Annotated in this window: 29 protein-coding genes (2 of these 29 running past the window's edge); 14 read left to right on the top strand and 15 right to left on the bottom strand. The window is 75.1% G+C overall.

All coding sequences use genetic code 11. From position 1 onward, the window contains the following. The 9 genes from ACIBPB_RS05645 to ACIBPB_RS05605 all read right to left on the bottom strand — a co-directional run. A protein-coding gene (locus ACIBPB_RS05645; protein WP_396838378.1) for an NAD(P)/FAD-dependent oxidoreductase crosses the window boundary here: on the bottom strand, nucleotides 1-934 show its 5' portion. It extends 407 nt beyond the left edge of the window; the window shows 934 of its 1,341 coding nt (coding positions 1-934); the start codon lies at nucleotides 932-934; its stop codon lies beyond the left edge, outside the window. An 11-nt stretch (nucleotides 935-945) separates the two neighbouring features. Further along, nucleotides 946-1,206, bottom strand: coding sequence for an acyl carrier protein (locus ACIBPB_RS05640; RefSeq protein ID WP_396838377.1), 261 nt, complete (start codon nucleotides 1,204-1,206; stop codon nucleotides 946-948). Between the two features lie 64 nt (nucleotides 1,207-1,270). After that, nucleotides 1,271-6,583, bottom strand: a complete 5,313-nt coding sequence (locus ACIBPB_RS05635; protein ID WP_396838376.1) for a type I polyketide synthase — start codon at nucleotides 6,581-6,583, stop codon at nucleotides 1,271-1,273. 41 nt (nucleotides 6,584-6,624) lie between these two features. Continuing rightward, nucleotides 6,625-7,665, bottom strand: coding sequence for a ketoacyl-ACP synthase III family protein (locus ACIBPB_RS05630; RefSeq protein WP_396838375.1), 1,041 nt, complete (start codon nucleotides 7,663-7,665; stop codon nucleotides 6,625-6,627). Between the two features lie 70 nt (nucleotides 7,666-7,735). Next, nucleotides 7,736-8,824: an alpha/beta fold hydrolase gene (locus ACIBPB_RS05625; protein ID WP_396838374.1), complete on the bottom strand. Its 1,089-nt coding sequence runs from the start codon at nucleotides 8,822-8,824 to the stop codon at nucleotides 7,736-7,738. After that, nucleotides 8,821-9,645 (bottom strand): 2-oxo acid dehydrogenase subunit E2, encoded by an 825-nt coding sequence (locus ACIBPB_RS05620; protein ID WP_357329638.1) that lies wholly within the window; start codon nucleotides 9,643-9,645, stop codon nucleotides 8,821-8,823. The genes ACIBPB_RS05625 and ACIBPB_RS05620 overlap by 4 nt, the downstream gene beginning before the upstream one ends. Continuing rightward, nucleotides 9,642-9,869 (bottom strand): phosphopantetheine-binding protein, encoded by a 228-nt coding sequence (locus tag ACIBPB_RS05615; protein WP_046562921.1) that lies wholly within the window; start codon nucleotides 9,867-9,869, stop codon nucleotides 9,642-9,644. The genes ACIBPB_RS05620 and ACIBPB_RS05615 overlap by 4 nt, the downstream gene beginning before the upstream one ends. Next, complete coding sequence (locus tag ACIBPB_RS05610; RefSeq protein ID WP_396838373.1) at nucleotides 9,866-11,749, bottom strand: HAD-IIIC family phosphatase; 1,884 nt, start codon at nucleotides 11,747-11,749, stop codon at nucleotides 9,866-9,868. The genes ACIBPB_RS05615 and ACIBPB_RS05610 overlap by 4 nt, the downstream gene beginning before the upstream one ends. Then, nucleotides 11,750-12,778, bottom strand: a complete 1,029-nt coding sequence (locus ACIBPB_RS05605; RefSeq protein ID WP_396838372.1) for a 3-oxoacyl-ACP synthase III family protein — start codon at nucleotides 12,776-12,778, stop codon at nucleotides 11,750-11,752. A gap of 377 nt (nucleotides 12,779-13,155) precedes the next feature. On the opposite strand from ACIBPB_RS05605, the gene ACIBPB_RS05600 reads away from it, so the two are divergent. Together ACIBPB_RS05600 and ACIBPB_RS05595 are read left to right on the top strand one after the other, a co-directional pair. Continuing rightward, nucleotides 13,156-13,986, top strand: coding sequence for an AfsR/SARP family transcriptional regulator (locus ACIBPB_RS05600; RefSeq protein WP_357329631.1), 831 nt, complete (start codon nucleotides 13,156-13,158; stop codon nucleotides 13,984-13,986). Between the two features lie 37 nt (nucleotides 13,987-14,023). Next, entirely contained in the window at nucleotides 14,024-15,214 is a 1,191-nt protein-coding gene (locus ACIBPB_RS05595) for a cytochrome P450 (RefSeq protein WP_396838371.1), read from the top strand. Between the two features lie 20 nt (nucleotides 15,215-15,234). Here the strand turns inward: ACIBPB_RS05595 and ACIBPB_RS05590 are convergent, their stop codons facing one another. After that, nucleotides 15,235-16,032, bottom strand: a complete 798-nt coding sequence (locus ACIBPB_RS05590; protein ID WP_396838370.1) for a thioesterase II family protein — start codon at nucleotides 16,030-16,032, stop codon at nucleotides 15,235-15,237. After that, nucleotides 16,029-16,586, bottom strand: a complete 558-nt coding sequence (locus ACIBPB_RS05585; RefSeq protein ID WP_396838369.1) for a hypothetical protein — start codon at nucleotides 16,584-16,586, stop codon at nucleotides 16,029-16,031. The genes ACIBPB_RS05590 and ACIBPB_RS05585 overlap by 4 nt, the downstream gene beginning before the upstream one ends. Nucleotides 16,587-16,819: 233 nt before the next feature. On the opposite strand from ACIBPB_RS05585, the gene ACIBPB_RS05580 reads away from it, so the two are divergent. From ACIBPB_RS05580 to ACIBPB_RS05525, 12 genes are all read left to right on the top strand, one after another. Beyond that, a complete protein-coding gene (locus tag ACIBPB_RS05580; RefSeq protein ID WP_396838368.1) occupies nucleotides 16,820-18,028 on the top strand; it encodes a nucleotide disphospho-sugar-binding domain-containing protein in 1,209 nt (402 codons plus the stop codon). Between the two features lie 90 nt (nucleotides 18,029-18,118). Beyond that, a complete protein-coding gene (locus ACIBPB_RS05575) occupies nucleotides 18,119-18,355 on the top strand; it encodes a helix-turn-helix domain-containing protein (protein WP_046562917.1) in 237 nt (78 codons plus the stop codon). A 198-nt stretch (nucleotides 18,356-18,553) separates the two neighbouring features. Continuing rightward, on the top strand, nucleotides 18,554-19,642 hold the full coding sequence (locus ACIBPB_RS05570) for an ATP-binding protein (protein WP_396838367.1): 1,089 nt from the start codon (nucleotides 18,554-18,556) through the stop codon (nucleotides 19,640-19,642). Beyond that, a complete protein-coding gene (locus tag ACIBPB_RS05565) occupies nucleotides 19,639-20,946 on the top strand; it encodes a VWA-like domain-containing protein (RefSeq protein ID WP_396838366.1) in 1,308 nt (435 codons plus the stop codon). The genes ACIBPB_RS05570 and ACIBPB_RS05565 overlap by 4 nt, the downstream gene beginning before the upstream one ends. Next, a complete protein-coding gene (locus ACIBPB_RS05560) occupies nucleotides 20,943-21,698 on the top strand; it encodes a hypothetical protein (protein WP_357329616.1) in 756 nt (251 codons plus the stop codon). Before ACIBPB_RS05565 ends, ACIBPB_RS05560 begins: the two co-directional genes overlap by 4 nt. A 41-nt stretch (nucleotides 21,699-21,739) precedes the next feature. Next, nucleotides 21,740-23,227 carry a DHA2 family efflux MFS transporter permease subunit gene (locus ACIBPB_RS05555; protein ID WP_357329614.1) on the top strand — a complete coding sequence of 496 codons (1,488 nt, stop codon included), beginning with the start codon at nucleotides 21,740-21,742 and terminating at the stop codon, nucleotides 23,225-23,227. A gap of 137 nt (nucleotides 23,228-23,364) precedes the next feature. Then, nucleotides 23,365-24,402, top strand: coding sequence for a ketoacyl-ACP synthase III family protein (locus tag ACIBPB_RS05550; protein ID WP_396838365.1), 1,038 nt, complete (start codon nucleotides 23,365-23,367; stop codon nucleotides 24,400-24,402). Further along, a complete protein-coding gene (locus ACIBPB_RS05545; protein WP_396838364.1) occupies nucleotides 24,399-25,754 on the top strand; it encodes a cation:proton antiporter in 1,356 nt (451 codons plus the stop codon). Before ACIBPB_RS05550 ends, ACIBPB_RS05545 begins: the two co-directional genes overlap by 4 nt. A 70-nt stretch (nucleotides 25,755-25,824) precedes the next feature. Next, the gene (locus ACIBPB_RS05540; protein WP_357329647.1) at nucleotides 25,825-26,745 is read left to right on the top strand and encodes an ATP-binding cassette domain-containing protein; all 921 of its coding nucleotides are present in this window, start codon (nucleotides 25,825-25,827) and stop codon (nucleotides 26,743-26,745) included. Then, nucleotides 26,745-27,572 carry an ABC transporter permease gene (locus ACIBPB_RS05535; RefSeq protein ID WP_396838363.1) on the top strand — a complete coding sequence of 276 codons (828 nt, stop codon included), beginning with the start codon at nucleotides 26,745-26,747 and terminating at the stop codon, nucleotides 27,570-27,572. Before ACIBPB_RS05540 ends, ACIBPB_RS05535 begins: the two co-directional genes overlap by 1 nt. Nucleotides 27,573-27,630: 58 nt before the next feature. Continuing rightward, complete coding sequence (locus tag ACIBPB_RS05530) at nucleotides 27,631-28,353, top strand: response regulator transcription factor (RefSeq protein ID WP_396838362.1); 723 nt, start codon at nucleotides 27,631-27,633, stop codon at nucleotides 28,351-28,353. After that, nucleotides 28,350-29,819 (top strand): ATP-binding protein, encoded by a 1,470-nt coding sequence (locus ACIBPB_RS05525; RefSeq protein ID WP_396838361.1) that lies wholly within the window; start codon nucleotides 28,350-28,352, stop codon nucleotides 29,817-29,819. Before ACIBPB_RS05530 ends, ACIBPB_RS05525 begins: the two co-directional genes overlap by 4 nt. 244 nt (nucleotides 29,820-30,063) lie before the next feature. Here the strand turns inward: ACIBPB_RS05525 and ACIBPB_RS05520 are convergent, their stop codons facing one another. The 4 genes in view from ACIBPB_RS05520 to ACIBPB_RS05505 are tightly spaced (at most 29 nt apart) and all read right to left on the bottom strand, a layout consistent with a single transcriptional unit that may run on beyond the window. Then, nucleotides 30,064-31,572 (bottom strand): FAD-dependent monooxygenase, encoded by a 1,509-nt coding sequence (locus ACIBPB_RS05520; protein WP_396838360.1) that lies wholly within the window; start codon nucleotides 31,570-31,572, stop codon nucleotides 30,064-30,066. Beyond that, nucleotides 31,569-34,922, bottom strand: coding sequence for a type I polyketide synthase (locus ACIBPB_RS05515; protein ID WP_396838359.1), 3,354 nt, complete (start codon nucleotides 34,920-34,922; stop codon nucleotides 31,569-31,571). The genes ACIBPB_RS05520 and ACIBPB_RS05515 overlap by 4 nt, the downstream gene beginning before the upstream one ends. A 29-nt stretch (nucleotides 34,923-34,951) precedes the next feature. Continuing rightward, the gene (locus tag ACIBPB_RS05510) at nucleotides 34,952-46,660 is read right to left on the bottom strand and encodes an SDR family NAD(P)-dependent oxidoreductase (RefSeq protein ID WP_396838358.1); all 11,709 of its coding nucleotides are present in this window, start codon (nucleotides 46,658-46,660) and stop codon (nucleotides 34,952-34,954) included. Continuing rightward, nucleotides 46,657-57,671, bottom strand: the 3' portion of a protein-coding gene (locus ACIBPB_RS05505; RefSeq protein WP_396838357.1) for an SDR family NAD(P)-dependent oxidoreductase. The gene runs 10,528 nt beyond the window's last position; only the last 11,015 of its 21,543 coding nucleotides appear in the window; the start codon falls outside the window, past its right edge; the stop codon is at nucleotides 46,657-46,659. The genes ACIBPB_RS05510 and ACIBPB_RS05505 overlap by 4 nt, the downstream gene beginning before the upstream one ends.

The raw sequence follows: 57,671 nt of genomic DNA, 5'->3' as shown, positions 1-57,671 counted from the left end.
GCACGAACCGGTCGCCGCAGATCTCCTTCATGGAGTAGCTGTAGTCGCCCTCGGCCTTGAACGGGCGGACCCGCTGCGCGTCCTGCAACGCCTTGTGCAGGTCCGGGCGGCTGGACAGGAAGTCCCAGAAGAACGCCTCCCGGTCGGTGTTGGCCTCGGCGAAGAGCTTCTTCTGGGTGACCACGCCGACGCTGGTGATGGTGTCGGTGATCGGGATCTGCCACACCCAGGTGTCCTTGATCGGCAGGAAGTGGACGAAGATGTAGTCCTCCTTCTCCGCCGACGGCGCGACCGCCGCCCGGTCCAGGCCCTCGAACCAGGTGTGCACGGCGTACTGGTTGAAGACCGGGTCGGAGACCTTGTACTTGAGCTGCCGGCCCAGCAGCGTGCTCCGGCCCGAGGCGTCCACCACCATGCCGGCCCGGAACGGCACCTCGCGGGGGCCGAACCGGACCGTCAGCGCCACCGCCTCCGGGTCGTCGAAGTCCACGTTGAGCACCCGCGCGCCGGAGAAGACCTTCGCGCCGCGGCTCTCCGCGTGCTTGAGCAGGATCAGGTCGAACTTGCCCCGGTCGACGTGGAAGGTGTAGTCCCGGTCGACGCCCGGCTGGTCCCGCTCGACGAACATCACCTCGGCGGCGCGGAAGTCGTGGTCCAGGCCGGTGAAGCCGTTGTGCGGCACGTTGCGGGACTCGGCCGACGTCCAGGCCGCGCCGTACTTGCGGGGGAAGCCGGCCGCCTCGATGTCGTCCAGCACGCCGATCTCGGAGAGCACCGGGGTGGTCGCCGGCACCAGCGACTCGCCGACGTGTTCCCGGGGGAACAGCTCGCTCTCGAACACCACCACCGACAGGCCGGCCCCGGCCAGGTAGGAGGCGACGGTCGAGCCGGCGGGCCCGCCGCCGATCACCGCCACGTCGTAGTCCACGCTCATCTCCGGCCTCCTCAGTTCGGTGTGCTCGTCAGGCTGCCGACCAGCGCGGCGATGGTCCGGATGCTCCGGAAGTTGGCCGCGTCGATCAGCTGGGGCGGCACCGGGGTGCCGAGCCCGTCGCGGATGTAGTTGAGCAGCATCGCCGTCTTCAGCGAGTCGAGGATGCCCAGCTCCAGCAGCGGGGTGTCCTCGTCGATGTCGTACGGCGCGTCCTGCGCGAGGTTCTCCTTGATGAAGGTCGTCAACGCGGCGCTGACGTCGTCCTCGGACACGGTTCTCTCCTCTCCTGGCGGTGCCGGTCGCGCCCCGGCGGGGCGGGTCGGGGGTCGGGGGCGGTTACGGCTCGGCGCCGGCGGGAGCGGCGGTGAGCGCGTCGACCAGGTGCTCGGCGATCGCCGAGACGGTGGGCTGGTTCCACAGCAGGGTGGCCGGCACCGGGCGGCCGAACCGCTTCTCCAGCCGCCGCCGGATCACCAGCGTCATCACCGAGTCGAGTCCCTGCTCCAGCAGCGACCGCCGGAGGTCCAGCTCGGACAGGGGCAGCCGCATCTCGGCGGCGATCTGGGTGCCCACCTCGGTCTGCACGGTGGCCCGCAGCTCCTCCGGCGGCAGGTCGGCGAGACGGACCGCGGCCGGCTGCTCGGCGGACCCGTCGCCGGCGTCCGCCCCGCTGGGCAGCTGGGCCAGCAGCGGCGGGCGGTCGGTGGCCGGTCCGGCCGGCAGCACCCGCAGCACCGGCAGGTGCCCGCCGCCGTGCCGGTGGGCGTGCTGCCAGGCGGCGAACGCCTGCTCGGGCTCGATCGCGGCCACCGCGCGGGCCTTGAGCTCGTTGTCCACCACGGCGTTGACCGCCATGCCCTGTCCCTGCCAGGACGTCCACCCGAAGCTGGTGGTGTCGTCGGCGCCGAGCGTGCGGCGGTGGGTGGCCAGCGCGTCGAGGAACGCGTTGGCCGCGCCGTAGCTGGCCTGCCCGGGCAGCCCGAGCAGCTGGCCGCAGGAGGAGAAGAGGGTCAGGAAGTCGACGCTGCCGGGCGGGAAGAGCCGGTGCAGCGCCCAGGCCCCGTCGACCTTCGGGCGCAGCACCCGGCGCAGCGAGTCCTCGTCCAGGTTGGCGGCGAAGCGGTTGTCCAGCACGCCGGCGAGGTGCACCACGCCGCGCACCGGGGGCAGGCCCAGCGCGTCCGGGTCGAGCAGCGGGCGCAGCGCGTCGGCGTCGGCGACGTCGACCGCGAGCACGCGTACCGTGACGCCGCGGGCCTCCAGCGCGCGGACCCGGGCGATCCGGTCGCGGGTCGCCGGGTCCGGGCCGCCGTCGTCGGCCGGCCGGTCCCAGCGGGCCCGCGGCGGCAGCCCGGCCCGCCCGGCCAGCACCAGGCGGCGGGCGCCCTGGTCGGCCAGCCAGTCGGCGACCGCCAGGCCGAGGGTGCCCAGCCCGCCGGTGACCAGGTACGTCCCGTCCGGCCGGCAGCGCAGCGGCGGCCGCACCGCGGGCCGGTCCAGCGGTGCCAGGCGGGCCACCGAGGTGCCGGTGCCGCGCGGGGCGAGCACGTCGTCTCCGGTGGTGGCGCCGAGCAGGCCGGGCAGCGCGTCCAGCCCGCCCTGGTCGGCCGGGTCCAGGTCGATCAGGCCGCCCCAGAGCTCGGGATGTTCGGTGGCGAGCACCCGGCCCAGCCCCCACAGTGGCGCGTCGGCCAGCGCCGCCGGGTCGGCGGACTCCCGGACGCCCCGGGTCACCGCCCACAACCGGGGGAAGGCGCTCCCGTCGCCGCCGGCGAGGACCTGCGTGACCTCGGTGAGCAGCCAGGCCTGCCGGGCGGCCGCGGCCGGCACGTCGGCGTCGCCGCCGGGCAGCACCAGCACCACGCCGGACGGGTCCGGCGCCGGCGTGAGCCGGGCCAGCCCGGCGGCGTCGGCCACGGCGCGCAGCGGGACGCCCGCGCCGGTGATCCGGGCGGTGATCTCCTCGGCCAGCGGTCCGGCGCCGCCGACCAGCACCACCTCCCGGGGCGTCCGCTGCTCGGCCGGGGCCGGGTACGGCGTCCAGGCGATCTCGTAGACGAGGTGCTCGGGCCGTACCGGCGCGGTGACCGGCCCGTCGAGGACCCCGAAGCGCACCCCGCGCAGCCGGGCCAGCACGGTGCCGGCGGGGTCGGCGACGGTGACGTCGGCCCGGTCGGGGGCGTCGCCGTCGACCCGCACGTCGACCCTCGCCTCCGCCGGCGGTGCGCCGCTGATGGTCACGGTGTCGACGCCGGCGACCACGCGCAGCACGGGCGGGCCGCCGAACGCGGCGGGCGCGGCGGAGAGCGCGGCGTCGAGCACCGGCGCCCAGGTCGCCGCCGGGGCGGGCTGGTCGACCCGGACCAGGGCGCGCAGCGCGCCGTCGCCCTGGGCCAGCTCGCGCACCTGCCAGGAGAAGGCCATCGACGGTACGCCCACCGCGGCGAGATGACCCGTGACCAGGCTCGGCTCGCCGGGCGTCAGCTCGCCCGGCCACCCGGCGGCGTCGCCCGGACCGGCGGTGTCGGCGGGACCGGCGGCGTCGCCCGGACCGGTGGCGTCGGCGGGACCGGTGGCGTCGGCGGGCGCGGGCGGGTGGGCCGGGGCGGACGCGGGTGCCGGGCGGAGCGCCGCCGAGGCGTGCACCTGCCAGGCGGCGTCGTCCCCGGCGGCGGTCCGCGAGGCGAGCCGCACCGCGTCGTCCTCGGCGACGACCTGGATCTCCCGGGGGTCGGCGGTGGGCAGCGCGACGCGCAACGCCACGTCGGTGAGCACGGGCGGCCGGCCCTGGTCGGCGCCGGCCCGCAGGAACGTGTTCAGCAGCACGGCGGCCGGCACCACCTCGGTGCCGTGGATGGTGTGGTGGCCCGGGTAGGGGCGGCTCTCGTCGTCCAGCCGGGTCCGCCACAGCCCCAGCGCGGCGCCGGCCACGCTCACCGGCGTACCGACCAGGGTGTGGCTGTCCGGGTCGTGGCCCATGCCGCCGCCCGGCCCGCCGGACGGCGCGTCCCGCCAGTGCCGGCGGTGCTGCCAGGGGGTCAGCGGCAGGTCGACCAGCGTGCCGGCCGGCTGCAACCGGGCCCAGTCCACCGGGATGCCGTGGCAGTGCGCCGCGCCCAGGTTGGTCAGGAAGGTGGCCCGCTCGGGATAGTTGCGCCGCAGCGTCGACCCGACGAAGGTCCGGTCGAGGTCGGCGAGGGTCTCGCCGATCGAGTGCGCCACCACCGGGTGCGCCGAGATCTCCACGAACGCCCGGTGGCCGTCCTCGGCGGCGGCCGCCACGGCGTCGCCGAGGCGTACCGGGTTGCGCAGGTTGCCCGCCCAGTAGGCGCCGTCCAGCGGCGCGGCGCCGCGCGGGTCGGCCAGCGAGGTGCGGTACATCGGCACCACCGGCACGGCCGGGGCGAGGTCGCCGAGCGCGGCGGCCAGGTCGAGGCAGAGCGGGTCCATTTGCGGGCTGTGGAACGCCACGTCCGAGTTGACCCGCCGGACCAGCACGCCCTCGTCCTGCCACCGGTCCCGCACCTCGGCCACCGCGTCCGGGTCGCCGGCGATCACCGTGGAGGCCGGCGAGGCGGCGATCGCGGCCACCACGTCGGTCCGGCCGGCCAGCCGCCGTTCCGCCTCGGCGAACGGGATCGCGGCCATCGCCATGGCGCCCGCGCCGGCGACCCGGCGCAGCAGGATCGACCGCCGGCAGCTCAGCCGCGCGCCGTCGGCGAGGCTGAGCCCGCCGCAGGCCACCGCCGCGGCGATCTCGCCGACCGAGTGGCCGATCACCGCGGCCGGGCTCACCCCGTACGCCCGCCAGACGGCGGCCAGGCCGACCTGCGTCGCGAAGATCATTGTCTGGATCCGGTCCACCGCGCCGAGATCCCCGGAGCTGAGCACCTCGCGCGGGGTGAAACCGATCTCCGCCTGGAAGACCGGGGCCAGCTCGTCCATGACGGCGGCGAAGGCCGGCTCCTCGGCGAGCAGCCCCTGCCCCATCCCGGACCACTGTGAACCGTGGCCGGAGAAGACCCAGACCGGCCGGGGGCCCTGTTCGCCGGCGCCGGGCAGCGCCCGCCCGGTGGCGACGTGCTGCGCCTGCTCGCCCCGGGCCACGTGGCGCAGCCGGGCGACCAGCTCGGACCGGTCGGCGGCCACCACGGCGGCCCGGTGCTCCAGCTGCGCGCGGCGGCGGGACAGGGTGTGTCCGAGGTCGGCCGGCGACAGCTCGGCCGCGGCCAGCAGCTCGACCAGGTCGCCGGCGTGCCGGCGCAGCGTCTCCGGCGAGCCCGCGGAGAGCGGGAAGAGCAGCCCGGCCGGCCCGTCCGGCGCCGGTCGCGGGTCGGGCGCCTGCTCGAGCAGGACGTGCGCGATGGTGCCGCCGTATCCGAATCCTGAGACGCCGGCCCGGCGCGGGCCGGACCGGTGCGGCCACGGCTGGTGCTCGGTGACCACCCGCAGGCCGGCGTTGGTCCAGTCGATGGCCGGGTTGGGCGTCTCCAGGTTGAGGCTGCGCGGGATCTCGGCGTGCCGCAGCGCGAGGATCGCCTTGATCAGGCTGGCCACCCCGGCGGCCGCCTCCAGGTGGCCGATGCTGGCCTTCACCGACCCGATCAGGCACGGCTCGCCGGGCTGGCGGCCGGCGCCGTAGACCGCGCCGAGCGCGCCGGCCTCCAGCGGGTCGCCCAACCGGGTGCCGGTGCCGTGCGCCTCGACGTAGTCCACCGAGGTCGGCGCGACGCCGGCCTGCCTGCAGGCGCGGACCAGCAGCTGCTCCTGCGCCTCCCGGCTGGGCGCCATGATGCCGTTGGTCCGCCCGTCCTGCTGCACGGCGCTGCCGCGGATCACCGCCAGCACCCGGTCGCCGTCGCGTTCGGCGTCGGCCAGCCGTTTGAGCACCAGCACGCCGCAGCCCTCGCCGCGGCCGTAGCCGTCGGCGGCGGCGTCGAACGACTTGCACCGCCCGTCCGGCGAGGTCGCCCCGGCGGCGTCCAGGGTGAGGGTGAGGCCGGGGGCGAGGATCAGGTTGACCCCGGCGGCGATCGCCAGCGAGCTCTCCCCGGTACGCAGGCTCTGGCAGGCCAGGTGCACCGCAACCAGCGAGGCGGAGCAGGCGGTGTCCACGGCGAGGCTGGGCCCGCGCAGGTCCAGCGCGTAGGAGATGCGGTTGGCCACCGCGCACATGGCCGCACCGATGCCGGTCCACGCCTCGATCCGGGGCAGGTCCTCCAGCAGCCGCCGCCCGTAGTCGTCGGAGCCGACGCCGACGAAGACGCCGGTGTCACCCCCGGCGAGGCGGCGGGCCGGGATGCCGGCGTGCTCCAGGGCGTTCCAGGTGACCTCCAGCAGGATCCGCTGCTGCGGATCCATCAGCTCCGCCTCGCGCGGCGTGACGCCGAAGAACTCGGCGTCGAAGCCCTCGACGTCGCGCAGGAACGCGCCGTGCCGGGTGGCCCGGCGCAGCGCCGCGGCGAACTCCGGCCCCAGCTCGCGGTAGTGGTCCCAGCGTTGCTCGGGCAGCTCCCCGATGCCGTCCCGGCCGTCGCGCAGCAACGACCAGAAGCTGTCCGGGGAGTCGACGTCGCCGGCCAACCGGCAGCCCATCCCGACCACGGCGACGGCCGCCGCGGGCGGCGTGCCGCTGTTCGCATCGAACACCGGATTCCTCTCCTTCGGGGTGGACCGGTCGGCGGCGTCGGTCACTGCCAGGCCGGTGCGTGGATGATCTGGACGACGGCGCAGGAGACCGTGACGCCCGGCCCGACGCCGAGCATCAGCAGGTGGTCCCCGGGGCCGAGCTGCCCGGTGCCGATCAGGTGGTCCAGCGCGGCGACCTGGTCGCTGGCGCCGAGGTGCCCGAGCCGGCGCCCCCAGTCCCAGGTGGACGCCGACAGCGGCAGGCCGAGCGCGGCCGTGCAGCGCTGCTCGACGATCTCGCGGGAGTAGTTCATGTAGGCGACCCGGGTGACGTCGCTGATGTCGATGCCGGCCTCGGCGAGGGTGCGGTCGACGACCTGGAGGGTCTGCCGCTGGATGTCCATCAGCACGGCGGTGCCGGCGCCGCCGCGCAGGGCGGCCCGGCGGAACTCGGCGCTGCGGGCGGTGAAGTCCAGCGGCCGGGCGGCGGTGGGCCCGGGCGGGAAGAGCGGTTCGCCGGCCCGGTGCAGCTCCTCGGCGTCGGCGACGGTGACCGAACCGACGGCGAGCAGCCGGGCGAAGCCGGGCCGGGTGGTCAGCACCAGGGCGCTGCCGGCGTCGCCCATCAGGTAGCCGGGGCCGCCCAGCCAGCGGTCGATCATCGGGGTGCCGAAGTTGTCGGCGGCGACGAGGAGGGCGGTGTGGCGGTCGGGGTGGGCGTGCAGGTAGCTGGCGGCGAGTTCGAGGGCGGTGAACATGCCGTTGCAGCCGTGGTGGAGTTCGACGGCGAGGCAGGTGCCGCCGGTGAGGTGGTGTTGCAGGTAGTACTGGGGTTGCCAGCCGTCGGGGCCTTGGTGCCAGGAGTCGGCGTAGAGGAGCAGGTCGAGGTTGGTGGGTGGGTGGTGGGCGCGGGTGAGGGCCTGGGTGGCGGCGTGTAGGGCCATTTCGGGGGCGGGGGTGTCGCCGGCGACGGCGGCGCCGGTGAGGCCGTGCAGGTCGACCTGTTCGGCGGGGTAGTGGCCGTCGGCGACGGCCTGTTCGACGCTGACGATGTCGGGCAGCCAGACCCCGATTCCGCTGATGAACGTCTCCGGCGTACGCACCGTCCGGTCCCCTCCTGCGCCGTTCGTCGGTGGTGTCGGCGCCCGGTGCCCTCGGCCCGGGGCCGCGTGCTCAGTCGCGTCCCGGCCGCAACCGGTCGGCCAGCCGGGCGACCCGGGCCAGCCCGCCGACCAGCACCCGGCGCGGCCCGCGTTCCCCGCGCAGCCGCAGCAGTGAGGCCAGCGTCCAGAGTTGGGAGCCGACCACGTGCCGGGGTGAGCCGTGGGTGTCGTCGTTCTCCACCAGGTGCAGCCGCCGCAGCCGCTCGGGCAGCCGGGCCGCCTCGGCCGGCGGGATGATCTCGTCACGCCGGCTGGCCAGGTACGCCACCGGGATACCGACCGCCGCCAGTTGGGCGTCGGTGAGCGCCCAGGCGTCGAGCCCGGCGACCAGCTCCGCCCGCTTCGTGCCGGTCAGGTGGGCGAGGGTGTCCATGGTGATGTCCGGCACCCGGGCCTGCCAGGCCTGGTCGGTGAAGAACTCCCGCACCGGCGCCCCGGCGGTCACGATGCCGGCCAGCCGCGGATCCTCGGCGGCGGTCCGCAGCGCCAGGTGCCCGGCGAAGCTGAACGCGATGGCGTACGTGCGGGACACGTCGGCCCGGTCGGCGAGCCGGTCGAGCAGGTCGGGCAGCATCCGCCAGCTCTCCGGGCCGTAGCGCAGGGTGTTCTCCCCGGCCCCGGGCAGCTCGGTGCCGACCGCGGCGAACCCCAGCTTGGCGAAGAGCGGCAGGGTGGGCGCCCACTGCTCCTTGACGCTGACGATCCCACCCAGCACCAGCAGCAGCGGGCGCGGTGCGGCGGCGTCCAGCCCGGCGGCCCAGCAGCCGACCCGGCCACCGGGCAGGTCCAGGTCGAGCCGCTCGATGCCCTGGCCGTCGGCGCGCCACCGGTCGAAGGCCGCCACGCAGCGGCGCAGCGCCTCCGCGCGGGGCGGGCCGTCGACGTACGGGAAGCGGGCCATGGCGAAGTGCCGGGCGGCGTCGAGCAGCTTGCCGTCGCGCTCCAGCCGGTCGCCCCGGTCGCTCCACTCCCGGACCCAGGAGCCGGGCTCGTCGCCGACGTCGGTGCGGATCCGGTCCAGCAGCGCGGGCAGGTCGGGGATCCGCTGGCCGCGGGCGTGCACGGTGATGTAGCGCTTCAGTTCGTCCAGGTCGTTCATGCCCGCTCCAGGTCCGGCTCGCGCGTCGGGTCGGCCCGGTGCGCCGGCGCGCCGTCCGGGTCGACGGCCGGTGCGAAGCTCTCCAGGCCGCTCTTGATCTCGGTGAGGACGTCGGCCGCCTCGGCGCCGTCGATCACCCGGTGGTCGAAGGCGAGGCTGAGCCGCATGAGCGGGGCGATCGCCAGCCGGCCGTCGCGGACCACCGGCCGGTCGGCGACCTGCCCGACGCCGAGGGTGATGGTGGTGCCGCCCACCGAGTGGAAGCTGTCCACCGGGCGGTGACCCAGCGAGGTGACCGCGAAGGTGCCGAACGCGTCGCCGCGGCGGCGCAGCGGCCGGGTGCCGAGCCGGAACACCGCCCGGCCGAGCAGCGCCGGCGCCTGGTGCAGCTTGCGCAGCATGGCGAACTCCGGCATCTCGTCGGGGTCGCCGTCGCGGTAGTGGTCCACCTGGCGCTGGATGTCGTCCAGGCTCGCGGTGTGCAGGTCGGGCAGGACCGCCGCGAGCACCACCCGCTGCCCGTCGACGGTCTTGTCCAGGGTGAGCTTGCCGTTCACCCGGTCGTACCGGGCCACCCGGGCGCGGAGCCGGCCGCTGATCGCGGCGTTCGCGTCGGGGTGGGCGGCGAGCACCCGCCCGGTCACCCGCAGCAGGTAGCTGACCACCGAGTACCGGTGGCCGTCCGCGCGGGCCGCCGCCCGGTGCCGGCGTACCGCGGTCATGTCCACCTCGGTGTCGAGGAAGACCGGCGAGAAGTCCCGGATCTGGTCGAGGAAGAAGAACGTGTGCCGGCGCTGCCGGGCGACCGGGGTGATCCTCATGCCGTCACGGCCAGGTCGTAGATGTCGGCGAGGCTGCGGGCCGCCAGCACGTCGGGCAGCGCGAGGGTGCGCCCGGTGCGCTGCTCCAGCACCGTGAGCAGGGTGAGCAGGTGCACCGAGTCCCAGCCGGCCACCTGGTCGAGGTCACCGCGGGCGTCCTCGGCGTTGACCGGGATGCCCACCTCGTCGGTGACGAGGTGCAGGAAGTCGTCGAGGCTGTTCATGCGGCGTCCACTCCAATGCGGTCGGTGAGGCGGATGTGCTCGGGCACCGCCGGGATGTCGTGCAGGTCGTGCCGGAAGCGGATGGCGTCGCCGTCCTCGCCGGCCGGCGTGAAGCCGTGCCGGGTCCACAGGTCCGCGACGACCCGGTTCTTGGCGGTCGGCCGGTAGCTGGCCAGCACGGCCGACGCGCCGCCGGCCCGGGCGTGCCGCAGCACCGCGGCCAGGCATGCCTGCTCGATGCCGCGGGAGAAGACCCGGCAGCTGAGCAGGAAGTTCTCGATCTGCACGAGGTCGCCGTCGCGGCGCAGGAACAGGACGCCGACCAGGCCGTTCTCACCGAACCGGTCCCGGCTGCGCACGGTGAGCACCCGGGCGTACGGGTCGTCCAGCAGGTCGCTGACGTCCTGCGGCTGCAACCGCCGGGTGGTCGGGTTGAACTGGTTGGTGCGCAGCGACAGCTGGGACACCCGGGGCACCTGCTCGGGGCCGGCCTCGCCCAGCTCCACCTCGACCGCCAGCTCGGCCAGGTAGTCGGCGAGCGAGGAGAACGACTGGCGGAAGTCCTGCCGGGCCAGTTCGTCGCGGTAGCCGGCGGCCCGGTCCCGGTCTTCGGCGGTGAGCTGGCGGGTGGTGAACCAGCCGTCCCGCAGCAGCTTCACCAGGTGCAGCGCCGGCTCCGCGTCGACCTGCACGACGGCGGTGCCGGGCAGGGCGTGCCGGATCAGTCCGCACTCGAAGGGGCTGTCGTCGACGAAGACGAAGCTGTCCGGGTGCAGGTTCAGCGACCGCGCCAGCTCGGTGAGGTTGTCGTGCTTGGGCGCCCAGTTGGCCACCACCCGGACGAAGTCGTCCTCGCGCAGCGTCATGTCGGGGTGCTCGCGCAACACCTGCCCGACGGCGGCCGCCTCGTTCTTGCTCACCACGGTGAGCAGCACGCCCTGCGCGCCGAGCTGCTTGGCGACCCGCTGGAAGGCGCGGTGCGCCTCGCCGCGGTAGCTCTCCGCCACCTCGATGCCGTCGATGCCGTCGTCGCCGAGGATGCCGCCCCACACCGTGCCGTCCAGGTCCAGCGCCAGGCACTTCTTGGTCTGCCCGGCCAGGTTCCGGGCCAGGTGGCCGACCTCACGGGCGTACCCGGCGAGCAGCGGTTCGGCCAGGTGCGCCTTGGCGTAGACGGTGAGCCGGGGGTCGCAGGCGGGGGACCCCTCCGCGAGTAGGGGGTCGAGGTCGACGACCACCAGGGAGGGGTTGGCGGCGGACAGGCGCAGCAGCCGGGCGTTGGCCTCCCGCCAGAGCGCGCCCAGCTCGGCCCGGGAGGTCAGGTCGACGAGCTGGGCGGTGTGCCGCCGCAGCAGGGGCAGCGTGTTCAGCACGAGGGTGCCGCGCGCGGTGGACCGGAAGGTGGCGGCCAGGCGCTCGACCAGGTCGACCTTCTCGGCGAGCACCCGGGCCACGTCGGCGGGCCGCCACGGCACCGGCACCTCGTCGAAGACCACCATCGGGTCGAGCACGCAGAGCACCAGGTCCGGTTCGGCCTGGTACAGCTCGCTGTCCGGGTCGGCCAGGTCGAAGACGTACGAGTCGAAGGGGGAGAGCCGGGCGTGCAGCAGCAGGCCGTGCCGGGCCAGTTCGGCGGTGAGCGCGGGCAGCAGCGGGGCGAGGGTGCCGTGCCCGGTCACCGTGACGGCGACCGTGGGGACGCCCGGGTGCGCGGCGCGTACCTCGTCGACGTCGAGGCGGGCGAGCAGCCGGCCGGCCCGGACGAGCTCGGCGTCGTCGAGCCCGCCGAGCAGGGCGCGGACCTCCGGGTAGCGCGCCGCGAGCCGGCCCGACCGGTGCAGGTCGAGCAGCGTCTCGGCGGTGGGGGTCGCGGCGTCCACTCAGACCGCCTCCAACGCGAACCCGGCCTCGATCCACTTGCTGGACTCGATGGCCACGCCGACCGCCCGGTCGCCGGCCGCCATCTTCGGCATCACCTGTTCGAGCTGGAAGAACGGCAGCGCGTTGCCGGTGTTGCCGATGTCGGCCACGCAGCTCACCTCGTACGCCCCGGGCAGGCCGAGGGCGGCGGTGATCCGGGTGGTCATCCGGCCGGACAGCTGCGGCGGGAGCAGGTAGTCGACCTCGTCGTCCTGCCAGTCCAGCTCGTCCAGCACCCGGCGCAGGGTGCGCTGCGCCATCGGCGGCACCGACTCCTCGATCGCCTTGTAGTCCTCCACCACCGGCGCGCTCGGCGGGCCGTCGCCGGCGCCGAACCACTCGACGACCTGTCCCGGCGCCCGGCCCCGGCCGACCAGGCGCAGCTCCACGTGGCGGACCTCGAGCGCGCCGGGCACCGGTTCGGTGCGCAGCACGGCGGCGCCCGCCCCGTCGCCGAAGAGCACGCCGTTGACCTGCTCCGCCGGGTCCGCGCCGCTGGTGTCCGCGTGCACGTCCAGGTGCTTGGCGCAGCTGTCCGCACCGAGCACCAGCGCCGTGCGGCCCCGGCCGACCAGGAGCAGCTTGTGCGCCACGTCGAGGGCCTGCACCGCGCCGGTGCAGCCGGACTGCATCTGGTACGTGGGGACGCCGTCGATGCCCAGCCGGTCGGCGACCATGTTGACGGTGGCCGGCATCAGCCGGTCGGGCGAGGAGGTGCCGAGCACCACCAGGTCGACGTCGTCCGGACCGACCCCGGCGGCGGCCAGCGCCCGGGCGCCGGCGGTCTCGCACATGTCGGTGAGCGAGTAGCGGACCTCGCCGGTGTCCAGATCCCGCGCCAGGTGCCGGTTGCGGGTGCCGATGAAGGTGTCCACCCACTGCTCCCAGACGCCGGGCAGACCGAACCGGCGGGCCAGGTGGGCGTTCGACAGGGCCGGCCCGGGCAGCGCGGTGCCGACGGCGAGGAGATAGGCGGCACGGCCGTCCATGGGGATCCTTTCTGCAGGCGCGCATCCGGCGGCCATCATCGGCACGGCGGCTAAAGCGACGCTTTCCCCCGGCCGACATTCCCCGTGCTCGGGCGCATTGGCCGGGGCGGATCCGGAGCCCGACCCCAGGGGTATAGGGGTTGTCCCGCCCGCGGTTGTGGGGTTGGCCCCTCAACCGCCGGTGGATATCTTTCTGCCGAGCCGATTCGGCGGGCGACGACAGGGACCGTCGCCAGCCCGACCAGCAATTTCCGGGTCACCGGATCACGGCGTGCCGGAATTGGTCTGCCGAATTGGTGCTCGTCGGTGCCGTGTCCGGGGGAGGCCGTCGACCCACCCCTGCGTCGCGCCACCGGCCACGACGAAGAGGTGAACGCATGACGCTGTCCTCCACCCTGGCGACATCGGCGTACCGACCGGTCGTCGACGCCAGCGCGATCCGCTACGGCCTGCTCGGGCCGCTGCGGGTGTTCGGCGGCGCGGGTGACACGACCATCGGTGCCCGCAAGATCCAGATCCTGCTCTGCGTGCTCCTGATCCGGTCCGGGCAGGTGGTCTCCATCGACCAGCTGACCGCGGAGCTGTGGGGCGACAACGCGCCGCGGCGCTCCACCGCCGCGCTCCAGGTCTACGTCTCCCAGCTGCGCAAGTTCCTGCACCGTCCGGAGGACGCGCAGAACCCGATCGTCACCCGGCTGCCCGGGTACGTGCTCAACACCGGCGCCGACCAGGTCGACGTGCACGTCTTCCAGAACCTGGTCCGCCAGGGCCGGCAGGCGGCCCGCGACCACGACCACGAGGCCGCGGTGGCGCTCTTCGAGGAAGGGCTGGCGCTGTGGCGCGGGCCCGCCCTGATGGGGCTGCGGGACAGCCCGGCGGTCAGCGTCTTCGCCACCTGGCTCGACGAGTTCTACCTGGAGTGCGTCGAGGCGATGGTCGAGTCGAACCTCGCCCTCGGCCGGCATCGCGACCTCATCGGCACCCTCCAGGCCCTCACCGCGGAACATCCGCTGCGGGAGGCGTTCTACCGCCAGCTCATGCTGGCCCTGTACCGCTCCGAACGGCAGGCCGACGCGCTGCGGGTCTACCAGAACGCACGCGCCGTGCTCAGTGACGAACTGGGCCTGGAGCCGTGTCGGGGCCTGCGCGATCTCCAGGCGGCGATCCTCTCCGCCGACGACCGGCTCGACTTCCGGCCGGCCGCCTGACTCGCGCGCTTCCTCAACCCCCTCGTAAGGAGGCTCCATGACCGATCTCAACAGCTCGGTGACCGGCCTGCCCGTCGCGCGGCGCTGCCCCTTCGACCCCCCGGAGGAGTTGGCGTCGCTGCGGGCGCGGGACCCGATCACCCGGATGCACTACCCGGACGGCCACGACGGTTGGCTGGCCACCGGGCACGCGCTGGCCCGGACCGTGCTGGCCGATCCGCGGTTCAGCGCCCGGCACGAGCTGCGGCACTCGCCGGTGCCGACGCCGGCGAAGCCGATGGCCGCGATGCCGGGCGTGTTCATCGGCATGGACGCCCCCGATCACACCCGGTACCGCCAGCTGATCAACCGGCACTTCACCGTGCGCCGGGTCCGCGAGCTGGAGCCGATGATCGAGCGGGTGGTGGCCCAGCGGCTGGACGCGATGGCCGCCGCCGGCCCGACCGCCGACCTGATGCGGGCCTTCGCCCTGCCGGTGCCGGCGCAGATCATCTGCGAGCTGCTCGGCGTGCCCGAGGAGAGCCACGAGGAGATCCAGCGGCACCGGATGGCCACCATCGACCCGGAGTCGAATCCGCAGGCGGCCATGGCGGCCACCCGGGCCACCATGGAGTTCATGCTGGGGCTGGCCCGGCGCAAGCGGGCCGAGCCCGGTGACGACCTGCTCAGCGGGTTGATCGCCGACGGTGGGCTCGGCGACCAGGAGCTGGCCGGCATCGCCCTGCTGATGCTCATCGCCGGCCACGAGACCACCGCAAACATGCTGGGTCTCGGGGTCTACCTGCTGTTGGAGAGACCGGATCTGGCGGAGGGGATCCGTGGCCGGGACGGCGTGCTGACCGAGACCGCCGTCGACGAACTGCTGCGCTACCTCGCGGTGGTGCAGTTCGCCTCGCGCGCGGCGCTCACCGACGTCGAGCTGGGCGGCGTCACGATCGCGGCGGGGGAGACGGTCACCGTCTCGCTCTCCGCCGCCAACCGGGACGGGGCGCGGTTCGACGATCCGACCGAGTTCCGGGCGGACCGCCCGAGCAGCGGGCATCTCACCTTCGGCCACGGCGCCCACCAGTGCCTGGGCCAGCACCTCACCCGCGCCGAGCTGCGCATCGGGCTCTCCGCGCTGCTGCGGCGTTTCCCGGACCTGCGGCTGGCCGTACCCCCGGCGGAGATCGGTTTCCGCGAGGCGGTGCCGACCGTCGGGGTGACCCACCTGCCCGTGCGCTGGTAGCCCCCGCGCCGGCCGGCCGGTCAGGCGCGGTGGACCGGAGCCACCGCGCCTGACCGTGCGCCGGAGCCGGACGGTACGGCGGCGCGCGGCCGCAGCCCGAGCACCGCGCGCAGGGTGGCGAAGAACTCGGTACGCGCGTCCCGGACGAAGAAGTGCCCGCCCGGGACCCGGTGCAGCCGGAACCGCCCGTCGGTGTACCGCACCCAGCCGGCGGCCTCGGCCAGGGCCATCAGCGGGTCCCGGTCGCCGGCGAAGGCGTGCAGGTCGCAGGGGATCGGCACCGGTCCGGGCGTGTAGCTGTGGCAGACCAGCAGGTCGTCGCGGGCGAGCCCGGTGGCGGCGTCGCGCCACGCGGGGTAGCGCAGCACCAGTTCGGACATCCCGCCGATGCGCAGCAGCAGCTGGGTCAGCTCCTCCGGTGACATCCCCGGCACCTCGCGGATGAAGCGGTGCTGGTCCGGCGCCGGGTACGCCCCGACCAGCACCTGCTCCGGCAGCGCGCGGCCCCGGGCGTGCAGGGCCTCGGTCAGGGCGTACGCCACCAGCGCGCCCATGCTGTGCCCGTAGAACGCGTACGGCGGGCGCAGGTATCCGCCCAGCTCGGCGATCAGCTGCTCGACGAGGGTGTCCATCCGGCGCAGCCGGGGCTCCCCGATCCGCCCCTCCCGCCCGGGCAGCTGGATCGGCAGCAGGTCCACCTCGTCGCCCAGCTCCCCGTCCCAGTCCGCGTACGCCGACGCCGCGCCGCCGGCGTGGTGCAGGCAGAACAGCCGCAGCCGGCGGTCGGACGCCGGGGGACGGGCCAGGTAGCCGGTCAACACAGCACGATCGTCACGTCGTAGCGGGGCGACTCGTCGTCGCCCTCGGTGAGCACCAGGGTGCGGAAGCCGGTCCGGCCCGCGTACCGGCCGCTGAGCCCGGTGACCGGGATGGTGGCGGTGAGGCCCTGCACGATGGAGGTGGCGTCGACCACCCCGACCGCCTCCATGCTGCCGTCGGGGAACTCGGTGACGTTGCGGTGCAGCTGCCACATGTGCGGCAGCATGTCGAGCACCACGGCCCGGCCGGTGATCGTGCCGACCCGCTGGCCCTCGGCGTCGAGGAGCGCGTCGGTGTACTCGGCGATGGTGCCGGGGCCGGGTCCGTCCGGACCGGCGTGGATGACCATCTTCTCCACGACCTCGGTCAGCCCGTCCAGGACGATGCACTCGGCGAGCACGTCCGCGCCGGCCACCTCGTGCGGTTCGATCCGGCCGGCGGCCACCGCGGCGGCCGTGGCCAGCGCGCGGGTGCTGATCGGGTTGGCGTCGGATTCCTTCTCCTGCTCCTTCGCCAGTTCGGCGCGGATGTCGGTCAGTTCGGTCTCGGGCATCGCGCGGTTCCTTCCCGCCGGAGCCGGCCGCGGTCGACCGGCCGCGCCGCCAGCCGGCGCGGGCCCATCGTCGGCGGGCGGGCCAAAGCCGTCCCAAACTCCGGCCGCCGTCCGATCTGCGGTGCTCGTGCCATGTGCCCGACGCGTGACGTTGGTGCCGCCTTGTCGAGGGTTCAGCCGGAGCTGCTGCGCTGGGCCTCCCTCGCAGCCGCGCCGACCGAGAGGAGCCTCCCGTGCGCGTCCTGTTCCTGCCGATGGCCTGGCCCAGCCACTACTACCCGATGGTGCCGCTGGCCTGGGCATTCCGCGGCGCCGGTCACGACGTCCGGGTGGCCGCCCAGCCCACCGCGGTGGAGTCGGTCACCGCCTCCGGTCTCCCCGCCGTCCCGGTCGGCGGCTCGTACGACCTGATGGCCGGGCTGGCCCAGGTCAACGAGGCGGTACGCCGGCAGGGCGGCCAGCTGCCGTCGAGCTTCCAGGCGCTGCGCGAGCTGCCGCCGGCCGAGCTGCGCCGCTTCATCGAGCTGCGTACCGCCCCGCACGTGCACGCGGCCGAGGCGATGGCCGACGACCTGGCCGCACTGATCCGGGTGTGGCGTCCCGACCTGGTGGTCGCCGACCCGATGGTGATGGTGGCGCCGCTCGTCGCCGAGCTGGCCGGCGCGCGGCTGGTGCGGCACCTCTGGGGCCCGCAGGTGCCGTCGCTGCTCGGGTCGCCGGGTGCCGGGGCACCGGTCGACCAGTGGCCGGAGGACCTGCGCAAGCTCTTCGACCGGTTCGGCGCCGAGGTACGCGAGGAGTACAGCTCCGGCACGGTCGACCCCACGCCGGCCAGCCTGCAGAGCCAGACGGTGCCGCACCGGCTGGCCAGCCGGTGCGTGCCGTACAACGGGCCCGGCGAGGTGCCCGACTGGCTGCTATACCCGGCGGAGCGGCCCCGCGTCGGGATGTCCTGGACCACCTCCAACCGGGTCCAGTTGGGCGCGGACAGCTCGCCGGTGCGCGACACCGTGCGCGCGCTCTCCGCGCTGGACGCGGAGATCGTGCTGACCGTGCGGGCGGCGGACCGGCCGGGGCTGGGCGAGCTGCCGGAGCGGGTGCGGGTGGTGGCCGAGGTGCCGTTGCAGCTGCTGATGCCGAGCTGTGTGGTGGCGGTGCACCACGGTGGGGCCGGTTCGATGCTCACTGCGGCCTGCTTCGGGGTGCCCCAGGTGATCGTCCCGCAGGCGCCCGACCAGATGCTCAACGCCGAGCGCCTTGCCGCGGTGGGCGCCGGGGTGACCCTGCCGGCCGAGGCGGCCGGGCCGGAGGCGGTGCTGGCCGCCGTGGAGGGGATGCTCACCGAGGACCGCTGGGCCGCCGGCGCGGCCCGGCTGGCCGACGAGATCGCCGGCCAGCCGGCGCCCGCCCGGGTCGTGGCGGAACTCTCCGCTGAGGGCTGAGTCGGCACGTCTGCCCTGTTCAGGACCGCCCGGCGCGCGGATTTGTCATCTAAGGTTGACGCCGCGCGCCGGCGCTCCTAAGCTGGGGGCATGGAAGTCACTCGGCTGGTGAGTCTCGTCAACGCCACCGACGACGACGACCCCCGGGTCGCCCTCGCCGCCACCGCGGAGGCGGCGAAGGAGTTCGAGCGCATCCAGACGGTCCTGGTCCGCCGGGCGCGCGCGCAGGGCGTGACCTGGGCGGAGATCGCCGCCGCACTCGGCGTCAGCAAGCAGGCGGTGCACAAGAAATACGGCGGTCGGGGGCTGTTCCGCAAGGAGGACTGAATTCCCGGTCCCGCCGGCATTCCGCAACGCTTCACCTGAAATTCACCTGTACGACGTTGTGCCGTGCGGCGAATCGTCGTCGTAACAAGCTGTCAATAAATTGACCATTCCCTGGCGCCCGTGAAATGGCAGGGACGGTAATTCCTGCCCGGAGACGGGTCGTCCAGGTGGATCGGGACTATGACGAGGAGCAATGCGATGGGAAAGCTGTCAGTCGTCCGGGAGGCGGTCGCCGTGGCGGTCTCGGCGAACCTGCCGGTGATCCTGTGGGGTTCTCCCGGCACCGGCAAGACCTCGTCCGTGCTCGCCCTCGGCGAATCGCTCGGCCTGCCCGTCGAGGTGGTGGTCGGCTCCATCCGGGAACCCAGCGACTTCGCCGGGCTGCCGGTGCTGCGCGACGGGCACACCTGGTTCGCTCCGCCGCGCTGGGCCGAGCGGCTCGCCGCCACCGGCTCCGGGCTGCTCTTCCTCGACGAGTTGACCACCGCGCCGCCCGCCGTGCAGGCGGCCATGCTCCGGGTCGTGCTGGAGCGGACGGTGGGCGACCTGGTGCTCCCCGCCGACGTGCGGATCGTCGCCGCGGCCAACCCGCCGGCCGAGGCCGCGGACGGCTGGGACCTCTCCGCCCCGCTGGCCAACCGCCTGATCCACCTGCACTGGGAGGTCGACGCCACCGCGATCGCGGAGGGCTTCACGCACGGCTTCAGCGTGCCGGAACTGGCCCACAAGGAGCCGCCGGCCGCCGACGAGATCGCCCGGTCGCGGGCCCTGATCGGCGCCTTCCTGCGGATCCGCCCGGAACTGCTGCTGGTGGTGCCGGCCAGTCCCGACCAGGCCGGCCGGAGCTGGCCCAGCCCGCGTACCTGGGAACTGGCCGCGGTGGCGCTCGCCGCCTGCGCGGCGGCCGGGGTGGACGACGCCGTCCAGGCCCAGCTGGTCGTCGGCGCGGTCGGTGAGGCGGCCGGCTTCGAGCTGCTCACCTGGATCCGCAACCTGGACCTGCCGGACCCGGCCACCCTGCTGGCCGACCCGTCCGTGCCGCTGCCGTCCCGGATGGACCAGCTGCACGCGCTGCTCGGGGCCGTCGTGGCGTACGTCCGGGCGGACGGCACCGCGCAGACCTGGCAGCAGGCCTGGACGGTGGTGGCCCGGGTGGCCGGCACCGCGCCGGACGTGGCGGCCAGCGCGGCCAAGGGGCTGGCCCGGTGCCGGCCGGCCGGGACCAGCCTGCCGACCACCATGCTCGACCTGGTGCCGATCCTGAGAGCCGCGGGGCTGCTGCGATGAGCCGGCCGGTCGCCCCGTACAGCGAAGAGCTGGCCACCCGCCTCGCCGCCGCCCGGGTCTGGGCCGCGCACCGGGCCCCGTACCTGGCGAACGCGGTCTTCTCGCTGGTCATGGAGCCACTCGCGCCCAGCGCGGCGGAGCGGACCGGCGAGCTGGTGGCCGATCCAGAGTTCGCCGCGTTCCCCACCGACACCCGCTGGGTGATGCACGTCGACCCGGGCACCGTGCTGGCCACCCCGGTCGAGCAGATCGGCTGGTGGATCCTGCACCAGATCGGCCACCTGGTCCGGGGGCACGCCCAGCGGTCGCCGGTCCGGCCGACCAGCGGGCCGGACGCCCCGCTGCACGCCGTCGGCTATGCCGGCGCCCGGGACGAGGACGCGCACCGCTGGAACCAGGCCGCCGACGCCGAGATCAACGACGACCTGGAGGCCGAAGGGCTGGACGGGCCGGCCGACGTGATCTCCCCGGCCGGGTTGGGGCTGCCGTCCAACCGGCTCGCCGAGGAGTACCTGCCAATGCTCGACGAGCTGGCCGACCTGCTGCACGGCACCGGCCGGGAGCTCTCCGCCGGGCTGGACTGCGGCAGCGGCGCCGACGGCATCGACCGGCGGTGGGACTCCACCGGCGCGGGCGGCCTCGGCGAGCTGGAACGGGAGCTGCTGGAACGCTCCGTCGCCGTGGGCATCCAGGAGCGGGTCAGCGCCCGCAGCGAGGTGCCGATGGGCTGGCAGCGGTGGGCCGAGGAGCGGCTGCGGCCGCGGGTCGACTGGCGGGCCAGGATCGGCTCGCTGGTCCGCAAGGCCGCCAACCGCAGCTCCGGCCGGGTCGACTACAGCTACCGCCGGCCGTCGCGCCGGACCGCCGGGCACCCGGACGTGATCACCCCGCAGCTGGTCCGCCCGGTGCCCGACACCGTGCTGGTGCTGGACACCTCGGGCAGCGTACGCCGCCCCGAGCTGGAGCAGTTGGTCGCCGAGGTGGCCGAGATCCTGGCGAAGGTCGGCCGGCGGCGGCTGCGGGTCATCTGCTGCGACCTGCAGGCGCATCCGGCGCAGGAGATCCGCCGGATCGAGGAGCTGCGCATCGTCGGCGGGGGCGGCACCGACATGCGGGCCGGTCTCGCCGCCGCGGCGCAGCTGCGCCCCCGGCCCGACCTGGTGGTGGTGCTCACCGACGGGCACACCCCCTGGCCGGACCGCCGGCCTCCCTTCGAGTCACTGGTCTGCCTCGTGGGCGCCGACGGCGCGGCGCCGGAGTGGGCGTCGTCCGTGCACCTTCCGGAGATGGGAGCGACATCATGAGCGTCTTCGCCACGGGCGAGGAGGAGCCCCGCCCCAACCCACTGCGCGAATGGCTCGACCGGGGGTTCACCCTGGCCGAGGCGCGCCGCTGGCTGGAGGCCGGGTTCACGCCGGAGGGCGCCGAACGGTGGCGGGAGGCGGGCGTCTACCGGCCGCGGACCGCCGCGGAGTGGCGTACCGCCGGGGCGAACCCGGCCACCGTGGACACCTGGATCCGGGCCGGCATGTCGCCCCGGGACGCGGTGCGCTGGCGCGAGTTCGGGGTGTCGCCCGAGGACGCGGTGCAGCGCTACCTGGCCGGCGAGGAGCCGGGCCTGCGCAGCTTCGTCTCCCGGGTGCTGCACCACCGGTCGCTGCGCGCCGCCGGGCGGGCCCTGGAACCGAAGAAGTCCGAGGCGATCCGGCGGCTGCTCAAGGCCGGGGTCAGCGCCGAGGTGGCCCGGGGCTACGTGGAGAGCGGCTGGGACGGCCGGACCGCCCTGGAGTGGGCCCGGCGCGGCGTGGCGCCGGTCGACGCGGCCGTGCTGCACGCGCTCGGCTTCACCGCCGCCGAGGCGCAGCGGGTGCTGGCCGACGGGGTCGGGGCCACCGAGGTGATGACCGCCTGGTGGCGGGCGGGCGTGCCGATCGACGAGGTCGCCGCCTGGTGCGCGGCCGGGTTCACCGCCGAGGAGGCGGCCGAGCAGCGCCGCCAGGGCGCCGACGTGGAACGGGCCAAGGTGCTGCGGGCCCTGACCGAGGACGAGCAGTGACCAGTTTCGACAGAGCCGAACGGCGAACAGAAGGAGCAGACATGAGCACGGCACCGCAGCCCGCGGCCGGCGCGCCCCAGGCGTCGATAGCCAAGTTGGCCCTCGTCATCCTGCTGGGCGGCGTCATCGTCCAGCTCGACTCGACGATGACCAACGTCGCGATCAACCAGTTCATCCTGGACTTCCACTCCACCATCTCCACCATCCAGTGGGTCGGCACCGGCTACCTGCTGGCGATGACCCTGGCCATCCCGGCCACCGGCTGGGCGATGGAGCGGTTCGGCCCGCGTACCCTCTGGACCGTCACCGTGCTGGTCTTCCTGGTCGGCTCGGTCCTGGCCGGCTTCGCCTGGTCCGCGGAGAGCCTGATCCTCTTCCGGATCCTGCAGGGTCTGGGCGGCGGCATGATCGTGCCGATCGCCCAGGCGGTGCTCGCCCAGGCCGCCGGGCCGGACCGGCTCGGCCGGCTGATGGCGATCATCGCGGTCCCGGCCATGCTCGCCCCGGTCCTCGGGCCGGTGCTCGGCGGCTGGCTGATCACCGACGTCAGCTGGCGCTGGATCTTCTTCATCAACGTGCCGATCTGCCTGCTCACCATCGGCCTGGCCTGGCGCTACATGTCGGGGGAGAAGGCGGTGCGCAACGGCCGGCTGTCCCGGTTGGACTGGATGGGTCTGGCGCTGCTCTCGCCGGCCTGCGCCGCCGTGGTCTACGGCCTGGCCCGCGCCGGCAACAAGGGCACCTTCGGCGAGGGCGGCGTCATCGCCTTCCTGATCGCCGGGCTGGTGCTGCTGGTCGGCTTCGTGCTGCACGCGCTGCGCGACGACGAGCCGCTGCTGGACCTGCGGCTGTTCCGGGCGCGCAGCTTCGCCGCGTCGGCGTCGGTGGTGTTCCTCTCCGGCATCGTGCTCTTCGGCGCCATCATCCTGCTGCCGCTCTACTACCAGCAGGTGGCCGGGCTGACCCCGCTGCGGGCCGGCCTGCTGATCGCGCCGCAGGGCCTCGGCATGGCGATCGCCTTGATCATCGCGGGCCGGCTCAGCGACAAGATGGGCCCCCGGCCGATCGTGCTGGTCGGCATCGCCCTCGCCGCGGCGGGCGCGCTCGTCTTCACCCAGGTCGGGGTCGACACCAGCCGGTTGGTGCTCAGCATCGCGCTGGCCGTCAGCGGCGCCGGTCTCGGCGCGGCCACCGTGCCGGTCCTGGTCGGCGCGTACCGGGGGCTGCGGCAGGAGCAGATTCCGCGGGCGACCACCGCGATCCGGATCTTCCAGCAGCTCGGCGGGGCGTTCGCCGGCGCCGTCCTGGCGGTGGTGCTCCAGCACGCCAGCGCCAGCGCGGCGACCGCCGGCCGGGGCGGCCCGCCGGACCCGTCGGCGTTGGCCGACGCGTACGGCCAGACGTTCTGGTGGGTGCTCGGCTTCGCCGCCGTGGCGCTCCTCCCGGCGCTGCTGCTGCCCGGCGGGCCGCCGGAGAAGCGGACCCCGCCGCAGACCCCGGCCGCGGAGGAGGCACCGGTCGCCAGCTGACCGTGCCGAACCGCCGGTGGGCCCCGCGACCGACCCGGTCGCGGGGCCCACCGCGTACCAAGCCGGCCCAAATGCGGGCTTGGTACCGCTTAAGCCACCCGGACCACAGTGGGCGGACCCGAGCGGGAGGAGAGGTTGTGCGTACGCCGGAGACGTTCATCAGCGGAATCGGGGTCTGGCTGCCCGACATCGTCAGCGTCGAACAGGCCGTCGCCGACGGCCACTACCCCGCCGAGCAGGTCGACCTGCACGGCCTCACCGGCGCCGCCGTCGCCGGCGACACCCCCGCCCCCGAAATGGCCCTACACGCCGCCACCCAGGCCCTCACCCGCGCCCACCACCCACCCACCAACCTCGACCTGCTCCTCTACGCCGACTCCTGGCACCAAGGCCCCGACGGCTGGCAACCCCAGTACTACCTGCAACACCACCTCACCGGCGGCACCTGCCTCGCCGTCGAACTCCACCACGGCTGCAACGGCATGTTCACCGCCCTCGAACTCGCCGCCAGCTACCTCCACGCCCACCCCGACCGCCACACCGCCCTCCTCGTCGCCGCCGACAACTTCGGCACCCCGATGATGGACCGCTGGCGGTCGGGCCACGAACACCTGATCGGGGACGCCGGCAGCGCCGTGGTGCTGACCACCCGGCCCGGCTTCGCCCGGCTGCTCGCCGTCGGGGCGATCGCCGTACCCGAGGCGGAGGAGCTGCACCGGGCCGGCGAGCCGCTCTTCCCGCCCGGGGCGACCCTCGGCCGGACCGTCGACTTCGTGGCCCGCGGCGAGGCGTTCCAGAAGCAGTTGGCCGACAGCCCGGACGCCGCCGCGATGGCGAAGATCGGCGGCAACCTGGTGGCGCTGATCCACCGCACGCTGGACGAGGCCGGCATCGGCATCGCCGATGTCACCCGGGTCGCGCCGATGAACTTCTCCCGGGCGCTGATTGAGCGGCTGATGGGCGGGCTCGGGCTGACCATGGCCCACTCCACCTGGGCCTGGGGCAGCACGGTCGGTCACCTCGGCGCCAGCGACCAGGTCGTCGCGCTGGACCACCTGCTCGGCACCGGGCAACTCGGCCCCGGCGACCACCTGCTGATGCTCGGCATCGGGCCCGGCGTGACGCTGTCCTGCGCGGTGGTCGGCATCGAACACCTCCCGGACTGGGTGTCGTGACCGGCGCCGGCCCGGCCACGCTCGCCGCGGCCGCCCCGGTCCCCGTGCTTCCCGCGCACAGCCTGCTGGTCTTCCTGCTGGGGCTCGGCGTGCTGCTGCTGGTGGCGTTGCTGCTCGGCCGGCTCGCCACCCGGTGCGGCCTGCCCGCCGTGGTGGGGGAGCTGCTCACCGGGATCCTGCTCGGACCCACCCTGCTGGGCGCGGTGGCCCCCGGGGTGTCCGACTGGTTCCTGCCCCGGCAGGCCGAGCAGTTCCACCTGCTCGACGCGGTCGGGCAGCTCGGCGTGCTGCTGCTGGTCGGGTTGACCGGGGTGGAGGTGGACGTCGCGTTCGTCCGCCGGCGCGGCGGCGCCGCCGCCCGGATCAGCCTGGCCGGCCTGCTGCTGCCGCTCGGGCTCGGCGTCGCGACCGCGTACCTGCTGCCCGGCTCGCTGCTCGGCGCCGGCACCGACCGTGAGGTGTTCGCGCTCTTCCTCGGCGTGGCGATGTGCGTCAGCGCGATCCCGGTCATCGCCAAGACGCTGCTGGACATGAAGCTGCTGCACCGCAACATCGGTCAGCTCACCCTGGCCGCCGGGGTCATCGACGACATCTGCGGCTGGCTGCTGCTCTCGGTGGTCTCCGCCCTCGCCACCACCGGCGTCCGCGCCGGCACCGTGCTCTTCTCGGTCTGCGCGGTGCTCGGCTTCGTCCTCTTCGCCGCCCTGGTCGGCCGTCCGGCCAGCGCCGCGGTGCTGCGGGCCGCCGGCCGCGCCGACGGACCCGGGCCGCTGGTCGCGACCACCGTGGTGCTGATCCTGCTCGGTGCGGCGGTCACCCAGGCGCTGGGCCTGGAGGCGGTGTTCGGGGCGTTCGTGGTCGGCTTCGTGATCGGCTCCGTGCCGGGGCTCGACCGGGAACGGCTGGCCCCGCTGCGCACCACCGTGCTGGCCGTGCTGGCCCCGCTCTTCTTCGCCAGCGCGGGCCTGCGGATGGACCTGACCGCGCTGGCCGACGCCCCGGTGCTGGCCGCCGCGCTGGCCGTCATCGCCGTGGCGATCCTGGGAAAGTTCACAGGCGCGTTCCTCGGCGCCTGGAGCAGCCGGCTGAACCGGTGGGAGGCGCTGGCGCTGGGCGCCGGGATGAACGCCCGGGGCGTCATCGAGGTGGTGGTGGCCACCGTCGGCCTGCGGCTCGGGGTGCTCAACACCGCGACGTACACCATCGTGGTGCTGGTCGCCGTCGTCACCTCGGTGATGGCCCCGCCGATCCTGCGCCGGGCGATGAGCCGGGTCGAGCAGACCGCCGAGGAGGAGCTGCGCCGGCTCGGCACCGCCGATCGCTCCGGCGCGGCCGACCTGCGCGGCGGCTGAGCACCGCGAATCCTGGGAGGATCCCAGGAACCTCGGGACCCCGTCCAGCTTCGTCCGGAAGGCTGTTGCCGTGATCGAGACGACCCACCTCACCAAGCGGTACGGCCCGACCACCGCCGTCGACGACCTCACCTTCGAGGTACGCCCCGGGCTGGTCACCGGCTTCCTGGGACCCAACGGCGCGGGCAAGTCGACCACCATGCGGCTGATCCTCGGGCTGGACGCCCCGACCAGCGGCTCCGCCCGGGTCGGCGGGCGGCGCTACACCGACCTGCCGGCGCCCATGCGGCACGTCGGCGCGCTGCTCGACGCCCGCGCCGTCTACGGCGGCCGGACGGCGTACCAGCACCTGCTCTGCCTGGCCCGCAGCAACGGCATCCCGCGTTCCCGGGTCTCCGAGGTGCTCGGCCTGGCCGGGCTCGAGGCGGCCGCCGACCGGCAGGTGGGCGGCTTCTCGCTCGGCATGAGCCAGCGGCTGGGCATCGCCGCGGCGCTGCTCGGTGACCCGGCGGTGCTGATGTTCGACGAGCCGGTGAACGGCCTGGACCCGGAGGGGATCGTCTGGATCCGTTCGCTGATCCGCGATCTGGCCGCCGAGGGGCGCACGGTCCTCGTCTCCAGCCACCTGATGAGCGAGATGGCGCTCACCGCCGACCACCTGATCATCATCGGGCGCGGCCGGCTGATCGCCGACACCGGCGTCGACGCGTTCCTGCGCGCGCACACCGAGCAGAGCGTGCTGGTCCGCACCGAACGCGGTCCGGAACTGGCCGCGCTGCTGGTCGAGGCGGGCGCGAGCGTCCGGACCGGCACCGAGGGGGCCCTGGTGGTCTCCGGGATGGACAGCGCCGCCGTCGGTCTGGTCGCCGCCGACCGGTCGATCCCGCTGATCGAGCTGACCCCACAGCGTACGTCGCTGGAGGAGGCCTTCATGTCGCTGACCCGGGACAGCGCCGAGTTCAGCTCGGCCCGTACGGAGGAACTGGTCTGATGAGCGTCGACACCGAACTCGCCCTGCGGCCGGCCGTCGCGCCGGAGCGGCGGCCGACCCTCGCCGACGTGGTCCGTTCCGAGTGGACCAAGTTCCACACCATGCGTTCCACCCGGTTCGTCGTCGTCGCCGTGGTGGTGGCGATGGTCGGGCTGGGCGCGGTGATCAGCGCCGGCACCGCCCGCGGGTTCGTCCGGCTGACTCCCGAGGAGCAGGCCGCGTTCGATCCCACCCTGGTCAGCCTCCGCGCCTACTTCCCGGTGCAGTGGCTCTTCGGCGTGCTCGGCGTGCTGGTGATGACGGTGGAGTACAGCACCGGCATGATCCGGTCCACGCTGGCCGCCGTACCCCGGCGGGGGCGGCTGCTGGCCGCCAAGGCCCTGGTGTACGGGGTGGTGGCGGCCGTCCTCGGCCAGGCGGTCGCGTTCGGCGCGTTCCTGGTCGGCCAGCCGATGCTGGCCGGTCAGGGCGCCCCGACCGCCGCCCTCGGCGACCCGGGGGTGACCCGGGCGGTCTGCGGCGCCGGGCTCTACCTGGCCGCGATCGGGCTGCTCGGGCTGGCGCTCGGCACCCTGGTCCGGGCCACCGTGGGCGCGTTCGCCATCCTGGTCGCGCTGCCCCTGCTCCCCACCGTGCTGCCGCTGCTGCCCGGCGGGATCGGGGACACCGTCGCCGAGTACTGGCCGACGGTGGCCGGCGAGCGGGTGATGTTCGTGGTGGACACCGACGGCGGGCTGGCGCCCTGGCCGGGGATGGCCCTGCTGCTGGGCTTCGTCGCGCTGGTCTACGTGGCCGCCTACACGGCGCTGCGGGCCCGGGACGCCTGAGAGCCGGCGCCGGCACTACGGTGGGTACGGAGCCTCGACGGTCGGGACGGTGGTGCGGGTGACCCAGCCGGAGCGCGGCCCCGGCCAGCCGGCGGACCGGCTGCTGGTGGTCGACGACGAGCCGACCCTGCGTGAGCTGCTCTCGGCGACGCTGCGCTTCGCCGGCTTCGAGGTGACGTCGGTGGCCACCGGCACCGAGGCCATCGAGGCCGCCCGCACCCGGCAGCCGGATCTGGTCCTGCTCGACGTGATGCTGCCCGACCTCGACGGCTTCGAGGTGGCCCGCCGGTTGCGCGCCGGCGCCCGGGACGCCGGCGCGCACCTGCCGCTGCTCTTCCTCACCGCGCGGGACACCACCGAGGACAAGATCAACGGCTTGACGCTGGGCGGCGACGACTACGTGACCAAGCCGTTCGACCTGCACGAGCTGATCGCCCGAATCCGGGCGGTGCTGCGCCGCGCCGGCACCGCCGTACCGGGTCGGTTGGTGGTCGGCGACCTGGAGCTGGACCTGCCCGCCCAGCGGGTGTCCCGCGGCGGCCGGCCGGTCCGGCTCTCCCCGACGGAGTTCCGGCTGCTGCACCACCTGATGGCCAACGCGGGCCGGGTGGTGCCCAAGGCGGAGATCCTCGCCCAGGTCTGGCGGTACGACTTCGGCGGCGACCTGAGCATCGTCGAGACCTACATCAGCTACCTGCGGCGCAAGCTGGACGCCGGCCGACCGAAACTGATCACCACGGTGCACGGCGTGGGCTACGTGCTGCGCGCGCCCGGGCCGTGACCCGCCGACCGGGGCGGCTGTCGCTGGCCGCCCGGCTGCTGCTGATCACGGTCACCCTGCTGGCGGTCGGGCTCGCGGTCGGCGGCGGGGTGGTCCTGCACACGTTGCGCGACCACCTCGTCGGCCAGGTCGACGCGCGGCTGGAACCGATCGCGCAGGCGGTCTCCCGGCTGCCGTCGGTGCCGGCCGACGACGTCGGCGCGCAGGCCGGCACGGGCCGGCTGGACCTGGCCCGGGACCTGCACGTGATCTATCTGGACGGTGCGGGCCGGACCACCCGGGTGGTCACCCTCGGCCCGGGCGGCAGCGCGCCGGACGTCCGGGCGAGAGCGTCGGCGCACCGCGACGGCCGCCCGTTCGACGTGCGGCAGGGCGGCCGGGACTGGCGGGTGGTCGCGCTGCCGCATCCGGCCGGCGGCGACCCGCGCGGCACCGTCGCGGTCGTCGCCTCGCTGGACGACGTGACGGCCACGGTCGGGCAGAGCACCCGGGTCGCCCTGCTGACCGGGCTCGGGTTGCTCGGGCTGCTCGCCGTCACCAGTTGGGCGGCCATCCGGGGCAGCCTGCGGCCGCTGCGCCGGGTCGAGCAGACCGCCGCGGCGATCGCCGCCGGCGACCTGGCCCAGCGGGTGCCGGCGGTGGGCGGCCCGCGTACCGAGGTGGGGCGGCTGGTGGCCGCGCTGAACGGGATGCTGGCCCAGATCGAACGGGCGTTCACCGCCCGGGCCGAGTCGGAGGCGCGGATGCGCCGGTTCGTCGCCGACGTCAGCCACGAGCTGCGGACCCCGCTGTTCGGGATCACCGGCTTCACCGAGCTCTACCGGATGGGCGGCCTGCCCGGACCGGCGGACGTGGACCGGACCATGGCCCACATCGCCGCCGAGTCCAGCCGGCTGGCCCGGCTGGTGGAGGACCTGCTCCTGCTCGCCCGGCTGGACGAGTCGCTGGGCCGCACCACCGGGGACGCCGGGGCCGGCGGGCTGCCGCTGCGGCCGGCGCCGATGGACCTGCGGACCCTCGCGGTCGACGCCCGCCACGACCTGACCGCGCTCGATCCGGGCCGGCCGATCACGTTGACCGGGCCCGCGGGCGGGCCGGTGGGCAGCGCCCCGGCGCTCGGCGACGAGGCCCGGCTGCGCCAGGTGGTGCTCAACCTGGTCGGCAACGTGGTGGCGCACACCCCGGCCGGCAGCCCGGTGCGGATCGGCGTCGGCACGGTCGGCGGGGAGGCCGTGCTCGAACTCGCCGACCAGGGGCCGGGGCTCTCCGCCGCACAGGCGGCGCGGGTGTTCGAACGCTTCTACCGCACCGACAGCTCCCGCAGCCGGGCCGGCGGCGCGGGCGCCGGGCTGGGCCTGGCGATCGTCGACTCGCTGGTGCGGGCGCACGGCGGCCGGGTGGAACTGGAGACCGCGCCGGGCGCGGGGGCCACCTTCCGGGTGGTGCTGCCGGTGCTGGTGCCCTGACCGCCGCCGCCGCCGCCGCCGCCGCTGCCGCAGCCGCAGCCGGCCCGGCCCGCCGGCGGCTGGTCCTCGCGGTGCTGTCGGGCGGGCGGCTCGCGGGTCGCCGGCTACGCCGGGCTCGCGCACCGTCGATGCGGGGGCGGCCCGACGACCCATCGGGGGCGGGCGTCCTCCCGACGCCCGCCCCCGGTCACCTGCTGCCGTCGCCCTGCCGGTCAGCGTGCCGCCGTCGCCCGGCCGGGTCCGGTCAGCCTGCCGCCGTCGCGCGGGCCGGGCCGAACCAGGTGGCCAGGGCGCGCCCCAGCCCCTCGGTCGGTTCCGTCCGGTCCGTTCCGGCTGGCTGCGCCCAGGCCACCCGGCCGTCCGGGCGCAGCAGCACCCGCGCCGCGTCGATCTCCTCGGACGGCGCCGCGGCCACCACGTCCACCCGGTCGTCCCAGCCGGGCAGCGCCAGCGGCTCGGCCCCGCCGGTCAGGTCGAGCAGCACACCCCGGCCGGCGTGCAGCAGCTCGGCCAGCGAGGTCTCCCCGCCGTCGGTGCGCAGCGGCACGTCCGGCAGCCGCCGGCCGAGCAGCGGATGGGTCTCACCGGCCACCTGGTCGGCCGGCACCGGGTAGTCCACGTCGAGCGCGTACGCCAGCTTGACCAGGAACTCGTTGACCTCGTCCAGCTCCACCATCTCGGTCAGCAGCTCGCGCAGCGGCGCGACGTGCCCCAGCGGGTGCAGGAGCACCATCTGGGCCAGCGTGGTCCGGCCGGCCCGGGCGGCGACCGGGTGCCGCTCCGTCTGGTAGCTGTCCAGCAGCCCGACGGGGGCGTGGCCGTGCACGGTGGCCGCGAGCTTCCAGCCGAGGTTCACCGCGTCCTCGATGCCGGTGCTCATCGACTGCCCGCCCAGCGGGAAGTGCACGTGCGCCGCGTCCCCGGCGAGCAGCACGTTGCCCTCCCGGTACCGGTCGGCCTGCCGGGTCGCCGCGTCCCACCGGCCCAGCCAGCGCGGCGTGGCGTCGCCCAGCTCCGCGCCGTCCAGCCGGCGGATGCTGTCGCGCAGCTCGTCGGTGGTGACCGGTGCGGTCCTGTCCGCCGGGCGCAGGTCGAACTCGGCGGTGGCGATCCGCACCACGCCGGGCTCGAGCGGGCCGACGGTGAGCAGCCCGCCGGGGAACTCACCGGCACCGAGGTAGGCCAGCAGGGGATGGTCCTCGCCGACCTCCAGGTCACCGACGATGCCGAGGAACGGCAGGTCCTGGCCGGGAAAGTCGATCCCGGCCAGCCGCCGCACCGTGCTCTCCGGACCGTCGCAGCCGACCAGGAAACGGCCGGTGAGGACCTCCTGGCCGCCGGGCGACCGGACGGTGACCCGTACGCCCGCGTCGTCCTGGGCGAGGTCGACCACCTCCCGCTCCCAGCGGATCTCCGCGCCCTGCTTGGCGGCGCGCTCGGCGAGCACCCGCACCAGGTTGGTCTGGCTGATCACGAAGTTGTAGCCGTGCCGGCCCGGCACGCGTACCGGGTCCAGCCAGATCTGCGCGAAGTGGGCCCGGGGGAACTCGAAGCCGTACTCGCCGACGTGGTCCATCAGGCCGCGCTGGTGCAGCAGGTCCACCACGGTGGCGTTGATGGCCATGCCGGGCAGCGCGTCCGTCGGCCCGGGCCGGCGCTCGACCACCACCACCGGCACCCGCTGCAGGGCCAGCTCGTGAGCCAGCATCAGGCCGGTGGGGCCCGCGCCGGCGATGATGACGGTGTCGGTCATGAGGAACTCCCTGTCGGTTGTGGCATCCGGTCGGATCCGGTGGTCTCGTCCTGCAGCAGCCCGGCCAGGTGCCGGGCCAGGGCCAGCGGGGTGGGGTGGTCGTAGAAGAGCGCCGGCGCGAGCCGCAGACCCCGCGCCTCCAACCGGTTGCTCAGCTCCAGCACCGTGAACGACGAGAAGCCCAGCTCCAGGAAGTTGCCCTCCGGATCGATCGGCTCGGGGTCGTCGTAGCCGAGCACCAGCGCGGCCTCCCGGCTCAGCAGGTCGAGCAGCACGGTGTGCTCCTCGCCGGCGGGTGCGGCGGCCAGCCGGGCGCGCAGCGCGGCGAGCGCCTCGGCGGGCCCGTCGGCGTCCGGCCCGTCCGCCGCGCCGGCCGGCCCGTGCCCCGGAGGCGGCGGCGCGCAGCGGCGGCGGTGCCAGCCGGCCAGCGACGGCAGCACCGCGCGCAGCGCCGCCCGGGCCTCCTCGTCCGCGCCGAGCAGGCTGGCCAAGGCCCCGGCGTCGGCCTCCTCCACCGCCGCCCAGAACGCGGCCTCCTCGCCGGTGCGGGCTGGGCCGGCTCCGGTCCCGGCGGCCGGCTCGTCCGGCCAGAAGCGCACCCGCTCGAACGGGTACGTCGGCAGCTCCACCACCGTGGCCGGGTGCGGGTGCAGCGGCGACCAGTCCACCGGGGCGCCGGCCACGTGCAGCTGGGCCAGCCCGGTCAGCACCGTACGGACCGCCGGCTTGCGCCGGGCGGCCAGCGGCACCAGCGGCGGGCGGGCCTCCGGGGCGTGCGTACGCAGCCACTCCTGGCTGAGCGTGGTGAGGGTGGCGTCCGGGCCGAGCTCGACGTATCCGGTGGCGCCGAGGCGGTGCAGCGCCGCGGTGCCGTCGGTGTAGCGGACCGTGTGCCGGATGTGCCGGGTCCAGTAGTCCGGGTCGGACAGCTCCGCGTCGGAGGCGACCTGGCCGGTGAGGTTGGAGACGATCGGCAGGCGCGCCGGATGGTAGGTGACCGTGGCGGCCACCGCCCGGAACCGGTCGAGGATCGGCTCGGTGTGCGCGGAGTGGAAGGCGTGCGGGACGTGCAGCCGCCGGGTCCGTACGCCCTCCTCGGTGAGGCGGGCGGCGACGGCGTCGAGGGCCGCCGGGTCCCCGGCGAGGACCAGCGAGGTCGGGCTGTTGTGGGCGGCCAGGTCGACCTCGGGATGCTCGGCCAGGATCGGCGCGATCCGGTCCAACGGCGCGGTGACGGCGAGCATCGCGCCGGCCGGCATCTCGTGCATCAGCCGGGCCCGGGTGGTGATCAGCCGGGCCGCGTCGGCCAGGTCGAGCACCCCGGCCACGTGCGCGGCGGTCAACTCCCCGATGGAGTGGCCGATCAGCAGGTCCGGGCGGATCCCGAACGCGGCGAGCAGCGCGTGCATCGCCGTCTCGTACGCGAACAGGGCCGGCTGGATGTAGGTGGTCTCGCCGAGCAGGTCGCCGTGCCGGCCGGACATCACCTCCCAGAGCGGCCGGTCCAGGTGCGGGTCCAGGGCGGCGCAGGCGGCGTCGAGGGCGGCCGCGAAGACCGGGAAGCGCTCGTACAGGTCGGCGCCCATGCCGGGGTGCTGCGCGCCCTGCCCGGTGAAGAGGAAGGCGAGCTTCCCGCCGGTGGCGGCCCGGCCGGTGACCACGTTGCTGGCCGCCTCGCCCCGGGCCAGGAAGCCGAGTCGCTGCCGCGCGTCGGCCCGGTCCTCGGCGATCACCACCGCCCGGTGCGGGTGCTGTGCGCGACTGGTGGCCAGCGTGTACGACACCGCCGCCGGGTCCAGGTCGGGGTGCCGGTCGAGGTGCGCGGCGAGCCGGTCGGCCTGGGCGCGCAGCGCCGCCGCCGTCTTCGCCGACAGCAGCCAGGGCAGCGGTACGGCCGGCGCGTTCCCGCCGGTGGACGCGTCCTCGGCCGACGCGCCTTCGGCCGGCGCGTCCGGGGCGGGCGGCGCCTCCTCGACGATCAGGTGCGCGTTGGTGCCGCTGATGCCGAAGGAGGAGACCGCGGCGCGGCGCGGGCCGCCGTCCCGCTCCGGCCACGGGCACGCCTCGGTGAGCAGGCCGACCGCCCCGCTGCTCCAGTCCACGTGCGGGCTGGGCTGCTCGGCGTGCAGCGTCTTCGGCAGCATCCCGTGGCGGAGCGCCTCGACCATCTTGATGATCCCGGCCACCCCGGCGGCGGCCTGGGTGTGGCCGATGTTCGACTTGATCGAGCCCAGCCAGAGCGGATCGCCGCCGCCGCGCTGCTGCCCGTACGTGGCGAGCAGCGCCTGCGCCTCGATCGGGTCGCCGAGGGTGGTGCCGGTGCCGTGCGCCTCCACCGCGTCGACGTCGGCCGGGGTCAGCCCGGCCGAGGCGAGCGCGGCGCGGATCAGCCGCTCCTGCGACGGCCCGTTCGGGGCGGTCAGCCCGTTGCTGGCGCCGTCCTGGTTCACCGCCGACCCGGTGAGCACCGCGAGCACCCGGTGACCGTTGCGCCTCGCGTCGGAGAGCTTCTCCAGCACCAGCAGGCCGACCCCCTCGCCCCACCCCGCGCCGTCCGCGCCGGCGCCGAAGGACTTGCAGCGGCCGTCCGGGGCGAGCCCGCGCTGGCGGCTGAACTCGACGAACACCCCCGGGGTGGCCATCACGGTCACCCCGCCGGCCAGCGCGAGGGTGCACTCGCCGGCGCGCAGCGCCTGCGCCGCCAGGTGGGTCGCGACCAGCGACGACGAGCAGGCGGTGTCCACCGTCACCGCCGGCCCCTCCAGGCCCAGCTCGTAGGAGATCCGGCCGGACGCCACGCTGCCGGCGCTGCCGGTGCCGACCTGTCCCTCCAGCCCGGCCGGGGCGAGGAACCGCAGCCGCGCGCCGTAGTCGCCGTACATCACCCCGACGAACACGCCGGTACGGCTGCCGGCCAGCCGCTGCGGGTTCAGCCCGGCGTGCTCCAGCGCCTCCCAGCTCGCCTCCAGCAGCAGCCGCTGCTGCGGGTCGATGGCCAGCGCCTCACGTGGGCCGATGCCGAAGAAGCGGGCGTCGAAGTGGTGCGCGTCGTAGACGAAACCACCGGTGCGGGCGTAGCTCTTCCCCTCCCGCGCGGGGTCGGGGTCGTAGAGTTCCGCCACGTTCCAGCCCCGGTCGGTGGGGAACTCGTCGATGGCGTCGGTGCCGGTGCTGACCAACTCCCACAGCTGCTCCGGCGACCGCACGCCACCGGGGTAGCGGCAGCTCATCCCCACGATCGCGATCGGCTCCTGGCCGGCCGACTCGACCTCGCGCAGCCGCTGGCGGGTCTTGTGCAGATCCGCCGTGACCCACTTCAGGTAGTCGATCAGCTTCTCTTCGTTCGTCATGTCGCCACACTTTCCGTGAGCTGCGCAGGTCAGCCTCGACCCAGGTCGTTGTCGATGAAGGCGAAGATCTCGTCGGCGCTGGCGCTGTCCAGCCGCTCGCGCACGTCGGCCGCGGCGGGCCGGTCCGCGCCGTCCAACCGGGACAGCAGCGCGCGCAGCCGGTTCGCGATCGCCGTCCGGTCGTCGCCGGCGGGCGCGTCCCCGGCGGCCAGCACCGCGGCCTCCAACTCGTCGAGGTGGCGCAGCGCGCCGGCCACGCCGCCGTCGCCGGGCCCGGCGGTCCGCGTCACCAGGTGCTCCACCAGCGCGGACACGGTCGGGTAGTCGAAGACCAGCGCGGCCGGCAGGCGCAGCCCGGTGGCCCCGGTCAACCGGTTACGCAGCTCGACGGCGGTGAGCGAGTCGAAGCCGAGAGCCCGGAACGCCTGGTCGGGAGCCACCTGCTCGGCGTCGGCGTGGCCGAGCACGGCGGCGACGTGGCCCCGGACCAGTTCGGTCAGCACCCGCCGGCGGTCGGCCTCGGCCAGCCCGCTCAGGTCGGGCGGCGGCGCGATCACCCGGGACCGGGCCGCCGGCAGCAGGGCGCGCAGCAGCGGCGGCAGGTCGCCGTCGCCGGCGTGGGCGCGCAGCCCGGCCAGGTCCAGCGCCGCCGGTACGAGCACCGGCTGCTTGTCGCCGGGCAGGGCGGCGTCGAGCAGGTCCAGCGCCAGCTCGGTCGCCATCGGCCGCATGCCCCGGGCCAGCCGGGCCCGGTCCACCTCGCCCAGCGTCCCGGTCAGCGCGCTGGTCTCGGCCCAGTGACCCCAGGCCAGCGCGGTCGCCGGCAGGCCGGTGGCCCGCCGGTGGTGGGCCAGCGCGTCGAGGAAGGTGTTCGCGGCGGCGTAGTGGGCCTGGCCCGGGCCGCCGAGGACACCCGCGACCGACGAGTAGAGCACGAACGCGGCCAGGTCGAGGTCGCGGGTGGCCCGGTGCAGGTGCCAGGCGCCGTCCACCTTGGGCCGCAGCACGTCCCCGATCTGCCGGTCGGTGAGGGTGTGCAGGGCCGCGTCGTCGAGCACGCCGGCGGCGTGGAAGACGGCGGTCAGCGGGTGGTCGGGCTCGACCGCGCCGAGCGCGGCGGCCACCGTCGCCGGGTCGGCGACGTCCCCGGCCACCACCCGCACCCGGGCGCCCCGCTCGTGCAGGCGCCGCAGCAGCTCCGCCGCCCCGGGCGCGTTGGGGCCGCGGCGGCTGGTCAGCACCAGCCGCCGTACCCGGTGGCGGTCGACCAGGTGGACGGCGAGCAGCGCGCCCAGGGTGCCGGTGCCGCCGCTGATCAGGACCGTGCCGTCGGGGTCGAGCGGCGAGACCACGGGTTCCACGTGGGAGACCGCCCGGACCAGCCGGGGTACGACCACCGCGCCGTCCCGGACGGCGGCCTGTGGCTCCGCCAGCGGTACGCCGGCCGGCTCACCGTCGTGGTCGAGGAGCAGGAACCGGTCGGGGTGCTCCGACTGGGCGCTGCGGACCAGCCCCCACAGGGCGGCCGCCGCGAGGTCGGCGACCTCCTCGTCGGGCCGGGTCGCGACGGCCTGCCGGGTCAGCACCACGAGCCGGCTGTCGGCGAACCGGTCGTCGGCCAGCCAGGCCCGCAGCGCCCCGGCGGTCCGGGTCACCAGCTCCGTCACCGCCTCCGGCAGCGGCCCCTCGGGGACGCCGGGCGCGACGAGCACCAACGCCGGGGCCGGCCCGTCGGCGGCGAGGAGTTCCGCCAGGCCGGCGAGGTCCCGGACCGGTTCGCCGGCCAGCGCGGTGACCGGGGCGGGGCTGGGTTTCCAGTCGAGCTGGAAGAGCGCGTCGCGGGTGCTGTGTCGGCGCAGGTGCGCAGCGGGCAGCGGGCGGACGGTGAGCCCGTCGACGCTGACGACCGGGGCGCCGGCGGGGTCGGTGGCGTCCAGCCGCACGGTGTCGTCGCCGATCGGGGTGAGCCGTACCCGCAGCTGCCGGGCGGCGGTGCGGTGCAGGGTGACCCCGCTCCAGGCGAACGGGAGCTTCAGCTCCCCGGCGGTCGCGGCGACCGGGTGCAGCGCGGCGTCGAGCAGCGCGGGGTGCAGGCCGTACCCGGTGACGCCGACCTCGTCGGGGAGCTGGACCTCGGCGTGCAGGGTGTCGCCGTCCCGCCAGACCGCCCGGGCCCCCTGGAAGGCGGGCCCGTAGTGCAGGCCGGCCGCGGCGAGGGTGTCGTAGAGGTCGGTGGTGTCGACCGGGACCGCGCCGGCCGGTGGCCAGGGACCGGCGGGCCGCTCGTCGGCCGGCGGCGCGGCGGTGGTGAGCGTGCCGGTGGCGTGCCGGGTCCAGACCTCGTCGTCGGCGGGGCGGGTACGGATGGTGATGGTCCGCCGGCCATCGTCGTCGGCCGCGCCGACCTCGACGTGCAGTTGCAGGTCGCTGTCGGGGTCGAGGGTGAGCGGGGCTTCGATGGTGAGGTCGTCGAGGTGGGGGTGTGCGGTGTGGTGGCCGGCGTGCAGGGCGAGGTCGACGTAGGCGGTGCCGGGCAGGAGCACGGTGTCGGTGACGGCGTGGTCGGCGAGCCAGGGTTGCCGGTCGAGGGTGAGTCGGCCGGTGAAGAGGTGGCCCTGCTGGTCGGGTAGTTCGATGGTGGCGGCCAGCAGCGGGTGCTCGGCGGCGGTCTGGCCGAGGTCGCTGGCCTGGCTGATGGTGGCGGGGGCGTGCAGCCAGTAGCGCTGGCGTTGGAACGGGTAGGTGGGCAGGTCGACCGGGGGGACGGTGGCGGGCAGCAGCGGGGTCCAGTCGACCGGCAGGCCGTGGGTGTGGGCGGTGGCCAGGGCGGTGGTGAGTTGGTCGGTGGTGTCCCGGCGCAGGGTGGGCAGGGCGACGATGTCGTGTTGGTCGGCGGTGTCCTCGATCGGTTGGATGAGGACGGGGTGTGGGCTGACCTCGATGAAGGTGGTGTGGCCGTCGCGCAGGAGGGCTTCGGTGGCGGTCTGGAACTGGACGGGGTGGCGGAGGTTGTCGTACCAGTAGTCGGCGGTCAGCTCTGTCGGGTCGATCCGGTCGCCGGTGAACGTCGAGTAGAACGCGACGTCGGTGGCGGTCGGGGTGATGCCGTCGAGGGCGGTGTGGATCTGGTCGCGCAGAGCTTCGACGTGTGGGGTGTGGGAGGCGTAGCCGACCGGGAGCACGCGGGCGGGGATGTCGTGGTCCTTGCAGTGGGCGACGGCGGCGGCGATGGCGTCGGGGTCGCCGGCGATGACGGTGGCGTTGGGGCCGTTGACGGTGGCGATGTAGGCCCGGGGGGTGTCGGTGTCGGCGGTGGGGTGCTCGGCGTCGCTGGAGGTCGGCTCGGCGGCGTGCAGCGTGTGGAGGAGTTCGGTGACCTGGTCGGCGGGTAGGGCGAGGGAGGCCATGTCGCCGTGCCCGATGAGTGCCCGCAGCGCCTGGGCGCGTAGTGCGACGACCTTGGCGGCGTCGTCCAATGACAGGGCGCCGGCGGCGTAGGCGGCGGCGATCTCACCCTGGGAGTGGCCGATCACCGCGTCGGGGACGATCCCGTGGTGTCGCCACACGGCGGCGAGGCCGGTCATCACGGCGAACAGGACGGGTTGGACGACGTCCACCCTGGTGAGCCAGTCGGGGTTGTCGTCGTGCAGGACGGTGTGCAGGTCCCAGTCCACATAGGGGCGCAGCGCGATCACGCAGGCGTCGAGGTGGGCGGCGAAGACGTCGCTGTGCTCGGCGAGTTCGCGGCCCATGCCGAGCCACTGTCCGCCCTGGCCGGGGAACACGAACACGGTCCGGCCGCCGTGGGCGGCGGTGTGCTGCAGCAGCGCGGGATGCGGCCGGTCCTCGGCGAGCGCCCGCAGCGCGTCGACCGGCTCGGCGCCCGGGAGCACCGCCGCGCGCCGGGCGAAGCCGGAACGGGTCAGCAGCGTGATGGCCACCGCGTCGGCCGCGACGTCCGGGTGCTGTCCCAGGTACGCGACCAGGCGGGCGGCCTGGTTCCGGAGCGCGGCCGGGGACCGGGCGGACAGCAACCACGGCAGCGGCACGACCGCCGCCGGCTCGGCACCCGCCGCCGCCGGCCCGGTGAGGGCAGTTGCGGGCCCGGTGGAGGCCGTGGCCGGCCCGGCACCGACTGTGGCCGGACCGGTGGGGGCCGCAGCGGGCCCGGTGGGGGCCGGGGCCTGTTCCAGGATGAGGTGGGCGTTGGTGCCGCTGATGCCGAACGACGACACCCCGGCCCGGCGCGGCCGGTCCCGGTCCGGCCACGGGGTGTTCTCGGTGAGCAGCGCGACCGCGCCGGCGGTCCAGTCCACGTGCGGGGTGGGCGCGTCGACGTGCAGCGTCCGGGGCAGTACGCCGTGCCGCAGCGCCTGGACCATCTTGATGATGCCGGCGACCCCGGCGGCGGCCTGGGTGTGCCCGATGTTCGACTTGACCGAGCCGAGCCACAGCGGCTCGGAGCGGTCCTGGCCGTAGGTGGCGAGCAGGGCCTGCGCCTCGATCGGGTCGCCGAGGGTGGTGCCGGTGCCGTGGGCTTCGACGGCGTCGACGTCGACGGGGTTCAGTCGGGCGTTGGCCAGGGCCTGGCGGATGACCCGCTGCTGGGACGGGCCGTTGGGGGCGGTGAGGCCGTTGCTGGCGCCGTCCTGGTTGACCGCCGAGCCGCGGATCACCGCGAGCACCCGGTGACCGTGCCGACGGGCGTCGGAGAGGCGTTCCAGCACCAGCAGCCCCACCCCCTCGCCGAGCGCGAAGCCGTCGGCGGCCGCCGCGAACGGCTTGCACCGCCCGTCCGGCGCCAGCCCCCGCTGCCGGCTGAACTCGGCGAAGATGCCCGGCGCCGCCATCACCGACGCCCCGCCGGCCAGCGCCAGCGTGCACTCGCCGTTGCGCAGCGCCTGCACGGCCAGGTGGGTGGCCACCAGCGACGAGGAGCAGGCGGTGTCCACGGTGATCGCCGGGCCCTCGAAGCCGAACGCGTACGCGACCCGGCCCGACGCGACGCTGGTCGTGCTGCCGGTCATCAGGTAGCCGGCCACCTCCGGGTGCGCGTCGACCGAGGCGGGCGCGTAGTTCTGCGCCACCACCCCGGCGAACACCCCGGTCGGGCTGCCCCGCAGCACCGCCGGGTCCAGCCCGGCCTGCTCGAGCGCCTCCCACGCCGTCTCCAGCAGCAGCCGCTGCTGCGGGTCGGTGGCCAGCGCCTCCCGCGGGTTGATGCCGAAGAACTCGGCGTCGAACGCGCCCGCGTCGGGCAGGAACGCCCCCCGCGTGGTGTAGGTGCGGCCCGGCTGCGGCTCGGCCGAGTAGATGCCGGCGATGTCCCAGCCCCGGTCGGTCGGCATCGTGGTGGTGGCGTCCAGGCCGGCGTGGATCGCCGACCAGAGCTGTTCCGCCGACTCGGCGCCCGGGTACCGGCAGGCCATCCCCACGATGGCGACCGGCTCGTCCGACCCGACCGCCGACGCCCCGGCCGGCGCCACCGGCAGCGGCGCGCCGCCGCCCAGTTCGGCGGCGAGGAACCGGACCAGCGCCTCCGGGGTGGGGTGGTCGAACACCAGCGTGGCCGGCAGCCGCAGCCCGGTCGCCGTGTTGAGCCGGTTGCGCAGCTCCACCGCGGTCAGCGAGTCGAACCCCAGCTCCTTGAAGGGCCGGCCGGGCGCCACTCCCGCCGGGCTGTCGTGGCCGAGCACGGCCGCCGCCTGCCCCCGTACCACCTCGAGCAGGTGATCGCGGCGGCCGGCGTCGTCGAGGGCGGTCAGCCGGTCCCGCAACGACGGCCCCCCGTCGAGCGCCGCGGCGGCCCGGCGGGCGGGAGCGCGTACCAGATCGGCCAGGACCGCCGGCAGCGCCGCGCCGGCGGCCTGGCGTCGCAGCCCGGCCAGGTCGACCGCCACGGGTACGAGATGGGGCTGCGCCCCGGCGAGCCCCTCGTCGAACAGGCGCAGCGCCTCCTCGGTCGCCAGCGGGCGCAGGCCGCGCGCCATCCGGTCGGTGGACCGCTCGTCGAGCCCGCCGGTCAGCCCGCTGCGCTGCGCCCACGGGCCCCAGGCCAGGCTGACCGCCGGCAGGCCGCGGGCGGCGCGATGGTGTGCCAGCGCGTCCAGGAAGGTGTTGCCGGCCGCGTAGTTGCCCTGGCCGGCGTTGCCCAGCGCGCCGGCCGCCGAGGAGAAGAGCACGAACGCCGCGAGGTCCAGGTGTGCGGTGGCCCGGTGCAGGTGCCAGGCAGCGTCGACCTTCGGGCGCAGCACGGCATGCCACCGGGCCGGGGTGAGCGACCCGATGGTGGCGTCGTCCAGCCCGCCGGCGGCGTGCACCACCGCGGTGAGCGGGTGGGCCGCCGGGATGCCGGCGACGAGGTCGGCGACGGCGACCGGGTCGGCGGTGTCGCAACCGACCACGGTGACCGTGGCGCCGAGGTCCCGGAGCCGCTCGACCAGCTCGCCGGCGTCGGGAGCGGTGGCGCCGCCGCGGCTGGCGAGCACCAGGCGGGTGGCCTGCCCGGTCCGGACCAGGTGGGTGGCGACCAGCCCGCCCAGGGTGCCCGTCCCGCCGGTGACCAGTACCGTGCCGTCCGGGTCGAGCGGGCGGCCGGCACCGGCGCGCAGCCGGCGCGGCACGGTCACGGCCAGCTTGCCGACGGTGCGGCCCTGGCCCAGCTCGCGCAGGGCGGCCGGCGCGAGCCGTACGTCCCGGGCGGCCACCGGCAGCGGCCGCAGCCGGCCGGCGGCGAACAGCGCGGACAGCTCGGCCAGGATCTCCTGGATCCGGTCCGGTCCCGCCTCGGCCACGTCGAACGCCCGGTACCGCACCCCACGGTGGCGGGCCGCCACCTGCGCGGCGTCCCGGACGTCGGTCTTGCCCATCTCGACGAACCGGCCGTTCGGGGCCAGCAGCCGCAGCGACGCGTCGACGAACTCCCCGGCCAGGGCGTTCAGCACGACGTCGACGCCGCGACCCCCCGTGGCGGCCCGGAACGCGGCCTCGAAACCGGTGTCCCGCGACGACGCGACGCGCGCACCGGTCAGGCCCTGCCCGGCCAGCGCCGCCCACTTGCCGGGGCTGGCCGTGCCGTACAGCTCGACCTGCCAGAGCCGGGCCAGCTGCACGGCGGCCGTGCCGACCCCACCGGCGGCGGCGTGCACGAGCAGCGACTCACCGGCCCGGACGTCCGCCAGGTCGCGCAGCGCGTAGTACGCGGTCACGAACGCGACCGGCGCGCTGGCCGCCGCCACATCCGACCAGCCGGGCGGCACCGGTGCCAGGAACCGCCGGTCCACGTCCGCGACCTGGGTGAGCGCGCCGGTGAACAGGCCCATCACCCGGTCACCCACGGCCAGGTCGGAAACGCCGGTCCCGACCGCGGTCACCACGCCGGCGGCCTCGCTGCCCAGCTCGGCCGTGCCCGGGTACGTCCCGAGCGCCACCATGGCGTCCCGGAAGTTCAGCCCGGCGGCGCGCACCGCCACCCGCACCTCGCCCGGTCCGGGCACGTCCGGCAGCGCGTCGGCCGGGGCGAGCGTGAGACCGGTGTACGTACCCTCCGCCGTCACGGCCAGCCGCCAGCGGCCCGCCGCGGGCGCGACCAGCGCGGCCCCGGCGCGGGGCCGGCCCAGCCGCGGCACCAGCATGGCGCCCTGCCGGACGGCGAGCTGCGGTTCGCCGCTCGCCACGGCGGCGGCGAGCGCGTCCCGGCTCGCCGGCCCGCCATCATGATCGACGAGGACGAAGCGGCCCGGATGTTCGGCCTGCGCGGCCCGGACCAGGCCCCACAGCACCGACGCCGCCAGATCCGGGACATCCTCCCCGGCGTACGCGGCGACGGCGCCGCGGGTCAGCACGACGAGCCGGCCGTCGTGCCCCCGGTCGTCGGCGGACCAGGCCTGGAGCAGCCCGAGCAGCTCCTCCCCGGCGGCGTGCGCGGCCGCCGGCAGCTCCGGGTCGTCCGACGCCGGCGCCGCCACGACGACCACCTCGGGCAGCGGCCCGCCGCCGGCGAGCAGTTGCCGCGCCGCCACCAGGTCCAGGACCTCGATGGCCGGGTGTTCCCCGGCGGGCGGGGCGGTGGGCTTCCAGTCGAGCTGGAACAGGCTGTCCCGCAGGCTGCGGTCGTCGCCGAGATGTCCGGCGGGCAGCGGCCGGACGGTGAGGGTGCCGACGGTGACCACGGGAGCGCCGGCCGGGTCGGTGGCGTCCAGCCGGAGGGCGTCGTCGCCGACGGGCCGCAGGCGTACCCGGAGGTGCCGGGCGTCGGTGGCGTGCAGGGTCACCCCGGCCCAGGTGAACGGCAGCTTCAGCTCGGTGGCGGTGGCGGCGATCGGGTGCAGGGCGGCGTCGAGGAGGGCGGGGTGGATGCCGTAGCCGGTGGTGTCCTGGTCGTCGGGGAGGTGGATGTCGGCGTAGAGGGTGTCGCCGTGGCGCCAGGCGGTGTGGACGCCGTGGAAGGTGGGGCCGTAGTGCAGGCCGGTGGTGGCGAGGGTGTCGTAGAAGCCGGTGAGGTCGATGGGGGTGGCGCCGGTCGGGGGCCATTCCCCGTCGGGCTCGGACGGGTGGGCCGGTGCGGTGCGGGTGAGGGTGCCGGTGGCGTGCCGGGTCCAGGTGTCGTGTTGGTGGGTGTGGATGCTGATGGAGCGGCGTCCGTCGCCGTGTTCGGGCCCGACCTCGACGTGCAGTTGCAGGTCGCTGTCGGGGTCGAGGGTGAGCGGGGCTTCGATGGTGAGGTCGTCGAGGTGGGGGTGTGCGGTGTGGTGGCCGGCGTGCAGGGCGAGGTCGACGTAGGCGGTGCCGGGCAGGAGCACGGTGTCGGTGACGGCGTGGTCGGCGAGCCAGGGTTGCCGGTCGAGGGTGAGTCGGCCGGTGAAGAGGTGGCCCTGCTGGTCGGGTAGTTCGATGGCGGCGGCCAGCAGCGGGTGCTCGGCGGCGGTCTGGCCGAGGTCGCTGGCCTGGCTGATGGTGGCGGGGGCGTGCAGCCAGTAGCGCTGGCGTTGGAACGGGTAGGTGGGCAGGTCGACCGGGGGGACGGTGGCGGGCAGCAGCGGGGTCCAGTCGACCGGCAGGCCGTGGGTGTGGGCGGTGGCCAGGGCGGTGGTGAGCTGGTCGGTGGTGTCCCGGCGCAGGGTGGGCAGGGCGATGATCTCGTGCTGGTCGGCGCCCTCCTCGACCTGGTCGGCGGTGTCCTCGATCGATTGGATGAGGACGGGGTGCGGGCTGACCTCGATGAAGGTGGTGTGGCCGTCGCGCAGGAGGGCTTCGGTGGCGGTCTGGAACTGGACGGGGTGGCGGAGGTTGTCGTACCAGTAGTCGGCGGTGAGTTCCGTCGGGTCGATCCGGTCGCCGGTGTAGGTCGAGTAGAACGCCACCTCGGTGGCGGTGGGTTGGACGCCGTCGAGTGCGGTGTGGATGTCGTCGCGCAGGGCTTCGACGTGGGGGGTGTGGGAGGCGTAGCCGACCGGGAGCACCCGGGCGGGGATGTCGTGGTCCTTGCAGTGGGCGACTGCCACCGCGACGGCGTCGGGGTCGCCGGCGATGACGGTGGCGTTCGGCCCGTTGACGGTGGCGATGTGCGCTCGGTTGTTCGAGCCGCGTAGGAGTTCGGTGACCTGGTTGGCGGGTAGCGCGAGGGAGGCCATGTCGCCGTGCCCGATCAGCGCTCGCAGGGCCTGGGCGCGCAGCGCGACCACCTTCGCGGCATCGTCCAGCGAAAGGGCGCCGGCGGTGTAGGCGGCGGCGATCTCGCCTTGGGAGTGGCCGATGACGGCGTCGGGGGTGATGCCGTGGTGCCGCCACACCGCGGCGAGGCCGGTCATGACGGCGAACAGGACCGGCTGGACGACGTCCACCCGGGTGAGCCAGTCCGGGTCGTCGTCGTGCAGGACGGTGTGCAGGTCCCAGTCCACATAGGGCCGTAGCGCTGTGGCGCAGGCGTCGAGGTGGGCGGCGAAGACGTCGCTCTGCCTGGCGAGTTCGCGGCCCATGCCGAGCCACTGTCCGCCCTGGCCGGGGAAGACGAACACGGTCCGGCCGGAGTGGGTCGCGGTGTGCTGGAGCAGGGCGGGGTGCGGCCGGTCCTCGGCCAGGGCCCGCAGCGCGTCGACCAGCTCGGCGCCGGGCAGGACTGCCGCCCGCTGGGCGAACGCGGTGCGGGTGGTGAGCAGGGCGGCGGCGACCGCATTCGGGTCCAGGTCGGGGTGCTGGTCGAGGTGGGTGACCAGGTTGGCGGCCTGGGCGCGCAACGCGGCCGAGGTCTTCGCCGACAGCACCCAGGGCAGCCGCCCCGGCCCACCGGCCGGCCGGTCGGCGGCGGCGGGCGCGTCCTCGCCCGTCGGGGCCTGTTCGATGATCAGGTGGGCGTTGGTGCCGCTGATCCCGAAGGAGGAGACGCCGGCCCGGCGGGGCCGGCCGTGCTCCGGCCACGGGGTGTTCCCGGTGAGCAGGGCGACCTCTCCGGCCGACCAGTCCACGTGCGAGCTGGGCGCGTCGACGTGCAGGGTCTTCGGCAGCACGCCGTGGCGGATCGCCTCGACCATCTTGATGATGCCGGCGACCCCGGCCGCAGCCTGGGTGTGGCCGATGTTCGACTTGATCGAGCCGAGCCAGAGCGGTTGGTCGTCGGTGCGCTGCTGGCCGTACGTGGCCAGCAGGGCCTGCGCCTCGATCGGGTCGCCGAGGGTGGTGCCGGTGCCGTGCGCCTCGACGGCGTCCACGTCGGCCGGGGTCAGTCGGGCGCTGGCCAGCGCCGCCTGGATGACCCGCTGTTGGGACGGGCCGTTGGGGGCGGTCAACCCGTTGCTGGCGCCGTCCTGGTTCACCGCCGAGCCGCGGATCACCGCGAGCACCCGGTGGCCGTTGCGGTGGGCGTCGGAGAGGCGTTCCAGCAGGATCAGGCCGGCGCCCTCGCCCCAGCCGGTGCCGTCGGCGCCCTCCGCGAACGGCTTGCACCGCCCGTCCGGCGCGAGCCCGCGCTGCCGGCTGAACTCCACGAAGGTGGTCGGAGTGGCCATGATGGTCACCCCGCCGGCCAGCGCCAGGCTGCACTCCTCGTTGCGCAGCGCCTGGATGGCGAGGTGGGTGGCGACCAGCGACGACGAGCAGGCGGTGTCCACGGTGACCGCCGGCCCCTCCAGCCCCAGCACGTACGAGATGCGACCCGACACGACGCTCGCGATGTTCCCGGTGGCCAGGAAGCCCTCGGCGCCGGCGACCGCCCCGGAGAGGTGCTTGACGTAGTCCTGCCCGTTGGTGCCGACGAAGACGCCGGTGCTGCTGTGGCGCAGCCCGGCCGGGTCGAGGCCGGCGCGTTCCAGTGTCTCCCAGGCCACCTCGAGCAGGATCCGCTGCTGCGGGTCGGTGGCGAGCGCCTCCCGAGGGCTGATGCCGAAGAAGTCCGCGTCGAACTGGTCGGCGTCGCCGACGAACGCGCCGGTGCGGACGTACGAGCTGCCGGGGCGGTCGGGGTCGGGATCGTAGAGCCGGTCGGTGTCCCAGCCACGGCCGGCCGGGAAGTCGGTCACCGCGTCGCGCCCCGCCACCAGCAGCTCCCACAGCCGCTCGGGGGAGGTGCTGCCGGCCGGGAACCGGCAGCCCATGCCGACGATGGCGATGGGCTCCCGCGCCCGCTCCTCGTACTCGCGCAGCCGCCGCCGGGTCTGCCGCAGGTCGGTCGTCGCCCGCAGCAGGTAGTCGTGCAGCTTCTCCTGGCTGACCGTGACCTCGGCCCGCTGGGTCCTCGCGTTCATCGCAGCTCACCGCCCTGGTGGAGTCCGAGTTCGTTGTCGAGCACGTCGAAGAGCTCCTCGGTGGTCGCCGACAGCAGGTCGTCGTCGCCCGGTTCGGTGTGGCGGGCGCCCACGTCCGCGAGCAGGGCGCGCAGCCGGGCGGCCACGATCTCCTGCCCGGCGTCGTCGCCCGGGATCGCCGCGATCAGCGCGGCCAGCTCGTCGAGCTGGGCGAGGGCCCGGGTCGACGGGGCGACCACCGGGGGCGCCAGCCGGGTGTGCAGGTGCGCGGCGAGCGTGCCGACCGTCGGGTAGTCGAAGACCAGCGTCGCCGGCAGGCGCAGCCCGGTCTGGTGGTTGAGCCGGTTGCGCAGCTCGACCGCCGTGATCGAGTCGAAGCCGAGTTCCTTGAACGCCCGGTCGGCGTCGACCGACTGGCCGGAGGAGTGCCCGAGGACGGCGGCGACGTGGTCGCGTACCAGATCCTGCAGGACCTGTTCCCGCTCGCCCTCCGGAAGCTCCGCGACCCGGTCGACCAGCGCCGCCGGGTCGACGGCCGGCCCGGCCGGCGCGGCCGGCACCAGCGGGGCCAGCAGCGGCGGCAGCGACGCCCGCTGCTCCGGGTCCGACGGGGTGGACAGGTCCAGCCGCGCGGGCAGCAGCACCGGGGCGCCGGCCCCGGCGAGCACCCCGTCGAGGACGGCGAGACCCTGCCGGACCGGCAGCGGCAGGATCCGCGACCGGGCCATCCGGGCCCGGTCGGCGCTGCCCAGGTCGCCGGCCATCCCGGCGTCGTGCGCCCACACCCCCCAGGCCAGCGACGCGCCCGGCAGGCCCGCCGCCCGCCGCTGCCCGGCGAGGGCGTCGAGGAAGGTGTTGGCGGCGGCGTAGTTGGCCTGGCCCGGGCTGCCGAGCAGCCCGGCCGCGGAGGAGAAGAGCACGAACGCGCTCAGGTCCAGGTGCCGGGTCAGCCGGTGCAGGTGCCAGGCCGCGTCGACCTTGGGCCGCAGCACCCGCTCCACCTGCTCGCGGGTCAGCGTGGGCGCCAGCCCGCCGTCGTGGACACCGGCCGCGTGGATGACCGCGGTGAGCGGCCGGTCCGCCGGGACGGCCGCGAGCAGCCGGGCCAGGTCCCGCTCGTCGGCGGTGTCGCACGCCGCGACGGTCACCTCGACCCCCAGCTCCCGCAGCTCCGCGGCGAGCGCGGCCGCGCCGGGCGCCGCCGCGCCGCGCCGGCTGGCCAGCAGCAGGTGCCGGGCGCCGCCGGTGCGGGCCAGGTGCCGGGCGACAAGTTCACCGAGGGTGCCGGTGCCGCCGGTGACCAGGACGGTGCCGGCGCCGTCGGGCGTCCGCTCCGGCTCGGGTACGTCCAGGGCGGCCCGGACGAGTCGCGGCAGCAGCACCACCCCGGCGCGCAGGCAGAGCTGCGGGTCCGCGCCGGCCAGCGCGTCGGGCAGGGCCCGCGCCGACGCCTCGTCGTCGTCCAGGTCGACGAGCGTGATGCGTCCCGGGTTCTCCGACTGGGCGGTGGTGGTCAGCCCCCACCCGGCCGCGCCGGCCAGATCGCGTACGCCCTGGTCGGTGCCGGCGGCGACCGCGCCGCGGGTGAGCACGGCCAGCCGGACGGCGGCCAGCCGCTCGTCGGCCGACCAGTCGCGCAGCAGGGTCAGCAGCTCGTCGAGGACGCTGCGGACCTGCGCCGGCGGCGGCCCGTCCGGGGCCGCCGGGAGCGGGACGATCACCAGGTCGGGGGCGGGTTCGCCGCGTTCCAGGCGGTCGCTCAGCGCGGCGAGGGAGTCCAGCCGGTCGGCGTCGGGCAGGATCGTGCCGGCCGCGCCGCCGGACGGATCGAGCACCGCCCACCGGCCGGTGTCCGCCGGCTCCGCGGGCCGGCCGTCGGCCGGTGTCCACTCCACGGTGAAGAGCGAGTCCGCCGGGATCCGGGTGGCCGCCGCGCCGAGCTGCGCGGCCGCCAGCGGCCGGGCGGTCATGGTCTCCACCGCCACCACCGGGGCGCCCGCCGCGTCCCATCCGGTGAGCCGGACCGCGTCGGGAGCGGGTCGCTGGACCCGCACCCGCAGCACCGTCGGGGCGTCGGCGGGTACCGAGACGCCCTGCCAGGAGAACGGCAGCCGGACCGCGTCGTCGCCGCCGACGAGCGCGGCGGGGTGCAGCGCGGCGTCGAGCAGCGCCGGGTGGATGCGGTGACCGCCGGGGCTGGTGGTGGCCGGCAGCTCCACGTCCGCGTAGACGTCGTCGCCGAGCCGCCACGCCCGGCGCAGGTTCCGGAACGCCGGCCCGTACGAGATGCCGGCCGCGTCGAGCCCGTCGTACAGGTGGGTGGTGTCGACCGGGACGGCGTCGGCGGGCGGCCACGACGCCGGAGCGGGGTCCATCTCCGGGGGTACGCGGGTGAGCGTTCCCGTGGCGTGGCTGGTCCAGCCCGGCGCGGTTCCCGCCTTCGAGCGGACGGCGACCGAACGGCTCCCGTCCGCCTGCTCGGCGCCGACCTCCACCCGCAGTTGCACATCGCTGTCCGGGTCGAGGATCAGCGGCGCCTCGATGGTGAGGTCGTCGAGGTGGGGGTGGCCGGTGTGGTGTCCGGCGTGCAGGGCGAGGTCGACGTAGGCGGTGCCGGGCAGCAGCACGGTGCCGGTGACGGCGTGGTCGGCGAGCCAGGGTTGGGTGGTGGGGGTGAGCCGGCCGGTGAAGAGGTGGCCCTGCTGGTCGGGCAGGTCGATGGCGGCGGCGAGCAGCGGGTGGCCGGCCGGATCCTGCCCGAGGTCGCTGGCCTGCTGGATGGCCGGGGGCGCCTGGAGCCAGTAGTGCTGGCGTTGGAACGGGTAGGTGGGCAGGTCGACGGGGGGTGTGCCGGCGGGCAGCAGCGGGGTCCAGTCGATCGGGAGGCCGTGGGTGTAGGCCGTGGCGAGAGCGGTGGTGAGTTGGTCGGTGGTGTCGCGGCGCAGGGTGGGTACGGCGACGATGTCGTGTTGGTCGGCGGTGTCCTCGATGGGTTGGATGAGGACCGGGTGTGGGCTGACCTCGATGAAGGTGGTGTAGCCGTCGCGCAGGAGGGCTTCGGTGGCGGTCTGGAACTGGACGGGGTGGCGGAGGTTGTCGTACCAGTAGTCGGCGGTGAGCGTGTCGGTGTCGGTGCGGTCGCCGGTGTAGGTGGAGTAGAAGGCGACGTCGGTGGCCGTCGGAGTGACGCCTGCCAAGGCGGTGTGGATGTCCTCGCGGAGGGCTTCGACGTGGGGGGTGTGGGAGGCGTAGCCGACCGGGAGCACCCGGGCGGGGATGTCGCGGTCCTTGCAGTGGGCGACTGCCGCCGCGACGGCGTCGGGGTCGCCGGCGATGACGGTGGCGTTCGGCCCGTTGACGGTGGCGATGTAGGCCCGGGGTCCGGTGCTGTGGCCGTTGGTGCTGGGGTGGGTGGGGTCGGCTTCGGTGGTTGGCCTGCCGTTGGTGCTGGTGTTCGTGCCGTTGGGGCCGGCGTTGCCTTCGTCGGCGTGGCTGGCGTTGGGCGGCGTCGCGGTGTCGGTGGTCAGCGTGGCGAGGAGGTCGGTGACCTGGTCGGCGGGTAGGGCGAGGGAGGCCATGTCGCTGTGGCCGATCAGCGCCCGCAGCGCCTGGGCGCGTAGCGCGACGATCTTCGCGGCGTCGTCGAGGGACAGGGCACCGGCGGCGTAGGCGGCGGCGATCTCGCCCTGGGAGTGGCCGATCACCGCGTCGGGGGTGATGCCGTGGTGCCGCCACACGGCGGCCAGCCCGGTCATCACCGCGAACAGGACCGGCTGGACGACATCCACCCGGGTGAGCCAGTCGGGGTCGTCGTCGTGCAGCACCTGGTGCAGGTCCCAGTCGACGTAGGGCCGCAGCGCGGTCGCGCAGGCGTCGAGGTGGGCGGCGAAGACGGGACTGTGTTGGGCGAGTTCGCGGCCCATGCCGAGCCACTGTCCGCCCTGGCCGGGGAACACGAACACGGTCCGGCCGGAGTGCGACGCGGTGTGCTGGAGCAGCGCGGGATGCGGGCGGTCCTCGGCCAGCGCGCGCAGCGCGCCGACCGGCTCGGCGCCGGGCAGCACCGCGGCCCGCTGTCCGAACGCGGTGCGGGTGGTGAGCAGGGTGGCGGCGACCGCACCGGGGTCCAGGTCCGGGTGTTGGCCGACGTGCGCCACCAGTTGCGCGGCCTGGGCGCGCAGCGCGGCCGGGGTCTTTGCGGACAGCAGCCAGGGCAGGGCGACGGGTGCGGTCGGTGGTTCGGTGGTGGCCGGTGTCGGCGTGGTGGTGGGGGCTTGTTCGATGATGAGGTGGGCGTTGGTGCCGCTGATGCCGAAGGAGGAGATGCCGGCGCGGCGGGGCCGGTCGTGCTCGGGCCAGGGGGTGTTCTCGGTGAGCAGGGCGACGGCGCCGGTGTCCCAGTCGACGTGGGAGCTGGGCGCGTCGACGTGCAGGGTCCTGGGCAGCGTGCCGTGGCGGATGGCCTGGACCATTTTGATGATGCCGGCGACGCCGGCGGCTGCCTGGGTGTGGCCGATGTTCGACTTGATCGAGCCGAGCCAAAGTGGCTCGTCGTCGGCGCGGTGCTGGCCGTAGGTGGCGAGCAGCGCCTGGGCCTCGATGGGGTCGCCGAGGGTGGTGCCGGTGCCGTGCGCCTCGACGGCGTCCACGTCGGCCGGGGTCAGTCGGGCGCTGGCCAGCGCCGCCTGGATGACCCGCTGCTGGGACGGCCCGTTCGGCGCGGTCAACCCGTTGCTGGCGCCGTCCTGGTTCACCGCCGAGCCGCGGATCACCGCGAGCACCCGGTGCCCGTTGCGGCGGGCGTCGGAGAGGCGTTCCAGCAGGATGAGCCCGGCGCCCTCGCCCCAGCCGGTGCCGTCGGCGCCCTCCGCGAACGGCTTGCACCGCCCGTCCGGCGCCAGCCCTCGCTGCCGGCTGAACTCCACAAAGGTGGTCGGGGTGGCCATCACCGTGACGCCACCGGCCAGGGCCAGACCGCAGTCGCCGTTGCGCAGCGCCTGGATGGCGAGGTGGGTGGCGACCAGCGACGACGAGCAGGCCGTGTCGATGGTGACCGCCGGCCCCTGCAGCCCGAGCGTGTACGCCAGGCGTCCGGAGGCGATGCTGCCGGCGCTGCCGTTGCCGAGGTAGCCCTCGTACCCGGCCGGTGCCTGGTTCTGCAGGCGGCTGGCGTAGTCGTTGTACATGACGCCGGTGAACACGCCGGTCGCGGTGGCGCGTAGCCGGTCGGGGTCGATGCCGGCGCGTTCGAGGGCTTCCCAGGCGGTTTCGAGGAGGAGTCGTTGTTGGGGGTCGGTGGCGGCGGCTTCGCGGGGGCTGATGCCGAAGAAGTCGTTGTCGAACTCGTCGGCGTGGTGCAGGAACCCGCCGTGCCGGGCGTACGTGGTGCCGGGGTGGTCCGGGTCAGGGTCGTACAGGCCGGTCAGATCCCAGCCCCGGTTGGTGGGGAATCCGCTGATCGCGTCGACGCCGCCCGCGACGAGTTGCCACAGCTCCTCCGGTGAGCCGACCCCGCCCGGATAACGGCAGGCCATCCCGACGATCGCGATCGGCTCGTCGGTGGCCGCGGTGGCAACCGGCGTGGCCGGGCCGGATGTGCGGGGCGCGAGTTGGGCCAGCAGGTGCTCGGCGAGGGCGTCGGCGGTGGGGTGGTCGAAGACCAGGGTGGCGGGCAGCCGCAGTCCGGTCGCGGTGGCGAGCCGGTTGCGCAGGTTCACCGCCGTGAGCGAGTCGAAGCCGAGGTCCCGGAACGCCCGTCGCGGGTCCACGGTCTCGGCGTCGGCGTGGCCGAGCACGGCCGCGATTTCGGTACGGACCAACCGCAGGATCTGACGCGCCTGCTCGGCCCGACCCAGTCCGGCGAGCCGGCTGGCGAGATCACCGGCCACGACGGCGGTGGCCCGCCGCTGCGGCGCTGGGTTGAACAGGCGCAGTGCTGCCGGGGTGAGTTTGGCGGGGATGAGGGCGGGGTGGGTGGTGTGGAGGGCGGTGTCGAGGAGGTGGAGGGCGTCGGGGGTGGGGAGGGGGTGGATGCCGGCGTGGGTGAGGCGTTGTTGGTTGGTGGTGTCGAGGGTGGCGGTGATGGTGCTGGTGTGGGCCCAGAGTCCCCAGGCGAGGCTGGTGGCGGGGAGGCCGAGTGTGTGGCGGTGGTGGGCGAGGGCGTCGAGGTAGGTGTTGGCGGCGGCGTAGTTGGCTTGTCCGGGGCTGCCGAGGGTGCCGGCGGCGGAGGAGTAGAGGACGAAGGCGGCCAGGGGGAGGTGGTGGGTGGCGCGGTGGAGGTGCCAGGCGGCGTCGACCTTGGGCCGCAGCACGGTGTGTACCTGGTCTGCGGTCATGGTGTGCAGGGTGGCGTCGTCGGTGGTGCCGGCGGTGTGGAAGACGGCGGTGAGGGGGTGTGCGTCCGGCACACCGCCGATGAGGGCGGTGACGGCGTCGGGGTCGGCGGTGTCGCAGGCGACCACGGTGACGGTGGCGCCCAGTTCGGTGAGCCGGTCGATCAACGGCGCGGCGTCGGGTGCGTCGGGGCCGCGGCGGCTGGCGAGTAGGAGGTGTCGGGTTTGGCCGGTGGTGGCGAGGTGGGTGGCGAGGAGCGCGCCGAGGGTGCCGGTGCCGCCGGTGATCAGCACCGTCCCGTCCGGATCCCACCCGGCGGCACCGCCGTCCTCGAGGGTCGCGGCGCTCATCCGGACCACCCGGGGTGCCAGTAGCGCGCCGTCGCGGACGGCCAGTTGGGGCCGGCCGGTGGCGGCGACCGCCCCGAGCAGGTCGTCGCCGGCCAGGTCCAGGTCGACGAGGCTGATCCGGTCCGGGTTCTCCGACTGCGCCGACCGGACCAACCCCCACAGCGCCGCCGCGGGCAGGTCGGTGACGTCCTCACCCGCCCGCGCGGCAACCGCCCCACGGGTCACGACGATCAGGCTGCTCGTCGCGCACCGGTCGTCGGACAGCCAGCGGCGCAGGGCGGCGAGGGTACGGTCGACCAGATCGTGCGTACCGGCCACCACCTCCTGATGCGGTGTGGTTGGGCGGACGACCACCACCGCCGGGACCGGCTCCGGGCCGTCGATCAGGTCGTCGAGGCCGGGCAGGTCGACCGCCGGCGGTACGGCCGTCCGGGTCGGCGCCGGCACCGCAACCCAGGTGGTCCCGTAGAGAGCGGCCGCCTGCGGATCGAGGTCGCCCGTCGAAGGGGTGCGTAGCGCCAGCCGGCCGATGGTGACGGCGGCAGCACCGGTCGGGTCGACGGTATCCACGGTGACGCTGTCCGGCGCCGCCCGGGTGATCCGGACCCGTAGCGCACGGGACCCACCGGCGGCCAGCCGGACGTCCGACCAGGCGAACGGCAGCCGTACGCCCTGGTCGGTCCCGTCGAGCAGGGCGAGGGGGTGCAGCGCCGCGTCGAGCAGGGCCGGGTGGATGCCGTACCCGGTGGTGGTCAGCTCGTCCGGCGCCTCGACCTCGGCGTAGACCGTCTCGCCGTCCCGCCAGGCGGCGCGTACGCCCCGGAAGGCGGGCCCGTAGTCCACGCCCGCCTCGGCGAACCCGGCGTAGAGGGCGTCGACATCCACCGGCGTGGCACCGGCGGGTGGCCAGGCCGGGAAGGGGTCGACCACCGGCACCGCCCCGTACGACAGGCCGCCGGTGGCGTGCACGGTCCAGTCGCTGTCGGGGTCGTCCTGGTCGCGGGAGCTGATGGTCAGCGGTGCCTGTCCCGATTCGTCGGTGGGGCCGACCTCGACGCGTAGGTGCCGGCTGGTGGTGGGGTCGAGGGTGAGGGGGGTTTCGATGGTGAGGTCGTGCAGGTGGGGGTGTGTGGTGTGGTGGCCGGCGTGTAGGGCGAGGTCGAGGTAGGCGGTGCCGGGGAGCAGGGTGGTGCCGGCGATGGTGTGGTCGGCCAGCCAGGGGTGGGTGGTGGTGGAGATGCGTCCGGTGAAGAGGTGGCCCTGGTGGTGGGGGAGTTCGATGGCGGCCGCCAGCAGGGGGTGTCCGGCGTTGGTGAGGCCGAGGTCGTGGGCGTCGCTGATGGTGGGGTCGGCGTGTAGCCAGTAGCGCTGGTGCTGCCAGGGGTAGGTGGGTAGCGGCACCGGCGGGGTCGGCCCGGCCGGGAGCAGTGGTGTCCAGTCGATGTCGATGCCGGTGGTGTGTGCGGTGGCGAGGGCGGTGAGCAGGGTGGTGGTGCCGTCGTGTCCGCGCTGTTGGGTGGGGATGGCGGTGGCGTCGGTGAGGGTCTCTTGGGTGAGGGTGCTCAGGGTGGCGTCGGGTCCGACTTCGAGGTAGTGGGTGACGCCGAGGTGGTGCAGGGTTTCGGTGCCGGCGGCGTAGGCGACCGTTTCGCGGATGTGTCGGGTCCAGTAGTCGGGGTCGGACAGTTGCTCGTCGGTGGCGAGCTGTCCGGTCAGGTTCGACACGATCGGCAGGGTCGCGGGCCGGTAGGTGACGCTTGCGGCGGCCTCGCGGAAGTCGTCGAGGATCGTCTCGGTGTGCGCGGAGTGGAAGGCGTGCGCGACGTGCAGCTTCCGGGCCCGCACGCCGTCGTCGGCCAGTCGGGCGGCGATCGCGTCGATGGTGTCGGTGTCGCCGGCCAGGACGAGTGAGGTGGGGCTGTTGTGCCCGGCCAGGCTCACGTCGGGGTGCGCGTCGAGGAGTGGTTGTATCCGGTGCAGGGGTGCGGTGATTGCGAGCATGGCGCCGGTGGGCATGGTGTTCATGAGCCGGGCGCGGGTGCTGACCAGCTTGGCGGCGTCGGGCAGGTCCAGCACCCCGGCGATGTGCGCGGCGCTCAGTTCCCCGATGGAGTGCCCGATCAGGTAGTCCGGTCGCACCCCGAAGCTGTCCAGCAGCCGCACCATGGCGACCTCCGCGGCGAACAGCGCCGGCTGGGTGTAGAGCGTCTGCCCGAGCAGGTCGGTGTGCGGCCCGGACATGACCTCCCGCAGCGGCCGGTCCAGGTGGACGTCGAGGGCGGCGCACACCTCGTCCAAAGCAGCGGCGTACACGGGGAAGCGGGCGGACAGGTCGGCGGTCATGCCGGGGTGTTGGGCGCCCTGCCCGGTGAACAGGAACGCCACCCTGCCGCCACCACCGGCCACCCCGGTGTGCAGGCTCGGGTGGGTCTTACCGGTGGACAGGGCCCGCAGCGCGGCGATCAGGTCCGCCGCCGTGTGCGGCTCGCCCTCGCCGGGCGGGCCGGCCGGCACGATCGCCGCCCGCTCGGCAAAGGTGGCGCGCCCGGCGACCAGCGCGTACCCGACCGCGGGCGGCTCCAGCTCGGGGTGCTCGTCGAGGTGGGTTGCCAGCCGGGCCGCCTGGTCGCGCAGCGCCCCCGGGGTCTTCGCCGACAACAGCCACGGCAGCGCCACCTCCCCGGCGTCGCCGCCCGCCGCCATCAGCCCTGCCGAGCCGTCCGCCGGCCGCACCGGATCCGCCGGAACGTCAGCCGGCCGCACCGGCCCTGCCGGACCGTCCGCAGGCCCTGCCGGACCTGCCGGACCTGCCGGACCCGCCGGACCCGCCGGACCCGCCGGAACGTCAGCCGGCCGCGTTCCCAACTCCGCGTCCGCAGGCGCGGCCGTCGATCCAGCGCGCGTCGGGACGGGCGGGGTCGAGACGGCCGGGGTCGAGGCAGCGGGTCCCGCTGGCGGGGCCTGTTCGATGATGACGTGGGCGTTGGTGCCGCTGATGCCGAACGAGGAGACCGCGGCGCGCCGCGGCCGGCCGTGGTCGGGCCATGGGGTGTTCTCGGTGAGCAGGGCCACCGCGCCGGACGCCCAGTCGACGTGCGACGAGGGGGCGTCGACGTGCAGGGTCTTCGGCAGCACGCCGTGGCGCAGCGCCTGGACCATCTTGATGATGCCGGCGACGCCGGCGGCGGCCTGGGTGTGCCCCAGGTTCGACTTGACCGACCCGAGCCACAGCGGCTCGTCGCGGTCCTGCCCGTACGTGGCGAGCAGCGCCTGCGCCTCGATCGGATCACCGAGGGTCGTACCGGTGCCGTGCGCCTCCACGGCGTCGACGTCGGCGGGGGAGAGGTGGGCGGCGGCCAGGGCCTGCTGGATGACCCGCTCCTGCGCGGGGCCGTTGGGGGCGGTGAGGCCGTTGCTGGCGCCGTCCTGGTTGACCGCCGAACCGCGGATCACCGCGAGCACCGGGTGGCCGTTGCGCCGGGCGTCGGACAGCCGCTCCAGCAGGAGCAGACCCACCCCCTCGCTCCAGCCGGTGCCGTCGGCCGTGTCCGCGAAGGACTTGCACCGCCCGTCGGCGGCGAGCCCGCGCTGCCGGGCGAACTCGATGAACGTCCCGGGGGTGGCCATCACGGTCGCCCCGCCGGCCAGGGCGAGGCTGCAGTCGCCGTTGCGCAGCGCCTGGATGGCCAGGTGGGCGGTGACCAGGCTGGACGAGCAGGCGGTGTCGACGGTGAGCGCCGGCCCCTGCAACCCCAGCGTGTACGCGAGCCGCCCGGAGGCGATGCTGCCGGCGTTGCCGTTGCTCAGGTGGCCCTCGTAGCCGGCGGGCGGCTGCTGCAGGCGGGCGCCGTAGTCGCCGTACATGATGCCGGTGAAGACGCCGGTGTCGCTGTGCCGCAGCGTGTGCGGGTTGATCCCGGCGTTCTCGATGGTCTCCCAGGCGGTCTCGAGCAGCAGCCGGTGCTGGGGGTCGGTGGCGGCGGCGTCGCGCGGGCTGATGCCGAAGAAGTCGGCGTCGAAGGCGTCGGCGTCGTGCAGGAAGCCGCCGTGGCGGGTGTACGTGGTGCCGGGGTGGTCGGGGTCGGGGTGGTGCAGCCGGTCGAGCTGCCAGCCCCGGTTGGTGGGGAACTCGCTGATCGCGTCGATCCCGCCGGCGACCAGGTCCCACAACTGGTCCGGGTTGCGCACGCCGCCCGGGTAGCGGCAGGCCATGCCGACGATGGCCACCGGTTCGTCGGCCGGCGCCGGGCCCGCGACGGTCCGGGTGACGCCCGGTCCGGCGGCGGGCGCCAACCGGGTGAGCAGGTGGCCGGCGAGGGCTTCGGCGG

This window comes from Micromonospora sp. NPDC049836, from assembly GCF_044465125.1.
Lineage (GTDB): Bacteria > Actinomycetota > Actinomycetes > Mycobacteriales > Micromonosporaceae > Micromonospora.
Note: the sequence above shows the minus strand (reverse complement) of the source record. Positions and strands in the feature narration are given on the sequence as shown.

Coding starts and splice junctions, on each gene's coding strand:
- ACIBPB_RS05560 (WP_357329616.1), top strand. CDS start 20,943: ATGAGCGTCTTCGCCACGGGCGAGGAGGAGCCCCGCCCCAACCCACTG.
- ACIBPB_RS05520 (WP_396838360.1), bottom strand. CDS start 31,572: ATGACCGACACCGTCATCATCGCCGGCGCGGGCCCCACCGGCCTGATG.
- ACIBPB_RS05595 (WP_396838371.1), top strand. CDS start 14,024: ATGACCGATCTCAACAGCTCGGTGACCGGCCTGCCCGTCGCGCGGCGC.
- ACIBPB_RS05510 (WP_396838358.1), bottom strand. CDS start 46,660: ATGAACGCGAGGACCCAGCGGGCCGAGGTCACGGTCAGCCAGGAGAAG.
- ACIBPB_RS05615 (WP_046562921.1), bottom strand. CDS start 9,869: ATGAACAGCCTCGACGACTTCCTGCACCTCGTCACCGACGAGGTGGGC.
- ACIBPB_RS05570 (WP_396838367.1), top strand. CDS start 18,554: ATGGGAAAGCTGTCAGTCGTCCGGGAGGCGGTCGCCGTGGCGGTCTCG.
- ACIBPB_RS05565 (WP_396838366.1), top strand. CDS start 19,639: ATGAGCCGGCCGGTCGCCCCGTACAGCGAAGAGCTGGCCACCCGCCTC.
- ACIBPB_RS05620 (WP_357329638.1), bottom strand. CDS start 9,645: ATGAGGATCACCCCGGTCGCCCGGCAGCGCCGGCACACGTTCTTCTTC.
- ACIBPB_RS05515 (WP_396838359.1), bottom strand. CDS start 34,922: ATGACGAACGAAGAGAAGCTGATCGACTACCTGAAGTGGGTCACGGCG.
- ACIBPB_RS05605 (WP_396838372.1), bottom strand. CDS start 12,778: ATGGACGGCCGTGCCGCCTATCTCCTCGCCGTCGGCACCGCGCTGCCC.
- ACIBPB_RS05575 (WP_046562917.1), top strand. CDS start 18,119: ATGGAAGTCACTCGGCTGGTGAGTCTCGTCAACGCCACCGACGACGAC.
- ACIBPB_RS05535 (WP_396838363.1), top strand. CDS start 26,745: ATGAGCGTCGACACCGAACTCGCCCTGCGGCCGGCCGTCGCGCCGGAG.
- ACIBPB_RS05585 (WP_396838369.1), bottom strand. CDS start 16,586: ATGCCCGAGACCGAACTGACCGACATCCGCGCCGAACTGGCGAAGGAG.
- ACIBPB_RS05625 (WP_396838374.1), bottom strand. CDS start 8,824: ATGAACGACCTGGACGAACTGAAGCGCTACATCACCGTGCACGCCCGC.
- ACIBPB_RS05600 (WP_357329631.1), top strand. CDS start 13,156: ATGACGCTGTCCTCCACCCTGGCGACATCGGCGTACCGACCGGTCGTC.
- ACIBPB_RS05555 (WP_357329614.1), top strand. CDS start 21,740: ATGAGCACGGCACCGCAGCCCGCGGCCGGCGCGCCCCAGGCGTCGATA.